Raw genomic sequence first — 57,671 nt, forward strand, 5'->3', positions numbered from 1 at the left:
ATGAAAAAGCAAGAGAATGGTGGAAAGATCATAAATGCTTGCAGTATTGCAGGTCATCAAGCCTATACAATGCTGTCTGCTTATTGTGCTACAAAGTTTGCGGTTCGTTCTTTTACGCAATCGGCAGCACAAGAGTATGCAAAAGATAAGATTACTGTGAATGCTTATTGCCCAGGAATCGTCGGGACCAGTATGTGGGAGAGGATAGATGAAGCGATGAGCCGCTATATGAATGTAGAAAAGGGAGAAGCGTTTAAGAAGTTTGCTGAAGGGATTGCATTAGGCAGAACACAAGAGCCGGAAGATGTAGCAAACTTTGTATCCTATTTAGCTTCTACTGATTCCGATTATATGACCGGCCAATCAATTATGATTGATGGAGGAATTGTTTTTAACTAAGTGAGCTACAGTGTGAATAAGAGCAAATGCCAAAAATACAACCTTTAGTGGTTGTATTTTTTTATGGTGCGTAACGAATAACTACTTAATTAAGGATTGTGTTGCTATTGGTTGCTTAATATGATAGATTAGTAAATCTAGTCACAAAAACAACTGATAAAGTAATTCTTAAAAAAGAGTTGCGTAGAATTGATGACTGTGATATAGTATTATTTGTCGCTGATAACGACATGTCTTAAACGGAAATGCGCTGATAAAAACATTTTAAAAAAGATGTTGCGCAGAACAAAACGATGTGTTAAGATAATAAATGTCGCTGCTGATAAGAGTGACAAACGAGTTCTTTGAAAACTGAACAAAAGCCAAGCGAAAAGAGAAAACATGATTTTCTCGTCAATTTTAAGTGATTTAGTAAAATCACAACGAAGTATCGTTAGCGATACGATTTGAGCACAAATCAAACACTTTTATGGAGAGTTTGATCCTGGCTCAGGACGAACGCTGGCGGCGTGCCTAATACATGCAAGTCGAGCGGACTGAATTAAGAGCTTGCTCTTAATTCAGTTAGCGGCGGACGGGTGAGTAACACGTGGGCAACCTGCCCTGTAGACTGGGATAACATCGAGAAATCGGTGCTAATACCGGATAACATCTGAGACCTCATGGTTTTAGACTAAAAGATGGCTCCGGCTATCACTACAGGATGGGCCCGCGGCGCATTAGCTAGTTGGTAAGGTAATGGCTTACCAAGGCGACGATGCGTAGCCGACCTGAGAGGGTGATCGGCCACACTGGGACTGAGACACGGCCCAGACTCCTACGGGAGGCAGCAGTAGGGAATCTTCCGCAATGGACGAAAGTCTGACGGAGCAACGCCGCGTGAGTGATGAAGGATTTCGGTTCGTAAAGCTCTGTTGTTAGGGAAGAACAAGTATCGTTCGAATAGGGCGGTACCTTGACGGTACCTAACCAGAAAGCCACGGCTAACTACGTGCCAGCAGCCGCGGTAATACGTAGGTGGCAAGCGTTGTCCGGAATTATTGGGCGTAAAGCGCGCGCAGGCGGTCTTTTAAGTCTGATGTGAAAGCCCACGGCTCAACCGTGGAGGGTCATTGGAAACTGGGAGACTTGAGTACAGAAGAGGAGAGTGGAATTCCACGTGTAGCGGTGAAATGCGTAGATATGTGGAGGAACACCAGTGGCGAAGGCGACTCTCTGGTCTGTAACTGACGCTGAGGCGCGAAAGCGTGGGGAGCAAACAGGATTAGATACCCTGGTAGTCCACGCCGTAAACGATGAGTGCTAGGTGTTAGGGGTTTCGATGCCCTTAGTGCCGAAGTTAACACATTAAGCACTCCGCCTGGGGAGTACGACCGCAAGGTTGAAACTCAAAGGAATTGACGGGGGCCCGCACAAGCAGTGGAGCATGTGGTTTAATTCGAAGCAACGCGAAGAACCTTACCAGGTCTTGACATCCTTATGCCCTCCCTAGAGATAGGGATTTCCCTTCGGGGACATAAGTGACAGGTGGTGCATGGTTGTCGTCAGCTCGTGTCGTGAGATGTTGGGTTAAGTCCCGCAACGAGCGCAACCCTTGATCTTAGTTGCCAGCATTAAGTTGGGCACTCTAAGGTGACTGCCGGTGACAAACCGGAGGAAGGTGGGGATGACGTCAAATCATCATGCCCCTTATGACCTGGGCTACACACGTGCTACAATGGATGGTACAAAGAGCAGCGAAACCGCGAGGTCGAGCCAATCTCATAAAGCCATTCTCAGTTCGGATTGTAGGCTGCAACTCGCCTACATGAAGCCGGAATTGCTAGTAATCGCGGATCAGCATGCCGCGGTGAATACGTTCCCGGGCCTTGTACACACCGCCCGTCACACCACGAGAGTTTGTAACACCCGAAGTCGGTGGAGTAACCCTTTTGGGAGCTAGCCGCCTAAGGTGGGACAGATGATTGGGGTGAAGTCGTAACAAGGTAGCCGTATCGGAAGGTGCGGCTGGATCACCTCCTTTCTATGGAGTAATACTCTAGTCGATGTATGGTTTTAGAACCATATAACGCTTTGGTCTTTTGTTCAGTTTTGAAGGAACTCCCTTCAAACAATTTGCTCCTGGTCTACGAGTAACGCTACGAAGTTAGCTTCCTCGGAGCATGGAAGCAAGAAGTGCTTACTGAGAAGAATTGCATGATGTAATTGAAATCAGTAGCCAGGTTCTTTGAAAACTAGATAATGCAAATAGAAACAATGTTAGTTTTATCGGTATCTTATTTATAAGAGAAGATCAAACGAGCATGTCAAGAATTCAAAAACGACTTTTTCAAAATAGATCGTTTTTGGCAAAGAGCTTCGAGTAGTTCGAGGAAGCGAGTGGTCGAAAGAATGGAACGTACACCCGTACGTGACATGACTGAGATCCACGAAGCTGACGAAGAAATGCGAAGAAGATCTGCAGCCAAAATGGTTAAGTTAGAAAGGGCGCACGGTGGATGCCTTGGCACTAGGAGCCTAAGAAGGACGCGACGAACGGCGAAACGCCTCGGGGAGCTGTAAGTAAGCTTTGATCCGAGGATATCCGAATGGGGGAACCCACCATCCGTAATGGGATGGTACCCATACCTGAATACATAGGGTATGAGGAGGCAGACCTGGGGAACTGAAACATCTAAGTACCCAGAGGAAGAGAAAGCAAATGCGATTTCCCAAGTAGCGGCGAGCGAAACGGAAACAGCCCAAACCAAGAGGCTTGCCTCTTGGGGTTGTAGGACGTCTCATACGGAGTTACAAAAGACGAACATAGGTGAAGCGATCTGGAAAGATCCGCAGTATAAGGTAACAGCCCTGTAGCCGAAATGTTCGTCTCTCCGAGACGTATCCTGAGTACGGCGGGACACGTGAAACCCCGTCGGAATCCGGGAGGACCATCTCCCAAGGCTAAATACTCCCTAGTGACCGATAGTGAACCAGTACCGTGAGGGAAAGGTGAAAAGCACCCCGGAAGGGGAGTGAAAGAGATCCTGAAACCGTGTGCCTACAACTAGTTGGAGCCCATTTACGGGTGACAGCGTGCCTTTTGTAGAATGAACCGGCGAGTTACGATCCCGTGCAAGGTTAAGCTGAATAGGCGGAGCCGCAGCGAAAGCGAGTCTGAATAGGGCGCATTAGTACGTGGTCGTAGACCCGAAACCGTGTGATCTACCCATGTCCAGGGTGAAGTTCAGGTAACACTGAATGGAGGCCCGAACCCACGCACGTTGAAAAGTGCGGGGATGAGGTGTGGGTAGGGGTGAAATGCCAATCGAACTCGGAAATAGCTGGTTCTCCCCGAAATAGCTTTAGGGCTAGCCTCGAGGGAAGAGTATTGGAGGTAGAGCACTGATTGGACTAGGGGTCCCCACAGGATTACCGAATTCAGTCAAACTCCGAATGCCAAATACTTATCCTCGGGAGTCAGACTGCGAGTGCTAAGATCCGTAGTCAAGAGGGAAACAGCCCAGACCATCAGCTAAGGTCCCAAAGTATACGTTAAGTGGAAAAGGATGTGGAGTTGCCCAGACAACCAGGATGTTGGCTTAGAAGCAGCCACCATTTAAAGAGTGCGTAATAGCTCACTGGTCGAGTGACTCTGCGCCGAAAATGTACCGGGGCTAAACGTATCACCGAAGCTATGGATTGACACCTTCTGGTGTCAGTGGTAGGGGAGCGTTCTAAGTGCAGCGAAGTCAGACCGAGAGGACTGGTGGAGCGCTTAGAAGTGAGAATGCCGGTATGAGTAGCGAGTGAGGGGTGAGAATCCCCTCCGTCGAAAGCCCAAGGTTTCCTGAGGAAGGCTCGTCCGCTCAGGGTCAGTCGGGACCTAAGCCGAGGCCGAAAGGCGTAGGCGATGGACAACAGGTTGAAATTCCTGTACCACCTCCTCACCGTTTGAGCAATGGGGGACGCAGAAAGGTAGGGTAAGCGCGCTGATGGATATGCGCGTCCAAGCAGTTAGGCTGGAAAGTAGGCAAATCCGCTTTCCATAAAGGCTGAGCTGTGATGGCGAGGGAAATATTAGTACCGAAGTTCCTGATCCTACACTGCCTAGAAAAGCCTCTAGCGAGGTGAGAGGTGCCCGTACCGCAAACCGACACAGGTAGGCGAGAAGAGAATTCTAAGACGCTCGGGAGAACTCTCGTTAAGGAACTCGGCAAAATGACCCCGTAACTTCGGGAGAAGGGGTGCTCTATTAGGGTGCAAGCCCGAGAGAGCCGCAGTGAAAAGATCCAAGCGACTGTTTAGCAAAAACACAGGTCTCTGCGAAGCCGCAAGGCGAAGTATAGGGGCTGACACCTGCCCGGTGCTGGAAGGTTAAGAGGAGGGGTTATCCCTTACGGGAGAAGCTCTGAATTGAAGCCCCAGTAAACGGCGGCCGTAACTATAACGGTCCTAAGGTAGCGAAATTCCTTGTCGGGTAAGTTCCGACCCGCACGAATGGTGTAACGATTTGGATACTGTCTCAACGAGAGACCCGGTGAAATTATAGTACCTGTGAAGATGCAGGTTACCCGCGACAGGACGGAAAGACCCCATGGAGCTTTACTGTAGCTTGATATTGGATGTTGGTACAGTTTGTACAGGATAGGTAGGAGCCTTGGAAGCGTGAGCGCCAGCTTACGTGGAGGCGTCGGTGGGATACTACCCTGACTGTGCTGACATTCTAACCTCGAGCCGTGATCCGGTTCAGGGACAGTGTCAGGTGGGCAGTTTGACTGGGGCGGTCGCCTCCTAAACAGTAACGGAGGCGCCCAAAGGTTCCCTCAGAATGGTTGGAAATCATTCGTAGAGTGCAAAGGCAAAAGGGAGCTTGACTGCGAGACCTACAAGTCGAGCAGGGACGAAAGTCGGGCTTAGTGATCCGGTGGTTCCGCATGGAAGGGCCATCGCTCAACGGATAAAAGCTACCCTGGGGATAACAGGCTTATCTCCCCCAAGAGTCCACATCGACGGGGAGGTTTGGCACCTCGATGTCGGCTCATCGCATCCTGGGGCTGAAGTAGGTCCCAAGGGTTGGGCTGTTCGCCCATTAAAGCGGTACGCGAGCTGGGTTCAGAACGTCGTGAGACAGTTCGGTCCCTATCCGTCGCGGGCGTAGGAAATTTGAGAGGAGCTGTCCTTAGTACGAGAGGACCGGGATGGACACACCGCTGGTGTACCAGTTGTTCCGCCAGGAGCATAGCTGGGTAGCTACGTGTGGACGGGATAAGTGCTGAAAGCATCTAAGCATGAAGCCCCCCTCAAGATGAGATTTCCCATGGAGTTAATCCAGTAAGACCCCTTAGAGATGATGAGGTTGATAGGTCTGGTGTGGAAGCGTGGCGACACGTGGAGCTGACAGATACTAATCGGTCGAGGACTTATCCAATATATTCTTGAGTTTCTATTACGCATTATCTAGTTTTGAGAGAACCATTCTCTTAAATAAGTCTGGTGGCGATAGCGAAGAGGTCACACCCGTTCCCATGCCGAACACGGTCGTTAAGCTCTTCTGCGCCGATGGTAGTTGGGGGCTTCCCCCTGTGAGAGTAGGACGTTGCCAGGCAGATAAAAGACAATCCATTGGATTGTCTTTTTAAATATGCATATACATCATGCTCAAGGCGCAGAAGAGCTCTGTTTCGAAGAAACAGCATCTTCTTTGAATAAGCCGATCGAACATCGTGAGTAACCTTCGTGAATAAGCATCATGTCCCCTGGTGATGGAGCTCGTTTCTCTTCGTAACACAACGTGAAAAGCACCATAGAGAATCATCGTGCGCAAGCATCCCCGTAGAAGAGAAATGGCGAGCCAGGACGTAGCTGGGCGGGCAAAGTACACTTCGCGATGGAGTGTACTTCTTTAATTTACATATTGATCATCAAGAAGAAGAAACAGCACCTTCATCAAATAAGTCAATGGAACATCGTATTCCTCTCATTCTATTATTTTCAGAAAAAAATGATTGCATGAAATATTTTGATATGATATATTATTTCCCGTCGTCTGAAAAATCTATCTCATGAATTTGAGTGAGTGTAGTTAGATGGAATAAGGTTGTTGTTAGATACTTAGGAGGAAAATATGTCATCAAGAGATTCGTTTTCAAATGTTGCGTTAGTAGGCTTTATGTTATTTGCTTTATTTTTTGGAGCTGGGAATTTGATTTTTCCGGTAATGCTTGGACAAATGGCCGGAGAGAATATGTTCATGGCCAATTTAGGTTTTATCGTAACAGGAGTTGGGTTGCCGATCCTAGGTATTTTTGCGTTAGCATTCTCAGGAAAAAGTGATTTGCAGTCGCTTGCAAGTAGAGTACATCCGCTATTTGCTTTGATCTTTACGGTTTCTCTTTATTTATCAATTGGGCCATTGTTCGCGATTCCTAGGACAAACACGGTTTCCTTTGAAATGGGGATAAACCCATTTTTGGGAAATAATGATGGTTTTCTACCGTTATTTATTTATACAGTCATCTTTTTTGCAATTACTCTCTTTTTTTCACTACAATCTAATAAACTAGTCGATCTTGTTGGTAAAATCTTAACGCCGTTGTTATTGGCTTTCATCGGTATTTTGATTATCACAAATTTATTTAACCCTATGGGGCCGATTCAAGAGCCTACTGAAGCTTATATGAGTCATAGCTTTTTTAAAGGATTCCAAGAAGGTTACTTAACGATGGACGCTCTTGCTGCATTCGTGTTTGGAATTATTATTATCAATATTATGAAGGAAAGAGGGGCCACGACAAAAAAAGAGATTATGATCTCTACTTTGAAAGTGGCTTTAGTTGCTGGGGCACTATTAGCTATCATCTATTCATCGCTTAGCTACATGGGAGCGACAAGTGTTAATGAGTTGGGACACTTAGAAAATGGGGGAGCTATATTAGCAGGTATCTCTTATTATTATTTCGGATCGTTTGGTAAAGTAATACTAGCTTTTATCGTCATTGCAGCTTGTTTAACAACTAGTATCGGTTTAATCACTGCGTGTGCTTCTTATTTCAATCGGTTACTACCAAAAGTTTCGTATAAACAATGGGCGATTCTTTTTACTATTTTTAGTGCGATTATTTCTAACGTGGGATTATCAACATTAATCGAGATCTCGATACCAGTTTTATCAATGCTTTATCCAATCTCGATTTGTTTAATGTTTTTAACATTTATGGATCCACTATTTAAAGGTAAGAAGGAAGTTTATCAAGTTAGTATTCTGTTTACATTCATCGTTAGTATCTTTGATGGATTAAATGCAGCGGGTATTAATATAGCCAGTGTAGATAATCTATTTGAATTCATTCTTCCGCTTTATTCAGTTGGATTAGGTTGGTTTGTTCCAGCAATTGTAGGTGGTTTGATAGGCTATTTCTTTGCATTTCGAAACAAAAATTAAATTCTTCATTTTGTGTAAAACCTACCTTGATGTAAAAGGTAGGTTTTTTTAGATGGTGATTGTTCCAAATAAAAAGGATCGTGTCAGAATAAAGAAACGTACAATTAAAATTTGATAGTCGATTTTTTCTGTTAATATGTTTTACTACAGTTAAAAAGGGTAACAGAACAGTAGAACATAAAAAGGAGTTGGTTGTAATGAAAAATCAAAAGAGTGTCGCACTAGGTACGGTCGTAGGTGGCGTAGTTGGAGCTACAGCAGCATTACTTACGGCTCCAAAATCGGGTGAGGAACTTCGTGAAGACATTAGTAATCAGTTAATCGAAGGAAAAAATAAAACAGAACAATTATCAGAAGAATTAAAGGGAAAAATGAGTGAGTTAACCGAGATCATTAATGAAAGCTCCGCTAACGTTTCCCAAACGGTAAAACAGAAAAGTGAAGACGTTATTAACGAAGCTATGCAATTATTAAGTGATGTTCAATCCGATGATGAAATAAACATTGATCATTTGAAAAAAATGGTGCGAGAGCTAATGAAAGAAAAAGATTGCGCAGGGGAAGAGATTAAACAAGTAGTGGAAAATGAAATTATGGAAATGCAAAATACATTCAATACTGATAAGCATTAACAAAAAAGAAAGGGTGATTCACTCATGACTGCAACAGTGGCAGCCGGATTTCAAGTGTTACCGGACGGGAGAGATGTGAATACGGATGGTATGATCTCAGAGATTATTGAGGTTGTAAAAGATTCAGGATTAACATATGCGGTTGGTCCGATGGAAACGGTGGTTGAGGGCAATTTACATGAGGTGTTTGATGTTATTCAAAAGGCGCAGCAAGTAGGAATTAATACAGGTGCGACCGAATGTATTACAAATATTAAGATTCACTATAAGCCAGATGGTGTTTCAATTGGAGATAAATTGCTTAAAAACTAGAGTTTATAAAAGGATCAAAGCCCCCGATGCTTTGATCCTTTTGTGCAGTTTTTATTTAAAAATAAGAATAGTTAATTTTTGCTTCAGATTGGAGAATCATTCTTCCGTTTTTTTCTTCAAAGTCCACTCTAAAAGTGTTTGGGTTTCCTTGAATTCGGATGTTCACAAAAGGAGACTTTTCAGTAGTGTTATCTACGTGAATCTTATATTGAATATAAGTATGTGTTCCTACGTGAAAACGACGGAGTCTTTTTATGTCTTTCTCCTCGCAAAACAATGCCTCATGCAAATTTTGATTCGTCAGTTCCTTGCCGATTAATGTATTTAATCTCTCTAATATATCAGCTTTCTTAATCATCGTAATATCGTTCCTTTCATATAACTAGATTTATTTTAATACATCTATATGAAAAAAAGAAACTTCATAGGTGATTTAGTTGAAGGTAGAAAAGGTGTGATGGAATTCATAGTTTTATTGTTGCTTATTGGGTAAAGTTATGATAAATTATTAAGTCTAGCCGCCAAAATTATACGTAATAAAGTAGTTGCGTAGAATTATTAAGTGTGCTATAGTATTACTTGTCGCTGATAACGACATGTCTTAAACGGAAATGCGCTGATAAAAACATTCAAAAAAGATATTGCGCAGAACAAAACAATGTGTTAAGATAATAAATGTCGCCGCTGATAATAGCGACAAACGAGTTCTTTGAAAACTGAACAAAAGCCAAGCGAAAAAGAGATACATGATATCTCGTCAAAGAAATTTACCCGATAGGGCAAATTTCACCTTAAATTTTTAAATTGAGCTAATCAGCTTGCCATTTTTATGGAGAGTTTGATCCTGGCTCAGGACGAACGCTGGCGGCGTGCCTAATACATGCAAGTCGAGCGGACTGAATTAAGAGCTTGCTCTTAATTTAGTTAGCGGCGGACGGGTGAGTAACACGTGGGCAACCTGCCCTGTAGACTGGGATAACATCGAGAAATCGGTGCTAATACCGGATAACATCTGAGACCTCATGGTCTTAGACTAAAAGATGGCTCCGGCTATCACTACAGGATGGGCCCGCGGCGCATTAGCTAGTTGGTAAGGTAATGGCTTACCAAGGCGACGATGCGTAGCCGACCTGAGAGGGTGATCGGCCACACTGGGACTGAGACACGGCCCAGACTCCTACGGGAGGCAGCAGTAGGGAATCTTCCGCAATGGACGAAAGTCTGACGGAGCAACGCCGCGTGAGTGATGAAGGATTTCGGTTCGTAAAGCTCTGTTGTTAGGGAAGAACAAGTATCGTTCGAATAGGGCGGTACCTTGACGGTACCTAACCAGAAAGCCACGGCTAACTACGTGCCAGCAGCCGCGGTAATACGTAGGTGGCAAGCGTTGTCCGGAATTATTGGGCGTAAAGCGCGCGCAGGCGGTCTTTTAAGTCTGATGTGAAAGCCCACGGCTCAACCGTGGAGGGTCATTGGAAACTGGGAGACTTGAGTACAGAAGAGGAGAGTGGAATTCCACGTGTAGCGGTGAAATGCGTAGATATGTGGAGGAACACCAGTGGCGAAGGCGACTCTCTGGTCTGTAACTGACGCTGAGGCGCGAAAGCGTGGGGAGCAAACAGGATTAGATACCCTGGTAGTCCACGCCGTAAACGATGAGTGCTAGGTGTTAGGGGTTTCGATGCCCTTAGTGCCGAAGTTAACACATTAAGCACTCCGCCTGGGGAGTACGACCGCAAGGTTGAAACTCAAAGGAATTGACGGGGGCCCGCACAAGCAGTGGAGCATGTGGTTTAATTCGAAGCAACGCGAAGAACCTTACCAGGTCTTGACATCCTTATGCCCTCCCTAGAGATAGGGATTTCCCTTCGGGGACATAAGTGACAGGTGGTGCATGGTTGTCGTCAGCTCGTGTCGTGAGATGTTGGGTTAAGTCCCGCAACGAGCGCAACCCTTGATCTTAGTTGCCAGCATTTAGTTGGGCACTCTAAGGTGACTGCCGGTGACAAACCGGAGGAAGGTGGGGATGACGTCAAATCATCATGCCCCTTATGACCTGGGCTACACACGTGCTACAATGGATGGTACAAAGAGCAGCGAAACCGCGAGGTCAAGCCAATCTCATAAAGCCATTCTCAGTTCGGATTGTAGGCTGCAACTCGCCTACATGAAGCCGGAATTGCTAGTAATCGCGGATCAGCATGCCGCGGTGAATACGTTCCCGGGCCTTGTACACACCGCCCGTCACACCACGAGAGTTTGTAACACCCGAAGTCGGTGGAGTAACCCTTTTGGGAGCTAGCCGCCTAAGGTGGGACAGATGATTGGGGTGAAGTCGTAACAAGGTAGCCGTATCGGAAGGTGCGGCTGGATCACCTCCTTTCTATGGAGTAATACTCTAGTCGACGAACAACTTCGGTTGTTTGACGCTTGTGCTTTGGTTCAGTTTTGAGAGAATTCACTCTCAATTTAAATAGAAGAAACTGATTTGATATCAAATAGATCAGTGGCTTTTGGTTCTTTGAAAACTAGATAATGCAAATAGAAACAATGTTAGTTTTATCGGTATCTTATTTATAAGAGAAGATCAAACGAGCATGTCAAGAATTCAAGTGATTTTTGAAAAATCACATCCGAAATACCTTTTTAATTTGGTTAAGTTATGAAGGGCGCACGGTGGATGCCTTGGCACTAGGAGCCTAAGAAGGACGCGACGAACGGCGAAACGCCTCGGGGAGCTGTAAGTAAGCTTTGATCCGAGGATATCCGAATGGGGGAACCCACCATCCGTAATGGGATGGTACCCATACCTGAATACATAGGGTATGAGGAGGCAGACCTGGGGAACTGAAACATCTAAGTACCCAGAGGAAGAGAAAGCAAATGCGATTTCCCAAGTAGCGGCGAGCGAAACGGAAACAGCCCAAACCAAGAGGCTTGCCTCTTGGGGTTGTAGGACGTCTCATACGGAGTTACAAAAGACGAACATAGGTGAAGCGATCTGGAAAGATCCGCAGTATAAGGTAACAGCCCTGTAGCCGAAATGTTCGTCTCTCCGAGACGTATCCTGAGTACGGCGGGACACGTGAAACCCCGTCGGAATCCGGGAGGACCATCTCCCAAGGCTAAATACTCCCTAGTGACCGATAGTGAACCAGTACCGTGAGGGAAAGGTGAAAAGCACCCCGGAAGGGGAGTGAAAGAGATCCTGAAACCGTGTGCCTACAACTAGTTGGAGCCCATTTACGGGTGACAGCGTGCCTTTTGTAGAATGAACCGGCGAGTTACGATCCCGTGCAAGGTTAAGCTGAATAGGCGGAGCCGCAGCGAAAGCGAGTCTGAATAGGGCGCATTAGTACGTGGTCGTAGACCCGAAACCGTGTGATCTACCCATGTCCAGGGTGAAGTTCAGGTAACACTGAATGGAGGCCCGAACCCACGCACGTTGAAAAGTGCGGGGATGAGGTGTGGGTAGGGGTGAAATGCCAATCGAACTCGGAAATAGCTGGTTCTCCCCGAAATAGCTTTAGGGCTAGCCTCGAGGGAAGAGTATTGGAGGTAGAGCACTGATTGGACTAGGGGTCCCCACAGGATTACCGAATTCAGTCAAACTCCGAATGCCAAATACTTATCCTCGGGAGTCAGACTGCGAGTGCTAAGATCCGTAGTCAAGAGGGAAACAGCCCAGACCATCAGCTAAGGTCCCAAAGTATACGTTAAGTGGAAAAGGATGTGGAGTTGCCCAGACAACCAGGATGTTGGCTTAGAAGCAGCCACCATTTAAAGAGTGCGTAATAGCTCACTGGTCGAGTGACTCTGCGCCGAAAATGTACCGGGGCTAAACGTATCACCGAAGCTATGGATTGACACCTTCTGGTGTCAGTGGTAGGGGAGCGTTCTAAGTGCAGCGAAGTCAGACCGAGAGGACTGGTGGAGCGCTTAGAAGTGAGAATGCCGGTATGAGTAGCGAAAAGAGGGGTGAGAATCCCCTCCGTCGAAAGCCCAAGGTTTCCTGAGGAAGGCTCGTCCGCTCAGGGTCAGTCGGGACCTAAGCCGAGGCCGAAAGGCGTAGGCGATGGACAACAGGTTGAAATTCCTGTACCACCTCCTCACCGTTTGAGCAATGGGGGGACGCAGAAAGGTAGGGTAAGCGCGCTGATGGATATGCGCGTCCAAGCAGTTAGGCTGGAAAGTAGGCAAATCCGCTTTCCATAAAGGCTGAGCTGTGATGGCGAGGGAAAAATTAGTACCGAAGTTCCTGATCCTACACTGCCTAGAAAATCCTCTAGCGAGGTGAGAGGTGCCCGTACCGCAAACCGACACAGGTAGGCGAGAAGAGAATTCTAAGACGCTCGGGAGAACTCTCGTTAAGGAACTCGGCAAAATGACCCCGTAACTTCGGGAGAAGGGGTGCTCTATTAGGGTGCAAGCCCGAGAGAGCCGCAGTGAAAAGATCCAAGCGACTGTTTAGCAAAAACACAGGTCTCTGCGAAGCCGCAAGGCGAAGTATAGGGGCTGACACCTGCCCGGTGCTGGAAGGTTAAGAGGAGGGGTTATCCCTTACGGGAGAAGCTCTGAATTGAAGCCCCAGTAAACGGCGGCCGTAACTATAACGGTCCTAAGGTAGCGAAATTCCTTGTCGGGTAAGTTCCGACCCGCACGAATGGTGTAACGATTTGGATACTGTCTCAACGAGAGACCCGGTGAAATTATAGTACCTGTGAAGATGCAGGTTACCCGCGACAGGACGGAAAGACCCCATGGAGCTTTACTGTAGCTTGATATTGGATGTTGGTACAGTTTGTACAGGATAGGTAGGAGCCTTGGAAGCGTGAGCGCCAGCTTACGTGGAGGCGTCGGTGGGATACTACCCTGACTGTGCTGACATTCTAACCTCGAGCCGTGATCCGGTTCAGGGACAGTGTCAGGTGGGCAGTTTGACTGGGGCGGTCGCCTCCTAAACAGTAACGGAGGCGCCCAAAGGTTCCCTCAGAATGGTTGGAAATCATTCGTAGAGTGCAAAGGCAAAAGGGAGCTTGACTGCGAGACCTACAAGTCGAGCAGGGACGAAAGTCGGGCTTAGTGATCCGGTGGTTCCGCATGGAAGGGCCATCGCTCAACGGATAAAAGCTACCCTGGGGATAACAGGCTTATCTCCCCAAGAGTCCACATCGACGGGGAGGTTTGGCACCTCGATGTCGGCTCATCGCATCCTGGGGCTGAAGTAGGTCCCAAGGGTTGGGCTGTTCGCCCATTAAAGCGGTACGCGAGCTGGGTTCAGAACGTCGTGAGACAGTTCGGTCCCTATCCGTCGCGGGCGTAGGAAATTTGAGAGGAGCTGTCCTTAGTACGAGAGGACCGGGATGGACACACCGCTGGTGTACCAGTTGTTCCGCCAGGAGCATAGCTGGGTAGCTACGTGTGGACGGGATAAGTGCTGAAAGCATCTAAGCATGAAGCCCCCCTCAAGATGAGATTTCCCATGGAGTTAATCCAGTAAGACCCCTTAGAGATGATGAGGTTGATAGGTCTGGTGTGGAAGCGTGGTGACACGTGGAGCTGACAGATACTAATCGGTCGAGGACTTATCCAATATATATTCTTGAGTTTCTATGATGCATTATCTAGTTTTGAGAGAACCATTCTCTTAAATAAGTCTGGTGGCGATAGCGAAGAGGCCACACCCGTTCCCATGCCGAACACGGTCGTTAAGCTCTTCTGCGCCAATGGTAGTTGGGGCTTCCCCTGTGAGAGTAGGACGTTGCCAGGCATCCCAAAAAGCATTCCGTAACGGAATGCTTTTTTCTGTACATAAAAAGTAGAGGGGAGCAGAAGAGCTCTGTTTCGAAGAAACAGCATCTTCTCCGAATAAGCCGATGGAACATTTATATTCCTGATAATGGAGCACGTTTCTCTTCGTAAAACAACATGAAAAGCATCAAAGAGAAGCGTCATGCGCAACTAATAGGAGGTTATACTATGCGTTAATCGAGAAAGGGGATAAATTTGGACTTGGATTAAGTCGCGTATAATTCTCTTTTTCACTCTCATACTAAAGGAAAAGGAGTGATATTTATGGCGAAGCGTAATGGAAAAACCGGTCCAGACCAAAAGAATAAACAAGGATTTGATTCAAGTCAAACAGACTCAGAATTCTCTAAAGAATTTGGAAGTGCCGCAGCAAACCGAAAACATAAAGAGAAAGCAAAAAAGGCAAAATCATCTAAAAACCAAGGTGAATGGAATGGGATGCATTAATTTTAGATAAGCTATTCATCTAGATATAAGAAGAAGTTCTATTCTAAAGTAAAAAAACTCTCCTGCAACAAGAGTTCAGGAGAGTTTTTGATGAATTTTAAAATAAAAAGGGAAGTATTAAGTTAGCCTATGCTTTACTTAAGAGTCGTTTTTTTATTATTTAAATCAATCAGAATAAAACATTGGTCATCACTTTTATGGTACATATTTTCTTGGATAGTGAGGGAGTTAATGATTCTTTCTTTTAGCTTTGAAATAGAAATTGATTGGTTTTCTTTTAAAAGGGTATGTAACTGGTTTGAACCAAGTGGGTCGGTAACGCCATCTGTATAAAGCAACAATCTGCCTCCTTCTGAATATGAAAAGGAAGTTGTGTTAAAACTAATTCCCTCAAATGTTCCAAGAGGAGGGGTTTTTGAAGAAAGTTCATGTATTTCCCCGCTAGAATCTTGCCACAAAGCAGGTGGATGACCTGCATTAATGTATTCAATCTTTTTTTCTCTAGTATCAATAACTAGGTTAATGGCTGTACAGTAATGCCATGCTTCACTGTTGTTTTGAAACAAACTGTGGAGGTGGTTATCGAGCTCTTTCATTACGATTTCGGTGTTGACCCCTTTTGAGAAAAGCCTGTGGAATAAGGAATGCAAAGACATTGTGATTAAGGCTGATGAAATTCCATGCCCCATCACATCAAGTAGAATGACTCCATAACGGTTATCATCTAGTTGATAAAAACCGTATATGTCTCCTGATAATTCATTGGACGCTTCATAGAAGGAGTCGATTTGAATGTTATCGTTAACGATTGGCTCTGTTACTGATGTTTCTTGAATTTTTCTCGCTAGTTCAAGTTCCTTTTTTGTATTTATTTTATACGTTTGGTTTTGTTTGTTTAGTTCAAGCAATTCTTGTTGTTTGGTTTCAAGGTCTTTCAGCGCAACTTCTAATTCTGCATGCGCTTTATTTTTAGCATTTAGTGCTGATTCTGCTTCTTTTTTTGCAGCAAGTAGTTCATTTTCATACTGATTTCTTATACGCATCGGAAACACAATACAATCGGTTTCGATTTTTCCGTTTTGTTTCGTAGGTCTTGCATTGATGACCACTGGTATTTCTTCTCCATTTCTCGATCTTAGAGAAATATACATTTCTTCTATCTTTTTTTCTAGTTTCAGGAGTGGTACAAAATAAAGCTGGTAAAACAATTGAGATGGAACCGTTAGAATGGAATTGATGTGCTCCTCTTGAAGGTTATCCTGTGTGTAGCTAAGACAGTTCAGAAGGGTTTGATTAATTGCTAGAATGTCTCCATCCTCTGATAAAGTAAGGAATCCACATGGTGCAAAATTCAATTTTTCATCCATTAAAACCACCTTGAATAGTTTGTAACCTCTTTAAGGGTATTTCTTTTAAGTATTGTTTAATGCTGTTTATAATTTCTTCTGGGTGAGTCATATGAGGGCAATGTCCCGTTGCCTTCAACTTTGTTAACGTGCTAGATGGAAGGTGTTGATGGAGATATTCTCCGACTTCATCAGGTGCAATAATATCATTACAGCATTGCAGGATTAGTGATGGTATCGTGACATTTAATAAGTCTGTGCGATTATCTGAGAAAAAAGTAGCTTCAGCGAATTGACGAGCGATAATAGGGTCCGTAGAGCAGAACCGATCTTCTAACTCCGTATTGACTTCTGGATGGTTTGTACTATTTAACAATGTCCCTGCAAAAAAGGTAGCCCATCCGATATAGTTTTTCTCCATCATTTCTATTAAGCCGATAAGTTGTTCTCTTTCAAATCCTCCAAAGTATTCTGGCGGATCATTGACATAGCATGGAGAAGGTCCAATCATTATAAGGTCAGAGAAGTACTCTGGGTGTTTTATGGATGCTAACATCCCAATCATACTTCCAACAGAATGCCCAACTAAAATTGTTTCTTTAAGATTTAAGGCAGAGCAAATATCAAGTATATCCTGCGCATAGCCATCAAGTGTACGATAGCGTTCTACGTCATAAGATCCTAAATCGGATTGACCGGAGCCAACGTAGTCAAATAGGATAACCTGAAAATCGTCTTCAAAAGCTGCAGACACGGAATTCCACACAGTTTGATCACAGCCGAAACCTGGTGCAAAAAGGATCGGCTGTTCCCCGTTGCCGCTGATCTTTACATTATTTCGAATTACTATATTTTCTTTCATAAATGGCTCCTCCGTGTATTTGGTAATACTTTCTATCATAACACTTAACCGTTTTAATTTGTTGGATTTTATGTCGTTATCTGTAAATACTTGTTATCGATATTAACATTAAAAAACCTGTTCCAACTTTGGAACAGGCTGTTCTTATCACGACATTTTTCCTATATTTACACGACCAGAGAAGAACGTAGCTCCACCACCCATATCAGCTAGTCGATCTGGCGCAAGAGCATTTACCAGTTGCTTCTTGCCGGGCATATCCGCCCAGAGCCCTTGGCTGACTACGACTCCAGAGAGTACATTCGTTCCTACAGAAGCAATCATTTCACACTCACCACGTTCGTTCCAAACTCTTACTAAATCCCCATCTTCAATTCCTAATTCAAGAGCATCTATTTCGTTTAAATGTATTTTTGCCTGTTTTTCTAGATTTTGATGTTTTTCATTATTGGAAAACGTCGAATTTAAGAAATTATGATTTGGTCCAGGAATAAACAGGAAAGGAAGATCTCCGTCTTCTTCTAAAGGTACATGAGTTGGAAGACCTAGATAACCATCTTTCTTCATTTGTTGTGAATAAAGCTCTATCTTGCCACTTGGAGTATTGAGATTTTTCAATGAATAGGGCGTTCGATTTGCTTTCATATAATTGTGTTCTACTAAGGATTCATAATTGATATGGCTAAAATAGGGATTTGTTGAATGATTGAGCGCTTGCTGCATTAACTGTTCATCCGTGTCTTTCAATGCCTGCTCTTCAAACCCCATTGCTTTAGCGAGTAAGCGAAATACTTCTGTATTAGACTTACTTTCGCCATACGGTTGAATCACTGGTTGCTGAATCTGAACATAATGATGCCAGTAAGATGTATAGAAATCAAGGTTTTCGAATGCTGAAGTAGCCGGTAAAACAAGGTCCGCATACTCAGCCGTTTCAGTGAGAAATAAATCATGTACGATTGTAAATAAATCTTCACGAGCTAGACCTTTACGTACTTTATTTGCTTCGGGTGCGACAATGGCTGGATTTGAGCCATAGACGAATAACGAGTACACTGGCGGATCAGTATCAAGTAGTGCTTTACCTAATTGATTCATGTTAAACGTTCTCGTTTGCTTGTTTTCTAATAAATCAGGTCGTTGTAACGCTGTTGTGTTATATGTTAGAAAACTGCTATTAGATTTAATTGCACCGCCTCCTTTTGCAAGCCACGCTCCTGTTAGCGCTGGCAGACAGGCAATTGTACGGACAATCATTCCTCCGTTGTCATGGTGCTGTAAACCATTGCCGATTCGAATGAGCGAAGGGGAGACTTCTCCATACATTCGAGTTAATTTGTAAATATCGTCAACAGGGACACCTGTGATTGAAGATACAGTTTCTGGGTCATATTGTCTTACATGTTCTTCAAGTTCTTTGTAGCCAACCGTATATTCATTTAAAAATTCCCGGTTGACCAACTTTTCAGAAAATAAAATGTGCATCATGCCAAGAGCTAGGGCAGCATCGGTTCCAGGTCGGATAGGGATAAACCAATCAGCCATACGTCCTGTTTGGTTTTTATGGACATCAATCACGACAATTTTTGCACCATTTTGTTTGCGAGCTTTTTGGGCAATCGTCATTTGATGCATGTTCGTGCTAACGGCATTGATTCCCCACATGACAAATAGTTTTGTATTAGTCGTTTCTTCAGGATCTGTTCCCATACTAGAACCCATTGTATATTGATAGCCAATAGAACCAGCTACTGAACAAATCGTGCGGTCTAATTGGCTTGCTCCGAGCCGGTGAAAGAAGCGGCGATCCATTCCCTCTGCCGTTAAATTCCCCATGTTCCCATAGAAACTGTAAGGGAGAATGGCCTCAGGACCATGTTGATCAATTAGTTCCTTCCACTTTGATACAATCGTATCAATTGCTTCGTCCCATGAAATCGGGATAAACGTGCCACTTCCTTTTGGTCCTATTCTCTTGAGTGGGGTTGTTAATCTATTAGAATCATAGAGTCGTTCCGTCATGTTCCGAACTTTATTGCAAATATTCCCCTGTGTGACAGGGTGATTTGGATCTCCTTCCACTTTCACGATTTTTCCTTCTTTTTTATGAATAACGAGACCACATTGGTCAGGGCAGTCTAAGGAACAGACAGAAGGAAAAACACCGTCTTTCTCCGTAACATATGATTGCATAGGCAAGTTCCTCTCAAACAAAATTATGGGTAAGATTATAGCATTTTATTGAGTTGGAGAAAAGTTGTACAGATCATTCAATATATGTAGAGATTGAATTTTTTAGTTATTGAATAGTACATATTTTAAAGGACTTTTCATAATTAAATCGAATTACACTAGTATAAACAAGTTCTTATTATAAGGAGTGTTAGCATGATTTATCCGTATAAAGGAAAGACACCTGTTGTTGATGAGTCTGTCTTTATAGCTCCAGGTGCAGCCGTAATTGGTGATGTTGTAGTAGGGGAACAGTCTAGCATATGGTTCAATGCGGTATTACGAGGTGATGAAGGAAAAATAGAGATTGGGAATAGGTGTAGCGTTCAAGATAATGTATCGATACATCTCTTTGAAGGAATGCCAGTGATTGTTGAAGATGAAGTAACGATAGGCCACAATGCGATTATTCACGGTAGTAAGATTGGTAGAAGGTCAATAGTTGGAATGGGTTCTACTATTCTAGATGGAGTTGAAATAGGGGAGGAGTGTATCATTGGTGCTAATACGTTCATTCCTCAAGGAAAGAAGATTCCTCCACGTTCTTTAGTGATTGGTTCTCCTGGTGAAGTCGTTCGCTCACTAAATGAAAAAGATTTAGATCTAATACAACTTTCCATTGATACATACATTAAGCGAGGGCAGGAATACAAAGAGGAATTATAAATGACATGGCAGAAAGCATTCCAAATGGGGTGCTTTTCTTTTTCGCTCAATGAAAAATATACCTTTATTAAATTGGTCAGTTTAAGCTATAAACGTGATATTATTAGTAGTATATGCAATGATACATGTTCTCTTTCGAAGAAGATAAACTAGCCAGAATACTTTCAAAGGATTGATCACAAATGCTAGACAAATATATATCCGAAGTAACAGAGCGTTGTCGCAAGAATGGGCTCGATCCGAGTGTGATACCTTCTTTTCAAAAAGCTACTGATGAAGAGTTGAAGAGAATTCAAGAAGAATATAGAGATACGTTAACGGTTATTCGATTTTTTATCACGAAATTCTTGTCTAAAAGTGAAGGCATTCCATTAATGGTTACAGTGACTGATGATCAAGGTACCTTTATAGAGTATTTTGGCGATAAAACTTTTGAAGAAACAGTTGCGAAGCAAACGGGTTTGCAAAAGGGGATTAAGTTTACGGAGGATCAAGCAGGAGTTAGTTCGCTCCTTGCTGCTATTGAATTGGAAATACCTGTCCAATTGTTAGGAGAGGATCATTATCATCATTTTCTCCATTCCGCAGCTTGTTATAGTGTACCTTTATATGTACATAGAAAACTTATCGGAACGATTACTGTGATGACATTTTTGAATCATGCTCATTCTATGATTCTTACATCTCTTGAAACAGTCGTCGACTCCATTCAAAGGGAATTGGATTTACGCAAAGAGAATCGTTTTCTTGATCAAACGAATCAAATGATGTTAGAACAGTCTTCGATCGGATATATTGTCGTTGAGAAAAACGGGAAGATTGTCAATGCGAATCCTAAAGCAAAAGGGCTTTTTCCTATTTTGCTAGACGATGCGAAGTATATATATGATATTGACATGTTCCGTGAGTTGAGAGAAAAGATTGAGCATGGTGCGTTTATACGAAACTATGAGATGGTTTTTCAGAATACTAGTCACATCGTTTGTTTAGTTGATTGCTTCCCTTTTTTGGAAGGTCGGTTAATACAGCTTCATGATATAACTGAGTACAAGAAAACAGAATCGTACATTCAAAGTTCTGAGAAGTTAGCGATTGTAGGACAACTAGCGGCCGGTGTAGCACATGAGATTAAAAACCCTCTGACAACAATAAAAGGATTTATCCAATTATTAGAAGAGAAACGCTATAATGAATTGTATACTCCTATATTGCTAAAAGAGATTGAGCGGATCAACCAAATTACTGACGAGTTTTTAAGTTTATCAAGACCAACGTTAAGTTCTAAAGGTTGGTATGATATTGAAAAAATATTATCAGAAATTGAAGTGATATTCTCGAGTCTGGCATTGCCAAAAAATGTTGAGTTCATCCAAAAGATCGATGAAGTATCTTCAATCTTTTGTGATGGAAACCAATTGAAGCAAGTTTTCATTAATTTATTTAAAAATTGTGTAGAGGCTGTTGGGCAGAACGGATTGGTGATCATTACAGTGAAGCAAGAGAATCCTAATACGGTATTGATTCGCTTTGAAGATAACGGCGACGGATTTGCTGAACATATTTTGTCAAACGTTGGCCAACCCTTTGTAACGACAAAAGAAGCTGGGAATGGCCTAGGAATGATGGTATGTAAACGTATTATTGAAAACATTCATATGGGTAAACTACACTTTCAAAACAATGAAAATGGGAGTGCAGTAGTTGAAATCCTTCTACCGTGTAGTTTAAAAGAATTATAATCCATTCAAAAATAGTTATGAAAATCACTGTCGACATTTTATGTTGATGGTGATTTTTTTGTGAGGTTGTTCATGTTTTGCTATTTACGTTAAGAGCCTGAGGAAAATTCGGTCCCGGGCGGAGGCGTTTCGTTATCTAGTCATATATGGTTAAGAGGCACATATAAAATAACGTTAGTGGAAGGGGGAAGCGTATGAATCAGTCAAAAATGGTAAGTGAAGAGAATTTAGCGATTAAGGCAACGGGCCTAGTAAAAGCATTTGGGAACAATAAAGCGGTAAATGGCGTAGACTTAGCTGTTCAAAAAGGAACGGTGTTCGGTTTTCTTGGCCCGAATGGTGCTGGGAAAACAACAACTGTACGAATGCTTGCGACCTTATTACAACCAGACGAGGGCAGTGCTAACATATTGGGACATGATCTTGTAAACGAGGCCGACGCAGTTAGAAGTCGAGTCAGTTTGACTGGCCAGTTTGCTTCAGTGGATGAGGATTTGTCAGGAATGGAGAATTTAATTTTAATCGGTCGCTTACTAGGGTATTCTCGTAATCAGGCGAAAGAAAGAGCGCGTGATCTTCTCAGTGCATTTGGTTTAGAAGAGGCGGCAAAACTACAAGTGAAAAAATATTCGGGTGGGATGAAAAGGCGGATTGATATCGCAGCTAGCATCGTCGTTACACCTGATTTATTATTTCTAGATGAGCCGACAACTGGTCTCGATCCAAGGAGTCGAAATCAAGTTTGGGATGTCGTTCGAGCACTTGTTCGTTCAGGGACAACGGTCTTATTAACAACACAGTATCTTGATGAAGCAGATCAACTGGCAGATCGCATTGCTGTCATTGATCAAGGAATCATTATTGCTGAAGGGACTAGTGGAGAATTAAAAGCATCGGTCGGAGAAGGAGCACTACGTGTCAGAGTGTCAGCTCCTGAAACAAGGGAAAAAGCAAAAACGATCTTATCAAAAGCATTGAATACAGAAGTTCAATTTGATTCCGACCCTTTGGCCTTATCAGCAAGAGTGACTGAAAATGAACTCGTTGCCGTTGCTTTAGCAGAGTTAGTACGATCTGGGATTACCATTACTAATTTCTCAATCGGACAGCCGAGTCTAGACGAGGTATTCTTGACGTTGACCGATCAAGCCAATCGAGATAACAACGTTAACAAGGAGGTGGGCTAATGGGAAATGCGTTGAAAGACGAAATGTCGGATCTAGATGAAAGACTGATGAAAGTACTCGCAACACAAGAACGACCAAAACGAGCAAGTGCCTTTTCATCAACGATGACATTTGGGTGGCGTGCATGGTTAAAATTGAAATATGTACCGGAACAATTAATGGATGTAACCGTCTTTCCAATCATGTTCTTGCTTATGTTTACGTATTTGTTTGGTGGAGCAATAGCAGGATCAACTGCTGATTACTTACAGTTTCTTTTGCCAGGCATTTTAGCGATGACCGTTGTGACCATTACGATGTATACCGGAATGGAGTTAAATAACGATATTTCAAAAGGAATCTTTGATCGATTTCGCTCGTTGCCGATTTGGAGGCCGTCTGTTCTTGTAGGAATGCTTTTGATGGATACAGCCCGATATACCATTGCTTCAACGATTATGATTGGCCTAGGGTTAATGATGGGCTTTCGCCCTGGTGGAGGAATTGTTGGTGTTGTTTTAGCGGTAGCTCTATTAGTAGCTTTTTCCTTTAGTTTGTCCTGGCTTTGGACGACACTAGGCTTAATCCTTCGAACAGAAAAATCTCTCATGGGTGTCAGCATGATGGTGCTATTTCCATTAACGTTTGTAAGTAACGTATTTGTTGATCCTGAAACATTGCCATCGTGGCTTCAAGCCTTTGTGGAGGTAAACCCCATTTCCCTACTTGTCACAGCAGTCCGCGGATTAATGCACGGAACAGCGACACTTGCAGAAGTCGGGTGGGTGATCTTGGCTTTAGTGATCTTGCTAGTTATCTTTGCACCGTTAACGATGTATTTGTATCGGAAGAAGAGTTAGCGTTTAGCGTCTCTGAGTAACAAGCAGCAATAGTTATGAAGAAGTTTACACAATAAGCTTAAGGGTGATGGCCCTTAAGCTTAAGTAATGAGAGTTATTGTAAAGTTTTAATCTGTTTTAAAACGGCTTACTTCCTGTAGCAAGACTTCGGCAGTTTCTACTAGGGTATTTATAGATGCTACAATTTCTTGCATGGTCGCTGATTGACCTTCAGTGGATTCGGCTACGTGTTGAACATTTTCAGAGTTTTGAATAGAGATTGTTTTGATTTCCTCAATAGACGAAGCAATATAAAGGATACTCTGATTGATTTTATCTGAGAGTTGATCAACCTCACTAATGTCATTGGTAATTCCGTAGATTGAAGCAGAAATTTCTTTGAATGAATTGTTTGCGTCATTAACGAGTAACAATCCTTCTTTTACTGATTTACTTCCTTGTTCCGCTACACTCACTGCCGAGCTGGTTTCGGTGTTAATTTGACTAACTAAGGAAGCTATTTGAGTCGTTGCATTTCCTGATTCTTCAGCTAGTTTCCGAACTTCTTGAGCTACAACTGCAAATCCAGCTCCATGACTTCCAGCACGAGCAGCTTCAATTGAAGCATTTAAGGCAAGAAGATTAGTTTGTTCGGCAAAGCCAGTAATCAAGGAAACAATATCTTGAATTTTATTTGTTTTTTCGTTCAAGCTTGAGATGACCTTTACGGTTGAATCGGTGTGTTCATTGATCGCTTTCATTTGATTAATCACTTGTTCAACGATTGCATTTCCGCTGCTAGCTTGAGTCGTCGTCACATTGGATGCTTCGGAAGCTCGCTTGATTTTGTCACCGATCCTAGAGAATTCTTTGGAAATGTTCGTGATTGAATCGTCAATGACAATCGTGCTATTTGCTTGTGTTTTATTTCCTCTTGCAACTTCGTGCAAGTGTGAAGAGATGGTGTCAACGGATTCACTTACTTGCTCAGAGCCTTGCGAAATAATTTTAGCCGACTCAAATACACGGTCAGAATTGATTCCTACGTCCTTAAGGATTGTTTTAAAATTTGAAACCAAACCATTAAAGCTATCAGTTACTTCATCAATTTCATTTTTCGGCTTTTCATGTTTCAATTCTAATGGTCCAACGGTTAGATCCCCATCAGAAATTTGTTGCGCATATTGATTTAAACGAATAAGTGGTTTAATGGTTTTACTAATTAACCAAATGGTTATTGCTCCAACGAGTAAAACAGGGATCATGCTAACTAAGATTCCACCACCGACCATCGCCCATGTTCGCTCACTAATGATTTTTGCATCAAAATCAATGGCACTAATCGCAATGACCTCTTTTGTTGGATCATGATCTTTAAAGATGGGCGCATAGCCAGTAAGACGATTCATTCCACCATACTCATATACATCAGAATAGGCGGGGTGTTTCATATTAACTATATGATGAAGTGTCTCCTCGTCGAGGTAAAAAGAATCTTGATACGTAAAGCCTTGCTGTTGTAAGTTTTCATCAACAGCTAGTAATGTTCCATCCAGTGACAAAATGTATTGTGCGCTAAAAATACTCTTGTGTTGTACAGTCCAGCTAATTAAACTTCCTGTTTCTTGAGCTTTAGAAAAATCCCCATTTGCCAATTTTTCAATAATGTCTGTGTCCAATAAACCAGTTGTAATGTTAGCGCACCCATATAATTCAATCCCGGCCGCATCCTTCACCTTTTCATAACTTATTCTGTAATTCGAAATCGAAATCGTAGCAATTGCCAAAAGCATCATCGAGATGATAATTAAGCCTAATTTCTTTGTGATTTTCGTCATCTCTTTTCATTAACCCCTCTCCTCAAAACTGATATTGTGCCTTTTCTTATAAGTGTAGTGTTTTTATCGGAGTATAAATGTGATCTAGCTCACACCTTGTCATCTAATTAACAGAAAGTGTGAGTTTGTTCATAACGCAGTATGAACAGAGTTATACTATGGTCAAAACGTATTGGTAGGAGGGTTTTAAATGAGTATGAATGAGAATGCAGTATCAATTTTTGCTTTAGGCGGGATGAATGAAATAGGAAAAAATATGTATGCAATTGAGTGTGCCAATGAAATCATATTGATTGATTGTGGCAATAAGTTTCCTGACGAAAGTTTGTTAGGAATTGATTTGATCATTCCAGATATTTCCTATTTGCTTGAAAATAAAAATAAAGTAAAGGCGTTAATTGTTACGCACGGACATGAAGATCATATTGGCGGGATACCGTACTTATTAAAAAAATTAAATGTTCCCATTTATGCAACCCGTTTTACCTTAGGATTAATAGAACTCAAATTAAAAGAACATAAATTGCTTAGTGAGAGCGAATTAGTTGAAATCGATAGTCAATCAAGTCTCCAATTTCAAGATATCAGTGTGAAATTCTTTAAGGTAACACATAGCATTCCTGACTGCTTAGGTATTGTTTTTGAAACTCCAGAAGGGAAAATTGTACATACTGGAGATTTTAAATTTGATTTAACCCCTGCAAGAAACGAGTATTCCGATATTCATACAATGGCTGAAATCGGCAAAGAAGGAGTATTGTTACTATTATCTGAGAGTACAAATGCTGAGAGACGTGGTTTAACACCGTCTGAGCAAGCAGTCGGGGAACATGTCGTAGAAGCATTTATGAAAGCAGATCGAAAGGTCATTGTGTCTACGTTTGCATCAAATGTTAGTCGGGTTCAACAAGTTGTGGATGCTTGCATAAAAACAAATCGTAAATTAGCATTGCTCGGTCGTAGTATGGTGAATGTAATTGAAGTAGCGATGGAGAGAGGGTATTTACAAGTACCAGAAGGAATGATGATTGATCAAAATGAAATCAATGAACTACCTCCAGAAAAAGTGACGATCTTATGTACTGGTAGTCAAGGAGAACCAATGGCTGCTCTTGCCCGACTTTCAACTGGGAATTTCAGAGGAGTTGATGTATTACCGGATGATACCGTTATTTTCGCTGCGGGACCGATACCAGGAAATGAGCGCAATGTCACAAGTATAGTTAATAACTTTTTCACGATAGGAGCTAATGTTATTTATGGGTCGGGCACAACATCAGGTATGCATGTTTCTGGGCATGGGTATCAAGAAGACTTAAAGTTGATGTTAACATTAATGAAACCTAAATACTTTATCCCGATTCATGGCGAGTATCGCATGCTGCATCATCACCGATTATTAGCTGAATCGGTTGGAGTGGAAAGTGGTCACACATTTATCATGAATAATGGTGATGTTGTCGATATTAACGATTCTATTGCTCGTCAAACGAGAAAAATACCTGCTGGTAACACATTTGTCGATGGGTTAGGGGTTGGAGATGTTGGAGATATGGTCCTACGTGATCGAAAACAACTCTCTGAAGACGGTATGCTGGTCATTGTCGTAACTTTAAGTAAAACAGAGAAAAAATTACTTTCGTCACCTGATGTGATTTCACGCGGATTTGTTTATGTGAAAGACTCGGAACAACTCCAAAAGGACCTTAATCGACTTATTGCGAAAACGGTAAATGAGTTATTAGAAGAAAACAAATATCAATGGAACGTGATGAAGCAAACGCTTAAAAAGTCAGTTGGACAATTTTTATTCACACAAATTAAAAGAAAGCCTATGATTTTGCCGATTATTATCGAAGCTTAACAGGATTGATTCAAAAGGTCGTGCATTTGATCTTTTGGATCAATCTGTTTTTTTTAAATATCATATTGTCACAAGTGTTTGGAACGATTACACTTGAATTAACAGAAATTGTAAAAGGTGAAAGGGGATAGACATGGACGACTCTACCATGATGTTTGACTTACATACTCACAATGAAATGTGTGGACATGCAATTGGCACGATAGAAGATTATGTGACCGCAGGAATTGATAAAGGGTTAAAAGTGATAGGGATTTCAGACCATACACCGTATTTTCACCGTGAAGAAGACCACCCTTTTCCTCGCATTACGATGGCTAAATCACATTTCACCAAATATATTGAAGAGGTTTTGCGATTAAAACAGCAATATGCTAATCAAATCGAGGTTCTTATTGGAATTGAGAGTGATTTCTTTCCTGACCACGGACTTGCCTACCAAAAGTATTTAGATCAATATCCCTTTGATTATATTATAGGGTCGGTTCATTATGTTGATGAAATTAGTATATTTAAAAAGGGACGCTGGGAAGGCCTATCTATGGCTCAAAAAATAAAGACGAAGGAAAGGTACTACGGATTAATCGAACAGTCTGCTCGCAGCCGAATGTTTCAAATCCTTGGACATATTGATGCGATGAAGGGTTTTTATCCGGAATTTTCATCAATAGAAGTAGAGGCGATTGAACACACTTTACGGGTCATTGGTGAGGAAGAATTAGTGATTGAGATCAATACCTCTGGAAAAACGAAAGATTCAGGCGGTTGGTATCCTGCTGATGATATTTTAGAAAGAGCGTTGCATTATAACGTAGGAGTTACATTTGGTTCAGATGCTCATACGCCAGACCGTGTAGGAGACGAATTTAATGAAGTAAAGAGTCGGTTAAAAGAGATTGGTTTTAAAGAACTAACCTATTTCGTTAAAAAAGAGAAGCGCTCTGTACTGATATAGATGGTAAAAAGAGGTAGCCGAACTTCATTGTAAAAACTTGCGCGGAATATATATGTGTGTTATTCTAATTACAGTTCAGTACATACCGTGCTAGATGGGGAGCTGGCGGTGCCCTGTAACCCGCAATCCGCCTTAGCGGGGTTGAATTCCACTCTAGCGGTACGTATTATGTAAGGCTTGCCTTGTGTAAGTAGTGTTGACGTTTGGAGTCTGCGCAACAGAAAGCTATGAAACTGGTCAGATCCGGAAGGAAGCAGCCATAAGTAGTTGATTCTGTGTGCCGCAGGTTGCTCTAAACTGAGCTGGCTGCACAAGTAACACTTGGATAAGCGTATCAAAGAGTGGTGCACGGTTTATTCTTTTGCGGTTGTGGCGGAATGGCAGACGCGCTAGGTTGAGGGCCTAGTGGGGGCAACCCCGTGGAGGTTCGAGTCCTCTCAACCGCATTAATAATTATTATTAAAGCAATTTTTTAATGAACACAACTAGACAAAGTTGTGTTCTTTTTGTTTTTTTGGAAAGTTTTAATAATTAGGCTTGGCCAATTGCAACTTATTCATTTTTGATCCCGTTTCATATATGAATACAACAAAGATGAGGTGAATACAGTTGAAAAATGGAAAGAAGTATGGAGTGAAATTTATAGCTTTATCACTGGGACTATCAGCTATGTTAGGATTTGCCCCTTTAGCTGATGCAGGAACATATGAAGTGAAAAAGGGAGATACGTTATATAGAATTGCGCTGAACTATAAGATGTCAGTGGATGAACTGAAGATGCTTAATGGTCTGTCTAGTAATACCATCTTCCCAGGTCAACAGCTCAAAGTAACAGATGCAATTATGACCTATCATGTTCAAAAAGGAGATACCCTTTATCGAATTTCACAGAACTATCAAATGACAGTAGCTGATTTAAAAGCACTCAATCATTTAACGAGTGATATTATTTTCCCAGGTCAGGAATTAAAAGTAGTTGTCAATAAGACAATTTATGAGGTTCAAAAAGGAGATACTCTTTATCGAATTTCTAATCAGCATGACATGACTGTGGAACAGTTAAAACAAATCAATCATTTAAAAACGAATCTGATTTTTCCAGGTCAAAAGCTGCTTGTAAAAGGACCAACTTTAGTAGATCCTGCTGGAATAAATATTAGGGTACAATCTGGCTTCCAATTTGTAAAAGAAGAACCTAGGACTTATCAACTTTTCTCTACTAGAGATAATGGATTTTTTGCTAGGGTGGAAATGATTAATCAACAAGCAACTGTGGCTGACTTAAAGGCACATGCGAAACAGTATTTACAAACAATAGGGACTGTTCACGAAATGAAGGATATTCCTTATGTGCATCCTTTTTATAAACAAAATGTATTCTATATGGAAAGTTTGAATCATGAAGTGAAAGTAGGGATATTGATTAAGGAAATTGATGGTAAGCTTGTGAGAATCATTCTTCACTTACCTGATAAAGAAGAATCAGAGTTTTATACACCTGCTTTACTGGACCAACTTCAAACTTTGACGTTTAAGAAATAGCCAGATTTTAAGAGCCTTTCTCTAATAAGAGAGATTGGCTCTTTTTTTGTTAATCGCAGATAAGAACTAAATCCAACTTTTCCATCATTCGCTAAATCAAAACATAATTTAGAAAAAAATGCAAAAGCTAAAAATAACGAATTATGTAGGTGATAACGATGACCAATTTAATCGATTTGATTGTTGAGTTTTTGCCACAAGGTGCAGTTCTGTATGGTGGATTAAGCATTTTTATCATGATTCTATTAGCCGAGTATGTAGTTAAAGAATTAAATAAAAAGTTGATGCTCCCATGGATGAAGCAAGAGAATTTAGAAAAAAGAAAACAACTGCAACAAAAAAACAAATAAATCACAGGGGTGAGACTTATGCTCAATAAGGATAACTATCAAATTCCACCTGTTGAAATGGCGGTTACAGTAGTGTCAATGTTGCTTGCTATTGGAATATTGACGTTGCCGCGAACGTTGGCAGACACACTTGAAACCGGAGATGGATGGCTTTCGGTCTTGCTTAGTGGTGCTACTGTAATGGGAATTGTATTCTTAATTGTTCGCTTACAGAAATTTTTTCCTGGTCAATCCCTTTTACAATTTATTGGTGAGAGTGGAGTAGGAAAGTGGATTGCGAAAATACTTGCTCTTTTATTTTTTTTGTATTTCATTATTTTATTAGCGTTTGAGGCTCGAGTTCTCACTATTATCGTAAGGATGTATTTACTCGACCGCACTCCTCCTGAAATTACACTAGGAATCATTCTTTTAACGAGTGCTTATGCTGTTTCAAAAGGTGTACAAGGGATCGTTCATTTAAATATTATGTTTGCTCCTTTCATTATTATTGTCTATTTCACGCTTATTGTGTTTAACGTAGGCAATATGGACGTCACAGAACTATTGCCTGTTTTACCATTAGGCATTATGCCAGTACTCGCTTCCGTACCTGAAACGATTCATTCTTATTTAGGCATAGAGTTATTGTTTTTTTGGTTAGCGTATATGAAAGCGACGGATTTGAAGGTGCTCCCTTTAAATATCGGAATCATGTTCGTTACACTCGTGTACTTTCTAATCTTGATTGTCACCTATTCTGTCCTATCAGTTGACGGTGTAAAGAGTATTGTCTTTCCAGTAGTCGGACTTGCGAAAGAAGTAGAAATCGTTGAAGGATTAATTGAACGATTTGAACCTCTGATGATCGTTATATGGATTATTGCGATTTTTACAACGATGGCGATTGTCCACCTGCTTGCAGTTCAAACGATCAAGAAGGAATTTGTAAAGAAGAAAGGGATTATAATACCGGCAACGATAACTTTAATTGCTTATTATATTGCTTTTGCTCCGAATTCCATTGAGGAAGTTTATATGTTGGGGGGATATGTAAGCAATGCCGGGCTGACCGTTATTTGCCTCTCGCTATTGGTCGGCTATTTATCGGTCTGGTTGAAAAAGAAGAAGCAAAGTTCCCCACAACAGTCAAAGGGGCTAGCGAAATGAAGTGGAAGGGCTTTTTATCTCTTGTGATTTGTTTATTTACTTTAACTGGATGTTGGGATTTGGTTGAGATTGAACAGATCAGTTTCGTATTGGCGTCAGCTCTTGACCCGTTTGAAGATGAAAATGTACGTAGGACATATCAATCTGAAACAGGAAGACGGATGCCAAAAGGAATGTTTCAAATGACGAACCAGGTTGTCATTCCTGGACAGATCGAAGGCGGAGGAGAAGAAGAGGGAAGTGGAAGTGGGGAAGGACCTTTTTTTAACATTAGTTCTACTGGGATGACGAGCTTTAAGCAAAATCGCTCCTTTGCAACTAGAAGAAGCCGTCCCATGAGCTATGAGCACCTCAAAGTGATTCTCATTAATGAACAGTTAGCAAGACAAGGCATCATTAAGCATGTACTAGATTTCTTTTTTCGTGATCATGAAATGAGAAGGGACATTCTTGTTTTAGTCTCAGAAGGAAATGGATCCGAAATTCTGGAAGAGAAGCTGCCGCTTGAAATGATGCCGGCCTTATCCATAGAAATGATTAGTATGAATCATGCTAGGGGACATAATATTCCTCCGCCGAAAACGATTGGTGAATTAACGAAAAATCTGATTGGACACCAGAGTTATATTATCCCAAGAATCCTAAAGGGAGAAAAGGATGGTCTGAAAATAGGCGGTGCGGCTGTGTTTCGAGGAAAAGAAAATAAAATGGTTGGTTGGTTAGGTGAATATGATGTCCAAGGTTATAGCTGGGTAACAGGAATAATAGAAAATGAGGTTATAGAAGCTACTTATGAACAGGATGAAAACAAGGTATTTGTTTATGAGAATGATTACACGGATGTCGAGGTGAATTATTCAAACGAAAACGGGCAATTTCAATTTGATGTTCTCATTAAGGCAGAAGGTTTTTTTGTGGAAAATTGGATTGAGCCTATAACTCTGGAATCTTTAGAAACGATTGGAAAATTAGAAAAAGCTGTTGAAGAAGAAATCGTAAGACAATCAACAAAGATTGTAGAGAAAATGCAAAAAGAATTCTATGCAGATATTTTTAAGTTTTATGAAGAAGTGAAAATAAAGGATTACCGCTATTGGCAAGAGATAAGAGATCATTGGGATGGTAAGGGAGGGGCTTTTTCAAATGCAACCATAAATATAAATGCTGATGTTAAGATTCGCCATTATATGCCCCATGAGGAATTGGAGAATTGAGGTGAGGGAGTGTACAGAAAGCTTCTCAAACGATTAAATGCTAATCAAGTGCGTCAAACGAAAGAATTTAAGATTGAACGCTCAAAAGATCTTAAAACAATGATTCAAACCATTAATAATATTGTCGGGGAAAGTGATGATGTTGTTCAAAGGGACTTTAAAATTGGCAGGCATACCGAAGCTAGCCTGTTTTTTGTCGATGGTTTGGCCTTTGATTCAAGTATTGAAGATCGGATCATTAAGCCTTTAATATATTTTGCTGAAAACAATATCGAGTTTACACAAAATCAATTGGTTGATTATCTATTACAAGAAGTGGTGACTTATATTGAGGTCACAGAAAAAGAAACGATTGATGAAGCAATACTCTCTCTCATGTCAGGAGAAACATTACTAGTCATTGATGGCATTGATAAGTTAATTGTGTTTGATACGAGACAGTTTCAGCAAAGAGGAATTGAAGAACCTCAAAGTGAAGTGATTGTCCGAGGCCCAAGAGACGGTTTTAATGAAGTGCTTCATACGAATGTCATGCTTATTAGGCGCAGATTAAGAGATCCTAATTTAACCGTTCAGTTTGGCCAATTAGGACGACGTTCGAAGGCGGATTTCGCTATTGTTTATATTAAGGGAATTACGGATGAAGATCTTGTTGAGGAAGTTAGATACCGGTTAAGTTGCCTTGATATGGATATTATTATGGAGACTGGAGTGATTGAACAGTATATTGAAGACAATGTATTATCTCCGTTTCCTCAAGTGCTTCGAACAGAGAGACCAGATAAAACCATTGGTGCGTTGTCATTAGGGAAAGTCATTGTTGTTTTAGACGGATCACCATTTGTTTTGATGACACCTATTACTTTTAGTGATCTAATGAAATCGACAGAGGATAACTATGATCGTTGGCAGATAAGTAGCTTTATTCGATTGCTTCGTTACTTTGCTGCGTTTATGGCTGTTTTTTTACCTGGTTTGTATATCGCAATGGTGTCGTATCATCAAGGAATGATCCCGACTATTTTTGCACTCTCAATCGCAGGGACGCGAGAAGGGGTTCCTTTTCCAGCTTTTATTGAAGCGTTTTTGATGGAATTAACATTTGAATTACTACGGGAAGCGGGGATTCGCTTGCCTCGTGCTGTCGGTCAAACCATTGGGATAGTAGGTGGACTTGTTATTGGCGATGCAGCCGTACGAGCAGGGATTGTTAGTCCCGTAATGGTCATTGTCGTGGCCATCACAGCCATCGCTTCGTTTTCGATTCCAGCCTATAATGTTAGTATTACATTTCGCCTATTACGGTTCTTAGTGATGATTTCGGCTGCGTTTCTCGGTTTATTTGGGATCGTAATATCGTATATTTTAATAAATATCCATCTTGTTAGTTTAAGAAGCTTTGGGAGTTATTACACTTCTCCATTTGCCCCTTATAAGGTAAAGGAATGGTTAGATTTGATGATTCGTGCCCCTTTGGTTCTTTTGAAGGATCGTCCTGCTGAACCAAAGGTGATGGATAAAAAGAAAAAAGAGATGTAAATCATTAGAGGTGCGTCAAAGGGTAAAAGCAGACCTTTTGACGCACCTTTTTGTTGATGGTGAGTTAATGCTTGAATTTGGCTAATAGAAGAGGATAATAAAAAAGAGGAAGATGATTTTTAGAAAGAAGGTTTGTGCCTTGAAGCCATTTATCAATAAGTTATTTGTATACAGTCTCCTTACTTTTATTCTCGTTTATTTCTTATCTGTTATATGGAAATTATCATTGGTGGATATTTTATTATCATCGAGTGGATTGGTCATGCTCGTATCTGCTTTGATCTTGTTACCTAAGCAAAATCTTAAGCTTCCGTTCACTTTAATTGTCTTCTCATTGCTCATTTTGTACGTCACTTCAGCAAGTCCGATTGTTTTATGGAATGGCCTAAGAGAAATGAGTGCTGTCGTTCCACTCATTGTTCTTGTGAGCTTAGTGAGTTGGATGATTGGTCATCGCCCTTATGTGATAGCGCTGATGACTAAAATGAACCGGTACATAACTAGCTCAACTCGCTTTTTTACATTGGTGGCTGGTACGAGTCATATAATCTCTTCTTTTATGGCGGTTGGAGGGGTACCATTTGTTTATCAAATGTTTCGTAATACGAAGAGAGATTCAGTATCGCAAAATGCTTGGGACTTTACGATTAGTACGGCAATTATGCGTGGATTTACCCTAACGGTTCTTTGGGCAACCGTCCATCCTGCATTTGTCTATGCTGTTGCGGGAACAGATGCCCCGCTAATGGCTACAGTATTAAAAGGAATCGGTCTGACGGGCTTAGGGTTTATGACAGGAATACTCTTATTTCGTTTGCAAATGAAGAAAAACGATATTCCAGATACGGTTATGCCAAACTTACATTTCAAAGAGCAAGAACCTGAAAAAGGGCTAGTGGGAAAGTTTTTCTTTTGGATATTCGTTCTAATGGGAGGGATTTTCTTATCGATTCAGTGGTTAAAACTTGATATTCTGCTTGCCGTCCCTGTTGTGATTATGATGGTTACGACTCTTTATTTTTTTGTGAACAAAGAAATGTCCACGTATAAGCAACGATTTAGAAAATTAATCACAATCGACTTTGAGAATAAGAAAAAAGAAATGGTTTTGATCTTATCGGCGGGCTTATTAGTAGGTACGTTAAAAGAAACCGGTTATGGTCACGTTTTATTTGCCTATTTCTTATCGGCGATTGATTTTGTGAATATTAATATTCTAATCGGACTTACGCTTGTTGTAATCGTCTTAGGATTTTGTGGTTTTCCTCCCATTCCGGCTATGATTCTACTTTCGGGCATTTTAGTAGATATTCCAGGAGGGTATTCTACTGATGTCATTGCATTGTCCTTGTTGCTCGGTGTTTCTGTTACTTTAGTTACCGCGCCCGTTACGGTCCCACTTCTATTAATTAGTAGTCAAAATGGACGGAGCTTAGCTGAAAATGGGATTGGCTGGAATTTAGGGTTTGGAGTTCTCTTTCTACTCATTGGATTGGCTTACATTCAATTGCTAACAATCTTTTAAAAGAGAGAGCGCTTTGATGTTTTTTCTATGATGGAAAGGAGAAAAAACAAGAATAATTCGTTGTGAGGATTTAGTCACTCGTAAAGTCTTTGACGCGATTCTGTAATTGGCAAACAAAGTGGTGGGTCTGGGAGAAGTCGTGTCATTATGATCGACCGGCCTAATTGAAGGTCTTTCTTTCGTATCTGTACATAAAGGTCATCCAGAAGAGCTCGCTCGTCCGCGGAGGTTCGAAATGGCTGCAGCGTTAAATCGATTATGGACCCTTGATTGTCGGTAGGGGTGAAGAATTTAAAATGTTTAGATCAAGCACCCGTTAAATGGGTGCTTTTTTATTTTTATCTCTGTTGTTTATATTTTCTGCTAGTTCTATCGGTCATTAGCCCAAGAACAAGCAAACATAATTGAATACAATATCGTAATAGAAAGTTTAACATACTAAAAAAAGACAATGGCAACGATAAAAATTTATTCATTTAGGACATGTTTTCTAAAGGTTGGTGAGAGGGATGGAAATTAATAATAAGAAGACATTAAGAGTTGGAGATTGGATCAAAGGAAAATCTAGAACTGGTGAATTAATTCATGGCTACATTGATGGGATCGAGCTCTATAATACTCTTATTAGAGTATTAATCTTGAAAAGTGACAATAAGAATCTAGTTGGAAGGTATATGAAGTTAGACGAAAGAGAAGTGGAGGTACAATCCCCGATAACGAACTTCAATGAAGGGGAATTATTGAACTTAATTGACATGGCTCTTTCTACGAAGGACGAACGATGGTTTTATGAATTAGCTTCAAAACTCAATAAAATTAAAAGACTTTCTTCTATATGAATAGAAGAGTGATTGAAGGGTCGGGAAAGGCTTGAGTTGTATAGTTGAACAGAAAGGGGATGATGTTTCCGTCAAGATAAACAATCTCAATCATCCCCTAATCCAGCAAGTAAGGATTTGATTTCTTGCTTCAATGAAGTGTCTGAAAAATTAGTTTTCAAATGGGGAATATGTTGGTACGATTATCTATACAGCAACCAAAATAAATGCAATAGGAGGGTTAGTATTGAGAACAGTTGCCTTTTATAAAGAGGACAAGCCGGTACTAGGTGTGAAAACAAGTGAAGGAATATTAGACGTTGAAATGGCAGCATGTAAGTACTCTGAGATTAAAGGAGTACCATTGTCTGTAACGGAATTGATTGCTTTTGGTGAGAAGGGCATAAAGGCGCTTGAAACATTAGTACAAAAAGCGTTAGCAAGTAAAGATGAATTAATAAAAGAAAAGGATTTATCTTTTGCGCCATGTGTTCCTGATCCTGAGAAGATTATTTGTGTTGGATTAAATTATAAGAAACACGCCGATGAATGCAAGATGGACTATCCGCCTACTCCCATTTTGTTCAGTAAGTTTTCAAATGCTCTAAGTGGACACAATGCTTTTGTAACACTCCCGAGTAACGGAAGTGAATTTGATTATGAAGCGGAGTTAGTGCTTGTGATCGGAAAGGAAGCAAAGGATGTAACAAAACAAGACGCACTTTCCTACTTATATGGGTATTGTAATGGTAATGATTTGTCCGTTCGTGATTTGCAATTTACAAGTTCCCAATGGTTGTTAGGCAAAACGACGGATGAGTTTTGTCCAATCGGACCGTATCTTGTAAGTAAGGATGAAGTAAGTGATCCAGATCAATTATCAATTAAACTTACTTTAAATGGCGAGCTTCGTCAGAATTCTAATACATCCGATATGATATTTAATTGCTCGGAAATTATTAGTTACATATCGCAACATATGACACTTAAACCTGGTGATATCATCTTAACAGGTACTCCAGAAGGGGTTATCATGGGTGAACCGATTGATAGACGCGTTTGGTTGAAATCGGGTGATGAAGTAAAAGTTGAGATTGAAGGTTTAGGAGAACTGACGACAACTTTCAAATAAATATTGTACGAGATGTTAAGCTAAGCTTAATGTCTCTTTTATATGTAGATTTTATAGTGGAATGATTACAATCAGCTATATTTAGTAAAAAAGTTATGAGAAGATATTGATATGAAAAGCAGATTATGATAGATTATTAATTCCGACGGGATAATTTCAGCTTAGATTTTTTTTGAAAAAAAACAAGAAAAAAATGTTGCGCAGAATTAAATCGTGTGATATAGTATTAATTGTTGGTGAGGCGATACGGGGCCTTAGCTCAGCTGGGAGAGCGCCTGCCTTGCACGCAGGAGGTCAGCGGTTCGATCCCGCTAGGCTCCACCAAAATTTGGACCTTTAGCTCAGTTGGTTAGAGCAGTCGGCTCATAACCGATCGGTCGTAGGTTCGAGTCCTACAGGGTCCACCAACGAAACGAAACGCGGAGGAATACCCAAGTCCGGCTGAAGGGATCGGTCTTGAAAACCGACAGGCGGGTTAAACCGCGCGGGGGTTCGAATCCCTCTTCCTCCGCCATTATTATTCTTAGGTTTATTTAAATCGTGAATAAGCAGCGAGTAACATCAACTCATGCGTTTGAAAGAAACACGAGAAGAGGAAGATGTCCACTTCAGTGAAAAACATCATCCATTACTATATAACGACGCGGGGTGGAGCAGTCTGGTAGCTCGTCGGGCTCATAACCCGAAGGTCGGTGGTTCAAATCCGCCCCCCGCAATACCAAAATGGTCCGGTAGTTCAGTTGGTTAGAATGCCTGCCTGTCACGCAGGAGGTCGCGGGTTCGAGTCCCGTCCGGACCGCCATTATAACATGTATTAAATATGTGGAGGGGTAGCGAAGTGGCTAAACGCGGCGGACTGTAAATCCGCTCCCTCCGGGTTCGGCGGTTCGAATCCGTCCCCCTCCACCATTTATATAGGGGCATAGTTTAACGGTAGAACAGAGGTCTCCAAAACCTCCGGTGTGGGTTCGATTCCTACTGCCCCTGCCAATAATTTCATAAAAGTATACTATGGCGGTTGTGGCGAAGTGGTTAACGCACCGGATTGTGGTTCCGGCATTCGTGGGTTCGATTCCCATCAGCCGCCCCATTAAGTATTGGGCTATCGCCAAGCGGTAAGGCAACGGATTTTGATTCCGTCATGCGGAGGTTCGAATCCTCCTAGCCCAGCCAATGCGGAAGTAGTTCAGTGGTAGAACACCACCTTGCCAAGGTGGGGGTCGCGAGTTCGAATCTCGTCTTCCGCTCTTAAATAATGGCGGTATAGCCAAGTGGTAAGGCACGGGTCTGCAAAACCTTTATCCCCGGTTCAAATCCGGGTACCGCCTCCATATTATTCGTTTCTACCATGCCGGGGTGGTGGAATTGGCAGACACACAGGACTTAAAATCCTGCGGTAGGTGACTACCGTGCCGGTTCAAGTCCGGCCCTCGGCACCATATTTATAAGCGCCCTTAGCTCAGCTGGATAGAGTGTTTGACTACGAATCAAAAGGTCGGGAGTTCGAATCTCTCAGGGCGCGCCTTTACGGGAAGTGGCTCAGCTTGGTAGAGCACCTGGTTTGGGACCAGGGGGTCGCAGGTTCAAATCCTGTCTTCCCGACCATGACATTTTAATATGCGGGTGTAGTTTAGTGGTAAAACCTCAGCCTTCCAAGCTGATGTCGTGAGTTCGATTCTCATCACCCGCTCCAATATTGAATATGGGCCTATAGCTCAGCTGGTTAGAGCGCACGCCTGATAAGCGTGAGGTCGGTGGTTCGAGTCCACTTAGGCCCACCATATTCACATTAGAATTGTGATTACTAGGAGAAGTACTCAAGTGGCTGAAGAGGCGCCCCTGCTAAGGGTGTAGGTCGTTTACGCGGCGCGAGGGTTCAAATCCCTCCTTCTCCGCCATAGACAAGACAAGCTACTATGGCCCGTTGGTCAAGCGGTTAAGACACCGCCCTTTCACGGCGGTAACACGGGTTCGAATCCCGTACGGGTCACCATAAAATGTTGGAGGATTAGCTCAGCTGGGAGAGCACCTGCCTTACAAGCAGGGGGTCGGCGGTTCGATCCCGTCATCCTCCACCATTATGCCGGCCTAGCTCAATTGGTAGAGCAACTGACTTGTAATCAGTAGGTTGGGGGTTCAAGTCCTCTGGCCGGCACCACTTATTTAAGACCTTTGAGTTGTTCCGACACAGCAGTCTACGAAGCTTAGACTAGAAGAGGAAGGAACAGGGGAGACGACAGAGCGCAACATCGTCCGTAAGCTACATGAAATACTTCATTGTATATTCTACGAGCCATTAGCTCAGTTGGTAGAGCATCTGACTTTTAATCAGAGGGTCGAAGGTTCGAGTCCTTCATGGCTCACCATTTTAATATTATATTTGCGGGTGTGGCGGAATTGGCAGACGCGCTAGACTTAGGATCTAGTGTCTTATGACGTGGGGGTTCGACTCCCTTCACCCGCACCATTAATATTTAATGAGTGATAATAAATTTGATAGGTCTGGTGGCAATAGCAAAGAGGTCACACCCGTTCCCATGCCGAACACGGTCGTTAAGCTCTTTTGCGCCGATGGTAGTTGGGGGCTTCCCCCTGTGAGAGTAGGACGTTGCCAGGCAGAAAAAAGACAATCCAATGGATTGTCTTTTTTAATATGTAGAATCTTTTAAATTCGTCTGATCTATCGGAAAATATTCCATGAATCTTCTTGATGCCTGGGAGAGATAACGGTCTTTTAACCAGATAAGTGCGGAGGGCCTAGCCATAATCGTTGGATTTATAATTTCCTTAAAAAAAAGTTCGGTGTTTGGAATTAGATTGATTGCTGATTTTGGGACAATTGTAATTCCAATATCATGATTTGCCCAAATTAATAATGTCATTATATCACTGCTTTCGCAGATGATTTTAGGTTCAAATCCGTTTTTTAAGCAAGCATCTTTAAGAATATCAACTGTATAAATATCTTGGTTATACATAGAAGTTCCTTTTTGCCTACGTAATAGCATTAACGGTTTTTCTTTTAGTTCCGATAATTCAATTGTATTTGGATTATTTCCGATAATTCTATTAGGATTCATTGCTACAACTAACGGTTCATCGGGTAAATGAATCATATTAAAAATACTCGAATCAATAGGGAACCGAACGATTCCTAATTCAATAATTCGATTTTCTAACAGCTCCATGATCCTAATAGGATCTCCTTCCCAAACTTGAAATTGAACTTCTGCATATTGTTGTTGAAAGTTACGAATTCTCTCTGGTAGTAATTTGGCTCCAAGTGAAGCAATAGTGCCAATTGAGAGTGTACCTTTCGTCCCTTCTGACAATTCTTTCATTTCCTCTAAAGTACCAGACATTAACTCTAATATTTGCTTGGCACGATTATAAAGTAGTTTTCCTTCGTCTGTAATAATTAATTTTCTTGTATGTCTTTCAAACAACGTTACACCTAATTCACTCTCTAATAATTTTAATTGTTGACTGAGTGGAGGTTGAGCCATATGCAATCGCTTAGCTGCTCGTGAAATTTTTCCTTCCTCTACTATCGTAGTGAAATATCGTAGGTGTCGAATATTCATATAGAACATCCTTTCCTATGTCGGTTTAAGAGATTTCATGTTGAAGTCCGACGATTCTTATTCTTTACACAATACCTAACTATTAATTCATATCATAAATATATAAATATGGAATGTAAAGTGTATTTTTCAGAAAATTATAAATGTGGTATCTTAGTAACATATTCATAGTGGTAATCTTTTGAAAGGAGTGTAGTGAATCGTTTTTGATAGTTTAGATGAGACTTTTGTAAACGTTTTCTAAGATCTATTGTTAGATATTTTGTCCAATTCATGAGGAGTGCAATGATTTTTATGTATCTTAACCTAAGTAGAAAAGGTGGAATGAAGATGAAACAAATATCATTAAGTGTGAAGCTAACCCTCTTATTATTTTTATTCGTATTAGTAGGGTGTAATCAAAGTACTCAAGAGACGACTGGTGCAGAAGCAAAAGCCGAGACAACAAGTGAGCAATCTGATTTCCCGAAAAAACCGATAAATTGGGTCGTTCCTTTTGGACCAGGTTCAGTGACCGATCTAAGTACGCGATTAATAGCTGAAGAAATGTCGAAAAAATTAGGTGTACCGATCGTAGTAGACAATTTACCAGGTGGAGCAACTGTGCTTGGTCATGTGAAAGTTGCTCAGTCAAAAGCAGATGGGTATACAGTTGGTACAGGAGCATTGGCAGTAGAAATCACATTAGCTCAAACGGAAGCAGCTATTTCAGGGTTGGAAGATCTAGATGTACTAGCACAAATGGGAGAATATATTAATGCAATTAGTGTAAGTGCTGATAGTGAATGGAAAACATTAGAGGAATTAGGTAATTGGGCGGCTGAAAATCAAGGTGAGCTTGTTGTTACACCATCTGGAACAGGGGGAATTACTCATCTTTGGTGGGATTTAGTAGCTGAACATTTTGGAGCAGAAGACTATGGTTTATTAAGTGCTACAGGTGGAAATGATGCAATGTTACGCCTGTTATCTGGTGATTCAGATGTCGTTGTTACACCATTAAATGATGCAAAGGAACATGTTGAGGCTGGAAATGTACGTATCCTCGCTCTCACAACATCAGATAGAGTGGAACAGGTTGAAGACATACCGACAATCAGTGAATTTGGTGTAGAGAATTCATTAATCCATAACTATTTATTCATTGCACCAAATGGTCTACCAGAAGATGTAAGGGAAATCTTGTTATCAACTCTTGAAGGAGTTCTAGCAGATACAGAAGTGAAAAGCAAGCTTGAACAGTTAATGATGAACAATGTCTTTTTGAAAGAAGAAGAGTTAAAGAAGCAAAATGAAAAAGGGAAAGAAACTATTGAAACGATTATGGAAGATAGAACAGAGTAAGGATACTAAGTTGAGCCATTTTCTAGCAGTGTTTAGGCAAGCGATAAATAATGAAACGTTAAATATGTGAGTAGAAGTTGACTGGATTTTCTTGTTGATTAGAGATTCAGTCTTCTGATTTTCTAGAGAGGAGTAGCTCCTATGTTTGATTTAATGGTCAATTCATTATTGGCTCTGTTCGATTGGGCTCATTTACTGGCCTTGGTGGCAGGAGTAACCATCGGCATGTTCCTAGGATCAATTCCCGGACTTTCAGGAACTCTGGGTCTAGCCTTAATGGTTCCATTTACTTATAATATGCCACTCACGGTTGCAGTAGTATTGCTAACAGCTACTTATAAAGCTAGTTCGTTTTCTGGGAGTCTATCCTCGATTATGCTAGGAACTCCTGGTACTCCAGCAGCAGCTGCGACCATGTTTGATGGATATAAATTGTTTAAAAAGGGAAAAGGCTGGAAGGCTATTCAAATGTCAATTTACTCAAGTGCAACAGCTGATTTATTGACAGATATATTGCTTCTACTAGCTGTTGCTCCAATGGCGTTATTGGCGCTTATGTTTGGACCTCCTGAATTTTTAATTCTTGTTGCACTAGCATTGCTCTCAGTAGCTAGTATTTCTGAGACGAAAAAAGGCAGTTTGATAAAAAATATAATAAGTGGGTTAATTGGGCTATTTATTGCCATGATTGGGATGGAGGCGTTGGCAGGTTCACCTCGTTATACATTTGGTAGCACAAGTCTATTAAATGGGATTGATATTATGATTGCCGTTTTAGGTCTATTATGTCTACCGGAAGTTTTCATGCAAATTAGTCAAAAAGTAAAGAAGGGTAAGCTAGTTAAAGTGAAGGACGTAGGGAAAGAGGAAGAAGGTTTGACCTTCCTTGAATACATGAAAGCTTTGCCCTCTATTTTGAGAGGAACTATTGTGGGAGCTATTATTGGTATACTCCCAGGTGCTGGACCTTCAATGGGCGCTTTTATGAATTACCAAATGGAACATTCTCGTTCGAAAAGTAGAAAGGATAAAGTTCGGGTTGGGGAAGGTTCATTACGTGGTGTGGCAGCTGCAGAATCTGGGAATTCAGCTGTAGGAGGAGCCAACTTAATTCCAATGTTTTCTTTTGGAATACCTGGAGATGCTGCAGCAGCGATCTTAATAGGGGCTTTTGTTATTCATGGTGTTACCCCTGGCCCAATGATCATGGAAAGGTCACCAGATATTGTCTACACAGCTATACTTGGATTAATTATAGCGAATTTAATATTAATACCGATCGCCTTACTTTATAGCAAGATGTTTAAGCGGATTATTAATAAGATTGACGCATCGATCATTTATCCTATTGTATTAGTTATTTGTTTAGCGGCTGCTTATACAGTACGTCAATCAATGCTAGATCTCGCTATCATTGTGATTTTAGGATTACTAGGGATTCTTATTATTAAAGCAGGCTTTTCGCGAGTAGCAATCATCATTGGTTTAATATTAGGAGGTCTTACTGAACAATCATTTGGTCAAACTCTAATGATAGGAAAAGGGTCATTATTCGTTGTCTTTGATCGACCAATATCATTAGTTTTATTAACACTAGTTATCATTTTTCTACTGTGGTCATTACTTTCTAAAGCGGTTAAAGCGCGAAGTGAAAGTGCTAAGAAGGCGGGTGGAATTGAACAGTGAAGGATATAGTAGCTTTTTTCATTATGGGTTTAATAGCTATCGTAATGATCGTCATTACCCCGCATCAAACATTAGAGATGCAAGCACAGTTCGGCATAACGCCACGTACATTCCCTTACCTAATCTTATGGTCGATATTTGGATTATCAGTTATAGGAATCGTAACAGCAATTTACAAAATAGTAATCATTAGAAATAGAAATGAAAATGATATAGAACAAGGAGACGAGGAAAAAGGACAGGAAAATCAGATCAATATCGGAAAGCTGTTAACATTATTTATAATCTCACTAGTAACGCTTTATTTAATCACTTTGGTTGGTTTTTATTTGTCTGTCGGACTGTTGTTAGTGGTCGTATTTTATCTGTCAGGGAGGTCACACTGGGGGAAAAACATACTATATTCGATTGTTACGATGGCAATAATTTGGGTGTTTTTTGAAAAGGTAATGAACATTTTTCTTCCAACAGGGACGTTATTTTAATAGGCTCTTTTTGAGTTGTCTTCGTCTAGATAAGAAATAGTGATATTATTGATAGAGCAGGAAACATAGGAGGACGTCTAAAGGGTATGAACAGGCCTTTTTAGACGTTCTTTTTGTGTTTCTAGTAAGGAGCCTCTTATTTACTATTTATATTAATAACATATAAATAATGAATGAAACAGATATTTTTATAATAGTTTGAAATTTGCTACTATTTATATATAAGATCTTTACAAAAAAGGAGCGATTCTATTATGGATCAGAAATTAAAAGGGACTCTACCTGGAAAACCAAATTTTACTACTCCACCATTAATTAACAAACAAAAGCCTCGCTGTCCTCCTATGATTGATATTAAAAGTGCAGATGAGTTAGTTCCTTATTTAGATGCAGTGGCAAAGCGACCTTATAATCATGGCTTACATGCTGGATGGGATTTGAAACCAGGAGAGCGTGTGTTACTTCGGGTTGATAACTGGCATGATCCTATGGTTATCGAAGCTTGTAAGCGCATTCTCGAGAAGTATGGTACAAAATATGAAGTAAAGCACGTTGATAAAGGCCCTATTGTAAAGTGGAAGGGTCATAACGAAGTTGAGTATTATTTAGCGCGTACGAAAGAACTCGCAGAATGGATGGATGAATGGGAGGAAATCGAAAAGGAAAATAAATATGATAAACTCCTTTGGGGTTATGGAGGGCCGGTCTTAAGGGCTAATCGTGTTAAGATTCAAAGAATGCCTTTTATTACACCAGAATTAACAGCATCCCCTGCCCATACAATTCCTTATGAAATTATCGAGGCGATTGATCAGTGGACGTGGGATAAAATTAGAAAAGCAAAAAGAATTCGTATTACAGATCCAGAAGGTACAGATATTAGTTATACGAATCACGATGAGTATTATGATGAGAATCGCGAATTCTTCCATCCCGATTTAGTTAGTAAATTTTGGGGAGGAAATGAAGAGTTTGGAAAAACGTATTTGCCTGGACATGTATTAGGCAGACCATGGATGTACCTTCCTAAGGAGGATGCGACTGGTGTTATTGCCGGGACTAGTAACCATATCGGACCTGTACCTTGGATTCAGATGAAGGTTGATGGTGGTATAATTACTGAAATTAATGAAGGTGGGGAATATGGGGATAAGCTTCGCAAATTAAAAGCTGAAACGGATCATTTACAATATCCTGGTTCTCCAAATAAAGGGTTATTTCGTTGGTGGGAAGCATCAATTGGGACAAATCCTCATATTCATCGCCCAAGAAGAGGTTTTTTGCAAGGTTGGTTAAATTGCCTATATGAACGTATGCGCAGTGGTGTTATCCATTTAGGGTTTGGAACCATTATTTCTAGTGCAGTCGAGCGAGAGGCAGCAAAAATGGGTCTCCCTGTAGGACATTGGCATGTACATCTTTACTTTCCAACGATGACTTGTGAAATGGTTGGAGGAGGAACAGAAACGGTTATTCAAGATGGACATTTGTTGGCTTTGGATGATCCTGAAATCCGTAAACTCGCTTCGAAATTTGGCGACCCGGATCTATTGTTATCAGAATCTTGGATTCCAGCTGTTCCTGGATTAAATATGGGGGAGATTACTGGGAGCATTATGCAAAAGACCCTGAAGACTGGGTACTTACCGAACTAAATATTTGTGAGAACTACCATCCATTATTCATGAGTATGGTCGGGGCAGATCCGAAATATTGTAATAATCCGCTTTGGAAAAAAACAAACGTTCACGATGCATGCTCTTGTGGTGGGCATCATGGATAGGCATCATAGAAGCAAGTAAATTTTTATCGGGTAGCTTTTATCAAGCTACCCGATTTATAAATATAAGCCTTCTGCAAATGAATAAAGGAGAGTTTGTCTTTATTCTCCTAAAGCGAACAAGACGAGGTGAAAGAGATGAATGTGTTCATACAGATTTCTGTAATTGCTATTATCAGCTTATTTATATTACAGACATTTCGGCTTATATACCCAATCCGTAAAAAGGTTACATGTGCGACTGGTATGATGGCTACGATGATTATATCATCAATGGCTGGGTTGATAGTCGGGACAATTCTACCTCTCAGTCAAAATTATACGATGAGTTCCATTCTTGCGATGATTATTGGAATTGGGGCAGGAGTCATTATAGGAATCCTTTTTAATACGATGACCATTCTTGAAGGAATCATGGGTGGTATTATGGGTGGATTAATGGGTGCCATGATGGGGGAAATGCTCCCTGTTCAATCTATTTATATTGTAACGATTGTTTTACTTGTCGTTTTATTGATAACTCTATTATTATTAAAGAAAACAATAAAAGAAGAAGCAGGGATCGTCCATATAACAGAACCAACTGGTGTACAAATTAAGAGTTTATCAATTATTATCTCTTGTGTAACAGTCGCTATGTTCATGATGATCATGTTTGGTTTTTCTTTTAACACAGACAAATCACTGAAAACAGATCATATGCACCATCACAAAGCAGAGTAATTCGTTAACGACTTTTATATAAAATTGTAAGAGCGAGGTAAACCACCGGCTTCTAGAAAGTAGTGGTTTATTTTTTTTTTTTTTTTTTGATGTGTTTGTCTGTACTAGATATGATCTCTTTGTGAGCAAAATCACTTCTTCAAAGTTTGAAAACATTATAATTAAGGAATAGTAAAAGAATGGAATGAAAGACTATTTTATTGACTAATTGTTGGAGGACAAAAAGTGGAAGTGATTGCTTCTTATTTAGAAGAGCCTTTGTTATTATTATTTGTTATTCTGTTTCTTGGATCGATACTTGGACAAACGAAAATAAAGGGACTTAGTTTAGGGACTTCGGGAGTCCTGCTTGTAGCGATGGTATTCGGTCACTTTGGTTATCAGATCTCTGCTACCGTACAAAACTTAGGATTGAGTTTGTTCATCGTTGCTGTTGGTTTGCAAGCAGGCCCCCGCTTTTTTCGGATGATGCGTTCAAGTGGCGTGGTATTTGGCATCATAGGCTTGTTAATAGTCCTTGTTGCTGCCGTAACTACCGTTATTGTGTCTAAGCTATTTCATCTATCGCCAGCTTTAAGTATTGGATTAATGACTGGTGCTTTAACAAGTACACCTGGTTTAGCAGCAGCTTTGCAGGCAACGAACGACCCACTAGCTTCAGTGGGCTATGGAATTGCGTATCCTTTTGGTGTCATTGCTGTAGTGTTATTTGTTCAACTCTTGCCTAAAGTACGAAAGATTGATCTTATGAAAGACTTACACGAAAAAGTCGATCCAGTTCGAAATGAAGGTTCACCTGAAGTGATAACGATTGAAGTAACAAATACTGCGATCAACAAGCGAACATTAAAAGAGTTAGGTTTTCATCGATATAAATCGGTCGTTATTAGTCGAGTAATCAGAGGCAATCGTAATATAATTGCTTTAAACGACACTGTTATTTTAACTGGAGACCGGTTGGTTGCCGTTGGTTTACGAGTTGATTTGGATGAACTATGTAGCGACATTGGTGAAGAAGTGGAAGTCAATTTACGTAACTCTGATCATGTCCAATTACGAAAAGTTACGGTTGATTCAGAAGAACTAATCGGAAAAAGCTTGCGTGAACTTGATTTAAGAAGAATGTATGGGGTAACGGTCACAAGAATGGAACGCGGAGGATTTGAGTTTAACCAAAATTCAAAATGGAGGATGGAAAGAGGAGATGTTTTGACATTAGTAAGTAGTGAAGACCGCCTTAATGAAGTAGAGAAAATCTTTTCTAAAAGAACACTCACTGTAACGAATGTACATATTTTCTCCTTAAGTTTAATTTTGTTAATAGGGATCATTGTTGGTATGGTACCAATTCAACTTGCCAATTTTGGAACAATTACGCTAGGGGTAGCAGGGGGACCATTATTTGTGGCTTTAATCATTGGTCATTTCGGGAAAATAGGTCCAATTCGTGCCCGCTATTTTCAACCGTCCAACCAGGTTATTCGCGATATTGGGCTAGTCTTATTCTTAGCAGGGGCAGGTACAACTGCTGGACAAGGATTGGTAGAAGTGGTAAAAGCAGAAGGACTTACACTCGTCTTAGGTGGTGCTTTCATTACGATTATTCCGATTGTCGCAGGATTTCTTATTGCTAGGGTGTTTTTCCAATTAAGTGTTATTCACTCGTTAGGTGCATTATGTGGGGGATTGACAAGCACACCTGGTTTAGGTGCGGTACAACAACTTATTGATGTAGAAGATCCAGCAGTTGCCTATGCGGCAGCTTATCCGTTTGCTTTAATATTTGTAGCGATTGCTTCACAATTATTAGTGTTGTTTCTATAGGTTAATGTTTAGTAAGTCAACAAGTGTCTGAGATTTCAAAGAACAAAATAGCTATTAAATGGAGGTTAAACAATGTTTGAAATAGAGAACATTCATCATGTCAGTCTTTCTGTAACTGACTTGGAAAAAGCAAAACATTTCTATGGTACACAACTAGGATTCAATGAAATAGAGCGTCCAAATTTTGATTTTCCTGGTGCTTGGTATCAAATTGGTAACCAGCAACTACACTTAATCGTACATCAACAATCCAATACGATTCGTGGGGACCTACCAATTGAATCAAAAGACGGTCATTTTGCCATACGTGTAAAAGATTATGATGAAACTTTAGTTTATTTAAAGAAAAAAGGAATTCTAGTTGTTGAAAAACCACATAGCAAAAGTGGTTTTGCTCAAATTTTCTGTGCTGATCCAGATGGAAACTTGATTGAATTTAATGTGGATCAAGAATGAAAGGGCAATCAGGCTATATACTAGCCTGATTTTCTTTAATGTGTAAGTAATGAGAATTTAAAAGCGTTAATTTTATTCATTAAATGATGTTAGTATTCTTTGGAAAAATATAAAATTGTTTCGATAAAAAATGGCCAAGGTAATCTACCTTGGCCATATACTTAATTATTTTGAGATTGGTTATGAGTATGATTTACGGAGCGTTGAATACCGGAACTAGAATATGATTGAACCATTTTATGTAGATCTTTATGTGCTTCTCGTAAGCGAATGGTTTCATCAAGAATTCTTTGAAAACCTTCTAGTTCTTTATCAGATGCATTTAAAACCGATTTAGTTAGTCCTTCAGCGATTTGTTGCAATGTGAAATCTCGATTCATCTTATATAATCCTTTCTTTTTTAGAAATCCTTATTATTTTTTGAAAACGATATTACGTACCTTATATAGTAGTAATGGTAAGGCTTTTAAGCAAAGAAGTATAGTTATCTAGCCTTATTTAGAGAATACTGAGACAATCTTACATATGAAAATAAAGTTATTTAAGTTTTTTCATTATTTGTTAGGAACTTGTAAACTTTGTTACAAAAATAAAAGAAGGAAATAAAAATTATAGCAAAATACGATATTTTTCGACAAAAGACATTTAAAACGTTATCGATATGAGTTATAATCTCCTTTGTGTCTTAATTTTCTATAAAGAGGTTGGTAAGATGTCTGTACATGAACAGTGGAAATCGAAATTAGGGTTTATTTTAGCGGCGGCCGGTTCAGCAATTGGCCTTGGAGCAATATGGAAGCTACCTTATGTAGCAGGTACATCTGGTGGAGGGGCATTTTTCTTAATGTTTATTCTCTTTACCATTTTGCTTGGTTTTCCGTTATTATTAGGGGAGTTTATTATAGGGCGGAGAGCACAAAGTGATGCAATTTCGACTTATAAAAAACTTGCTCCAAAAACAAAATGGCATTGGACTGGGAGGTTAGGTGTTTTTACGAGCTTCCTCGTTCTAACTTTCTATAGTGTTGTTGGTGGATGGATCATTCTTTATTTATTTCAAGCATTAACGGGTGGCTTGAATGGTTTGTCACAAGAGGAGTATGGACAGTTATTTGGAAATATTATTTCAAATCCAATTGAAGCATTAATTGGCCAAATTGCCTTTTTACTTATTACTGTTCTTGTTGTTTCAAAAGGGATACAACAAGGAATCGAGAAAGCTACTTCGTTTATGATGCCGGCATTATTTGTATTATTTTTACTTTTAGTAGCTCGTTCTCTTACACTAGAAGGGGCGATGGATGGAATTCGCTTTTTGTTAGTACCGGACTTCAGCCAATTGAATTCTGAGGTTGTTTTATTTGCGTTAGGTCAAGCATTCTTTGCTCTTTCTTTAGGGGTTTCGGTAATGGTGACATATAGTTCCTATTTGCCTAAAGATCAAAACTTGCCTAAATCAGCTTTATCCATTGTTGGGATGAATTTATTTATTGCATTACTAGCTGGCCTTGCAATTTTCCCTGGTGTATTTACATTTGGGTTAGAAGTAAGCGAAGGGCCAACTCTAGTGTTTGCTGTGTTACCAGCTGTATTTAATGAAATGCCATTCGGTATTTTATTTTTTATCGCATTTCTTATTCTTTTCTTGTTTGCAGCATTAACGTCTGCTTTCTCAATGGTTGAATCACTTGTAGCTTGTATAGCTAAAGATGATCAAACTAAAAGAAAGAAGTACACGTGGATTTCAGGTGCTATCATTTTCATCGTTGGAATTCCTTCGTGTTTATCATATGGTTTAATGGCAGACTTCGAACTATTTGGAAGAACTTTCTTTGATTTTGTTGATATGACAGTAAGTAATATTATGATGCCATTGGGTGCTCTAGCCGTATCTCTTTTTGTTACATTTAAAGTCTCAAGGGCGGATTTGATAGACGAACTTCAACATGGGTCAAAAGTGGGCAAAATATTCTTCAACGTATGGTTTTATTTGTTGAGGTATGTAACGCCACTAGCAATTATTATTGTGTTTTTAGATGTTTTAGGGGTAGGGGTATTTGACTGGTTTTAAGACTTTAAATAAATTTGTTTTTCATTAATTTCTTTTTAAGCCTAATGGATAAGTCCATTAGGCTTTTTTCCTGTTATTACATAACTTTAGCATCAACTGTTAAATCGTAAGGATGTTTTGAAGGAAGTGATCCATACTAAGAACAGAATGAGCCATTCAATAGAAACCGACCATTAGTTTCTAATTAGGAAAGAGAGGTTATGTACAATGAACTTTATTTGGGGGATATTCGGGATCTTAACGGTTTTTGCGATTGCTTTCTTATTTTCAAGCAATAAAAAAGCGATTAATTTAAAGACCATTCTTGGAGGTTTAGCCATTCAAGTTGGATTTGCAATTATTGTTTTGAAATGGGAAGCTGGGTTTGCTTTTTTACAATGGTTAACATTGGGGATTTCTGCTATTATTGACTACGCCAATGAGGGAATTGAATTTTTGTTTGGTGGGTTATTTCAAGCTGAAGGAATCGGGTTTGTTTTTGCCTTTCAAGTGTTAACCGTCGTTATCTTCTTTTCTTCATTAATTTCCATATTATATTACATAGGGCTTATGCAAAAAGTAATTCAGTTTTTAGGAGGGTTTCTGTCCAAAATATTAGGAACAAGTCGGACAGAATCAATGTCTGCAGCGGCTAATATTTTTGTTGGTCAAACGGAAGCACCATTAGTTGTCCGTCCTTTTATTGAGAAGATGACAAAATCAGAATTATTTGCTGTTATGACTGGGGGGCTTGCTTCAGTAGCAGGTTCAGTTCTTATCGGTTATTCATTACTAGGAGTTCCATTAGAATATCTGCTTGCAGCAAGCTTTATGGCGGCACCGGCAGGTTTAATTATGGCAAAAATGATTATGCCAGAAACAGAAACCTCACAGACATCTGACAAGGTCATGATTGATCGTGATATGGAATCAGCGAACGTTATTGATGCTGCGGCAAAAGGAGCAAGTGTAGGTTTGAATTTAGCTTTAAATATTGGGGCAATGTTATTAGCTTTTATTGCTTTAATTGCCTTAATTAATGGCCTTCTTGGAGTAATTGGAGGATGGTTTAACTTTGAAGGTCTAACATTAGAGCTTATACTTGGCTATCTATTTTCACCGCTTGCTTTTGCTATTGGTGTACCGTGGTCAGAAGCGATTATGGCAGGAGGTTTTATTGGTCAAAAGCTCGTGTTAAATGAATTTGTTGCTTATGCATCTTTCGCTCCACAAATGGATTCGCTTTCTGGTAAAACAGTTGCAGTGATCAGTTTTGCTTTATGTGGATTTGCTAATATATCCTCAGTGGGAATTTTGCTCGGCGGCCTTGGTAACTTAGCTCCAAACAGAAGGGCAGACATAGCAAGATTAGGGATGAAATCTGTACTTGCGGGAATGCTTGCTTCGTTATTAAGTGCAGCGATTGCGGGGATGTTGTACTAAATAGCAAAAGGGATGTGAAAAGAACAGGCCTAAATAATTAAGTGGCCTGTTTTTTTACTGTTGCTTCAATCATAGAGTAATTTGTTTGCTGCTCGTCATATTCAATCGTTACAATATCTGTATTTTCATTACCATTTGTTGAGACAACACCATGTAATGCATTTAGAGCTTCTAAAACATCTGGAATACAGTGGCCACAACTCATTTTCTCAATTTGTACTGAAATAGTCTTCATTATCTAGTCTCCTTTTTCCGTTAGCATTTGAAAAACAACTTGATGCTATACGGGAAGGTGCATATTCAGGAAAAGCAAAAAATATGAATAGAAATCAAGGTGTAAATTTGACAAAATGTCGAACGAATTATGTAAGATTTTCTAACTATTATATTGTCATAATTAAGATCACGAATTATAATTCGAATTAGGTAGAATTTTCTTAAAAATAAAAAGAGTAGCATAAGGGGGAATTTTTTTGGAGCAGATGATTAACTGGTTAAATGGTGTCCTGTGGAGTACACCAATGATTATTTTTTGTCTAGGTGTAGGTTTGCTCTTTTCTATTTTAACTAAGTTCCTACAGGTTAGGCACCTAAAAGACATGGTTTCATTAACGTTCAAAGGCAAGAGCTCAAGTGCTGGTATTTCTTCCTTTCAAGCTTTATCAATTGCCTTATCCGGTCGGGTTGGAACCGGTAATATTGCGGGTACAGCAACTGCGATCGCATTTGGTGGACCAGGTGCTGTATTCTGGATGTGGACAATTGCCTTTATTGGAGCTGCAAGTGCCTTTATTGAGTCTACGCTTGCGCAGATGTATAAGGTAAAACAAGATGGCCAGTATCGAGGTGGACCAGCATACTATATTGAAAAAGGGATTGGGTGGAAGTGGTATGCAGTTCTGTTTGCGGTTGCTACTTTGTTAGCAATGAGCTTGCTCATGCCAGGAATTCAATCTAATTCAATTGCTGTTGCTGTTGAGAATGCATTTTCGGTGAATACGTATGTAACTGCGACAATTCTTATTGCTATTATTGGTGTTATTATTTTTGGTGGGGTTAGACGTATCGCGAATGTAGCTCAATATGTTGTTCCATTTATGGCTGTTGCTTATATTCTTTTATCTCTCATTATTGTGTTTGTGAATATTACTGAACTACCCGCTGTCATAAGCCTGATCATTAGCAGCGCATTTGGTGCCGATGCAGCATTTGGAGGAATCATTGGTTTAGCCATTTCTTGGGGGTTAAGCGAGGAATTTATTCAAATGAAGCAGGGCAAGGTACAGGTCCACATGCGGCGGCAGCTGCTGAAGTATCGCATCCAGCTAAACAAGGTTTGGTGCAGTCATTCTCTGTTTATATTGATACCCTACTTGTTTGTTCGGCAACTGCTTTTATGATTTTGTTTACAGGTATGTATAATACGGAAAGTCCTGAAGGTGGATTTATTGTCAATAATTTAGGTACTGAAATACCTGCTGGGGCCGGTTACACACAAGCTGCAATTGAATCTGTCCTTCCTGGTTTCGGAGCTGCTTTTGTAGCGGTAGCACTATTCTTCTTTGCTTTTACTACAATTATGGCTTATTACTATATGGCCGAAACGAATATTGCTTATTTAATACGTGGGAAGTTTAACAAAGTAGGAATGTTTGTATTAAAAGTCGTTCTCCTATTAGCGGTCTTTTTTGGAGCGGTACGTGAGGCTGAACTTGCGTGGGCGTTTGGAGACGTAGGACTTGGATTAATGGTATGGTTAAATCTAATTGCCATTTTAATTTTAGCTAAGCCAGCGTTACGCACGCTAAAAGACTATGAAGAGCAAAAAAAGCAAGGGAAAGACCCTGTGTTTGATCCAAAGAAGTTAGGCATTAAAAATGCTGATTATTGGGAAGAAGAGTACAAGAAAGATCAAGAAAAAGATAAACTATCTAGTTAAAATGAGGGAGAGTCTTCTCTAATGAGGAGGCTCTTTTTGTATTAGTTAAGCAATGTTTTATCTGTAGAAAGGAAAGAAAGCAGGGGACATCGAAAAGGCGTATGGTCACTTTTACAATGTCTCCTGCTTTTTAATTAAAGTCGTTACTTGTCAATCAGGCCTTTTCTTTTGGCAAGCTCTAACTTTGCTTCGTTATACGTTAAACCAGATTGCTGATTAAGACGTTTCACTTCAGCAATATTTGTATTCGCAATTGTTTTCTCTTTGTTCTTCATTTAGGTCACACCACTTTTCATTGTACTTTATTCTATTATTTCTCTTCTTCCAATTTAATTAACCATCAAATTGCCTTAAGAGAGTATCCATTATTTGTATTGTGTTTATTGGAAGAGCGGAAAAATGTAATTGACTAGGAACCAGAGAAACCCAAAGAACATGATCAAATAGGATGCGTATTTGATAAAGGTGGCAAAGACCTTGCTTTTATCATTTTTTGTTTCAACATGTTTACGTTCAACATCTACATTTCGATTCATCATTCATTCCTCCTCTTTTTTGACGCTCTATGTTTCTATACCCAGTCCATTTAGTATGAAACCTTCCTCTATAGAGAAAGGTTTTGTTGTTACGCTATTCCTTTGGCGAGATCATGTCTTCAGGTTTTACAATTCGTTCAAATTCTTCATTAGACAAGAGTCCTGATTTTATTGCAGCTTCTTTAAGTGTTAAACCTTCCTTGTGAGCCAGTTTTGCTATTGTTGCGGCATTTTCGTAACCAATATGAGGATTAAGGGCTGTTACAAGCATTAATGATTGCTCTAGATTTTTTTGGATAACCTCATGATTTGGCTCAATCCCAACGGCACAATGATCATTAAAAGAAATCATTGAGTCACTGAGAAGTTGAACACTTTGTAATAAGTTAAAAATGATTACGGGTTTAAAAACATTTAATTCGAAATTACCTTGACTAGCGGCAAAGCCGATTGTGGCATCGTTGCCCATTACTTGACAGGCAACCATTGTTAAAGCCTCACTCTGTGTAGGATTTACTTTTCCAGGCATAATGGAGCTACCAGGCTCATTCGCTGGTATGGTAATTTCACCGATTCCTGACCTAGGACCACTTGCAAGCCATCTGACATCATTGGCGATCTTCATTAAGTCAGCTGCTAAAGCTTTGCAAGCACCATGTATGTAGACAATTTCATCGTGACTTGTAAGAGCATGAAACTTATTCTCCGCTGATGTGAACGTTTGATTCGTTGCCTTGCTAATATTTTCGGCTACTAGCTCACCAAACTTGGGGTGAGCATTAATACCAGTTCCGACAGCGGTACCGCCTATGGCTAATTCTCTTAATGGTTCTACGCTTTGGCGAATCATCAATTCTGTTTTCTCAAGCATCCGATGCCAACCGCTCATTTCTTGTCCGAGGGTGAGAGGGGTTGCATCTTGCAAGTGAGTACGACCTATTTTAATTAAATTATTGTATTGATAGGACTTTTGCTTTAATGTCTCTTTTAGTTTTCTTAATGCTGGTACTAGCTCATCTTCAATTTTCATAATAGCGGCAACATGCATCGCAGTTGGAAAGGTGTCGTTGGAACTTTGTGACTGATTAACGTCATCATTTGGGTGAACTTTTTCACTGCTATTTTGAGATGTTAGTATTTGATTAGCTCGATATGCGATTACTTCATTCACGTTCATATTTGATTGAGTACCGCTACCGGTTTGCCAAACTTTTAATGGAAAATGATCATTTAAATTTCCAGCAATGATTTCATCAGCAGCAGCAGTAATGGCATTCATCTTACTCTCGCTTAATTTCCCTAATTCATGATTGACGATCGCAGCGCTTTTTTTTAATTGAGCAAAGGCATAAATAACCTCTAAAGGCATCGTTTCTTTTCCAATATTGAAATTTTGACTACTACGTTGGGTCTGAGCACCCCACATTTTATCCGCTGGTACGTTGATTTCTCCAATTGTGTCTCGTTCAATCCGTTCGTTCATTGGTATCATCTCCACTTTAACATTTGAATTAGTGTAAATTTCGACGGTCTAACAACAGTTTATACATAGTCTGTAGAAGTTACACTATTTAAAAAGGAAGAATTTTACGAATTCATGCTGAAAAATCTCTCATTCAAATAAAAAGGTTAGGATGAAGCAATTAGCTTTTTAGCTTCTTTGTTCATCCTTGTCTATGCAAGTCATTCACACAATGTTTTGACCCCTTTTAAATACGTATAAATGCTATGATTTCCATCCAAACTCTCAGTTTGCAACCCAAATGAACGTTCTTGTTGAACATGTTTGTAACGCCAAGTGTGATCTGTAATAGGGCAATAAATTTCCTCGGGTGGCAAGAGAGGAACAATATCAAATATATTCACATATCTCTCGCTTTGTTTGAGTCGTATGTTGCATAAAGTTGAAAATAAATCGTTACCTACACGTGGGCTGGCAAAAGTAAACAGTGACGTATTGAATCGACTACACGCTAAATCTAGCGCACATATGGTAGCGAGTGCTGCTCCTAGGCTGTGAC

The 57,671-nt window shown here is 40.4% G+C and carries 40 protein-coding genes, 23 tRNA genes, 7 rRNA genes, 1 other RNA gene and 2 pseudogenes (2 of these 73 only partly in view); 61 read left to right on the forward strand and 12 right to left on the reverse strand.

Annotation, left to right across the window (positions count from 1 at the left end; translation table 11 throughout):
* The 7 genes from BkAM31D_RS09205 to BkAM31D_RS09235 all read left to right on the forward strand — a co-directional run.
* A protein-coding gene (locus BkAM31D_RS09205) for an acetoin reductase (RefSeq protein ID WP_066160939.1) crosses the window boundary here: on the forward strand, window positions 1-399 show its 3' portion. The gene continues 378 nt to the left of window position 1, outside the view; only the last 399 of its 777 coding nucleotides appear in the window; the start codon falls outside the window, past its left edge; its stop codon occupies window positions 397-399.
* A 466-nt stretch (window positions 400-865) separates the two neighbouring features.
* A 16S ribosomal RNA gene (locus BkAM31D_RS09210) occupies window positions 866-2,422 on the forward strand.
* 448 nt (window positions 2,423-2,870) lie between these two features.
* Window positions 2,871-5,809, forward strand: a 23S ribosomal RNA gene (locus BkAM31D_RS09215).
* Between the two features lie 61 nt (window positions 5,810-5,870).
* Window positions 5,871-5,986: ribosomal RNA gene (gene rrf, locus BkAM31D_RS09220) — 5S ribosomal RNA — on the forward strand.
* Together the 16S, 23S and 5S rRNA genes form the textbook arrangement of a ribosomal RNA operon.
* A 519-nt stretch (window positions 5,987-6,505) precedes the next feature.
* Window positions 6,506-7,822, forward strand: a complete 1,317-nt coding sequence (gene brnQ / locus BkAM31D_RS09225; protein WP_066161122.1) for a branched-chain amino acid transport system II carrier protein — start codon at window positions 6,506-6,508, stop codon at window positions 7,820-7,822.
* Window positions 7,823-8,019: 197 nt separating this feature from the next.
* On the forward strand, window positions 8,020-8,454 hold the full coding sequence (locus tag BkAM31D_RS09230; RefSeq protein ID WP_066161120.1) for a YtxH domain-containing protein: 435 nt from the start codon (window positions 8,020-8,022) through the stop codon (window positions 8,452-8,454).
* A gap of 24 nt (window positions 8,455-8,478) precedes the next feature.
* The gene (locus BkAM31D_RS09235; protein WP_066161118.1) at window positions 8,479-8,766 is read left to right on the forward strand and encodes a thiamine-binding protein; all 288 of its coding nucleotides are present in this window, start codon (window positions 8,479-8,481) and stop codon (window positions 8,764-8,766) included.
* A 55-nt stretch (window positions 8,767-8,821) separates the two neighbouring features.
* Here BkAM31D_RS09235 and BkAM31D_RS09240 read toward each other — a convergent pair whose 3' ends face one another.
* Window positions 8,822-9,124 (reverse strand): hypothetical protein, encoded by a 303-nt coding sequence (locus tag BkAM31D_RS09240; RefSeq protein ID WP_066161114.1) that lies wholly within the window; start codon window positions 9,122-9,124, stop codon window positions 8,822-8,824.
* Between the two features lie 468 nt (window positions 9,125-9,592).
* Here BkAM31D_RS09240 and BkAM31D_RS09245 point away from each other — a divergent pair.
* From BkAM31D_RS09245 to BkAM31D_RS09260, 4 genes are all read left to right on the forward strand, one after another.
* A 16S ribosomal RNA gene (locus BkAM31D_RS09245) occupies window positions 9,593-11,149 on the forward strand.
* A gap of 270 nt (window positions 11,150-11,419) precedes the next feature.
* A 23S ribosomal RNA gene (locus BkAM31D_RS09250) occupies window positions 11,420-14,359 on the forward strand.
* Window positions 14,360-14,422: 63 nt separating this feature from the next.
* A 5S ribosomal RNA gene (gene rrf, locus BkAM31D_RS09255) occupies window positions 14,423-14,536 on the forward strand.
* Window positions 14,537-14,841: 305 nt separating this feature from the next.
* Window positions 14,842-15,024 (forward strand): hypothetical protein, encoded by a 183-nt coding sequence (locus tag BkAM31D_RS09260; protein ID WP_066151773.1) that lies wholly within the window; start codon window positions 14,842-14,844, stop codon window positions 15,022-15,024.
* A 134-nt stretch (window positions 15,025-15,158) separates the two neighbouring features.
* Here BkAM31D_RS09260 and BkAM31D_RS09265 read toward each other — a convergent pair whose 3' ends face one another.
* The 3 genes from BkAM31D_RS09265 to BkAM31D_RS09275 all read right to left on the reverse strand — a co-directional run bounded on the left by BkAM31D_RS09265 (window position 15,159) and on the right by BkAM31D_RS09275 (window position 19,425).
* Window positions 15,159-16,391: a SpoIIE family protein phosphatase gene (locus BkAM31D_RS09265; protein WP_066151771.1), complete on the reverse strand. Its 1,233-nt coding sequence runs from the start codon at window positions 16,389-16,391 to the stop codon at window positions 15,159-15,161.
* Window positions 16,384-17,232 (reverse strand): alpha/beta fold hydrolase, encoded by an 849-nt coding sequence (locus tag BkAM31D_RS09270; protein ID WP_066151770.1) that lies wholly within the window; start codon window positions 17,230-17,232, stop codon window positions 16,384-16,386. The genes BkAM31D_RS09265 and BkAM31D_RS09270 overlap by 8 nt, the downstream gene beginning before the upstream one ends.
* Window positions 17,233-17,379: 147 nt before the next feature.
* Window positions 17,380-19,425, reverse strand: a complete 2,046-nt coding sequence (locus BkAM31D_RS09275; protein ID WP_066151769.1) for a molybdopterin oxidoreductase family protein — start codon at window positions 19,423-19,425, stop codon at window positions 17,380-17,382.
* A gap of 195 nt (window positions 19,426-19,620) precedes the next feature.
* Here BkAM31D_RS09275 and BkAM31D_RS09280 point away from each other — a divergent pair, with 195 nt between their 5' ends.
* The 4 genes from BkAM31D_RS09280 (at window position 19,621) to BkAM31D_RS09295 (ending at window position 23,895) form a co-directional block, all read left to right on the forward strand.
* Entirely contained in the window at window positions 19,621-20,130 is a 510-nt protein-coding gene (locus BkAM31D_RS09280) for a gamma carbonic anhydrase family protein (RefSeq protein WP_066151767.1), read from the forward strand.
* A gap of 182 nt (window positions 20,131-20,312) precedes the next feature.
* On the forward strand, window positions 20,313-21,869 hold the full coding sequence (locus BkAM31D_RS09285) for an ATP-binding protein (RefSeq protein ID WP_066151764.1): 1,557 nt from the start codon (window positions 20,313-20,315) through the stop codon (window positions 21,867-21,869).
* A 194-nt stretch (window positions 21,870-22,063) separates the two neighbouring features.
* The gene (locus BkAM31D_RS09290; RefSeq protein ID WP_066151762.1) at window positions 22,064-23,056 is read left to right on the forward strand and encodes an ATP-binding cassette domain-containing protein; all 993 of its coding nucleotides are present in this window, start codon (window positions 22,064-22,066) and stop codon (window positions 23,054-23,056) included.
* Window positions 23,057-23,079: 23 nt separating this feature from the next.
* Window positions 23,080-23,895 (forward strand): ABC transporter permease, encoded by an 816-nt coding sequence (locus BkAM31D_RS09295; protein ID WP_218017025.1) that lies wholly within the window; start codon window positions 23,080-23,082, stop codon window positions 23,893-23,895.
* A gap of 107 nt (window positions 23,896-24,002) precedes the next feature.
* Here BkAM31D_RS09295 and BkAM31D_RS09300 read toward each other — a convergent pair whose 3' ends face one another.
* A complete protein-coding gene (locus BkAM31D_RS09300; protein WP_066151756.1) occupies window positions 24,003-25,712 on the reverse strand; it encodes a methyl-accepting chemotaxis protein in 1,710 nt (569 codons plus the stop codon).
* A gap of 190 nt (window positions 25,713-25,902) precedes the next feature.
* Here BkAM31D_RS09300 and BkAM31D_RS09305 point away from each other — a divergent pair, with 190 nt between their 5' ends.
* The 36 genes and pseudogenes from BkAM31D_RS09305 to rrf (BkAM31D_RS09475) all read left to right on the forward strand — a co-directional run bounded on the left by BkAM31D_RS09305 (window position 25,903) and on the right by rrf (BkAM31D_RS09475) (window position 40,417).
* Entirely contained in the window at window positions 25,903-27,576 is a 1,674-nt protein-coding gene (locus BkAM31D_RS09305; RefSeq protein ID WP_066151754.1) for a ribonuclease J, read from the forward strand.
* Window positions 27,577-27,724: 148 nt separating this feature from the next.
* On the forward strand, window positions 27,725-28,531 hold the full coding sequence (locus BkAM31D_RS09310; protein ID WP_066151823.1) for a histidinol-phosphatase: 807 nt from the start codon (window positions 27,725-27,727) through the stop codon (window positions 28,529-28,531).
* Window positions 28,532-28,616: 85 nt separating this feature from the next.
* Window positions 28,617-28,883: signal recognition particle sRNA large type (gene ffs / locus BkAM31D_RS09315), an RNA gene on the forward strand.
* Window positions 28,884-28,894: 11 nt separating this feature from the next.
* A tRNA-Leu gene (locus tag BkAM31D_RS09320) sits at window positions 28,895-28,977 on the forward strand.
* 163 nt (window positions 28,978-29,140) lie between these two features.
* Complete coding sequence (locus BkAM31D_RS09325; RefSeq protein WP_066151753.1) at window positions 29,141-30,073, forward strand: LysM peptidoglycan-binding domain-containing protein; 933 nt, start codon at window positions 29,141-29,143, stop codon at window positions 30,071-30,073.
* Between the two features lie 158 nt (window positions 30,074-30,231).
* Window positions 30,232-30,423: a hypothetical protein gene (locus BkAM31D_RS09330; protein ID WP_066151751.1), complete on the forward strand. Its 192-nt coding sequence runs from the start codon at window positions 30,232-30,234 to the stop codon at window positions 30,421-30,423.
* 18 nt (window positions 30,424-30,441) lie between these two features.
* The gene (locus tag BkAM31D_RS09335; RefSeq protein WP_066151750.1) at window positions 30,442-31,572 is read left to right on the forward strand and encodes a GerAB/ArcD/ProY family transporter; all 1,131 of its coding nucleotides are present in this window, start codon (window positions 30,442-30,444) and stop codon (window positions 31,570-31,572) included.
* The gene (locus BkAM31D_RS09340; RefSeq protein WP_066151748.1) at window positions 31,569-32,786 is read left to right on the forward strand and encodes a Ger(x)C family spore germination protein; all 1,218 of its coding nucleotides are present in this window, start codon (window positions 31,569-31,571) and stop codon (window positions 32,784-32,786) included. The genes BkAM31D_RS09335 and BkAM31D_RS09340 overlap by 4 nt, the downstream gene beginning before the upstream one ends.
* Window positions 32,787-32,795: 9 nt before the next feature.
* Entirely contained in the window at window positions 32,796-34,325 is a 1,530-nt protein-coding gene (locus tag BkAM31D_RS09345; RefSeq protein WP_066151746.1) for a spore germination protein, read from the forward strand.
* Window positions 34,326-34,464: 139 nt separating this feature from the next.
* Window positions 34,465-35,850 carry a hypothetical protein gene (locus BkAM31D_RS09350; protein ID WP_157076767.1) on the forward strand — a complete coding sequence of 462 codons (1,386 nt, stop codon included), beginning with the start codon at window positions 34,465-34,467 and terminating at the stop codon, window positions 35,848-35,850.
* Window positions 35,851-36,016: 166 nt separating this feature from the next.
* A pseudogene (locus BkAM31D_RS24840) lies at window positions 36,017-36,130 on the forward strand (hypothetical protein); the annotation flags it as partial.
* A 229-nt stretch (window positions 36,131-36,359) separates the two neighbouring features.
* The gene (locus tag BkAM31D_RS09355) at window positions 36,360-36,689 is read left to right on the forward strand and encodes an IDEAL domain-containing protein (protein WP_066151742.1); all 330 of its coding nucleotides are present in this window, start codon (window positions 36,360-36,362) and stop codon (window positions 36,687-36,689) included.
* Between the two features lie 226 nt (window positions 36,690-36,915).
* Window positions 36,916-37,800 carry a fumarylacetoacetate hydrolase family protein gene (locus BkAM31D_RS09360; RefSeq protein WP_066151739.1) on the forward strand — a complete coding sequence of 295 codons (885 nt, stop codon included), beginning with the start codon at window positions 36,916-36,918 and terminating at the stop codon, window positions 37,798-37,800.
* Window positions 37,801-38,048: 248 nt separating this feature from the next.
* Window positions 38,049-38,124: transfer RNA gene (locus tag BkAM31D_RS09365), tRNA-Ala, on the forward strand.
* A gap of 6 nt (window positions 38,125-38,130) precedes the next feature.
* A tRNA-Ile gene (locus tag BkAM31D_RS09370) sits at window positions 38,131-38,207 on the forward strand.
* 14 nt (window positions 38,208-38,221) lie between these two features.
* Window positions 38,222-38,314, forward strand: a tRNA-Ser gene (locus BkAM31D_RS09375).
* Window positions 38,315-38,442: 128 nt separating this feature from the next.
* Window positions 38,443-38,516: transfer RNA gene (locus BkAM31D_RS09380), tRNA-Met, on the forward strand.
* Window positions 38,517-38,525: 9 nt separating this feature from the next.
* Window positions 38,526-38,602 (forward strand) — tRNA-Asp (locus tag BkAM31D_RS09385).
* 22 nt (window positions 38,603-38,624) lie between these two features.
* Window positions 38,625-38,709, forward strand: a tRNA-Tyr gene (locus BkAM31D_RS09390).
* Between the two features lie 7 nt (window positions 38,710-38,716).
* Window positions 38,717-38,790 (forward strand) — tRNA-Trp (locus BkAM31D_RS09395).
* Window positions 38,791-38,814: 24 nt separating this feature from the next.
* Window positions 38,815-38,890 (forward strand) — tRNA-His (locus tag BkAM31D_RS09400).
* Window positions 38,891-38,898: 8 nt separating this feature from the next.
* Window positions 38,899-38,973, forward strand: a tRNA-Gln gene (locus tag BkAM31D_RS09405).
* 2 nt (window positions 38,974-38,975) lie between these two features.
* Window positions 38,976-39,047 (forward strand) — tRNA-Gly (locus tag BkAM31D_RS09410).
* Window positions 39,048-39,057: 10 nt separating this feature from the next.
* A tRNA-Cys gene (locus tag BkAM31D_RS09415) sits at window positions 39,058-39,131 on the forward strand.
* A gap of 19 nt (window positions 39,132-39,150) precedes the next feature.
* Window positions 39,151-39,239: transfer RNA gene (locus tag BkAM31D_RS09420), tRNA-Leu, on the forward strand.
* A gap of 9 nt (window positions 39,240-39,248) precedes the next feature.
* Window positions 39,249-39,322: transfer RNA gene (locus BkAM31D_RS09425), tRNA-Arg, on the forward strand.
* A gap of 6 nt (window positions 39,323-39,328) precedes the next feature.
* Window positions 39,329-39,405: transfer RNA gene (locus BkAM31D_RS09430), tRNA-Pro, on the forward strand.
* 14 nt (window positions 39,406-39,419) lie between these two features.
* Window positions 39,420-39,493 (forward strand) — tRNA-Gly (locus tag BkAM31D_RS09435).
* Window positions 39,494-39,504: 11 nt separating this feature from the next.
* Window positions 39,505-39,581, forward strand: a tRNA-Ile gene (locus BkAM31D_RS09440).
* A 26-nt stretch (window positions 39,582-39,607) separates the two neighbouring features.
* Window positions 39,608-39,698: transfer RNA gene (locus BkAM31D_RS09445), tRNA-Ser, on the forward strand.
* A 20-nt stretch (window positions 39,699-39,718) separates the two neighbouring features.
* A tRNA-Glu gene (locus BkAM31D_RS09450) sits at window positions 39,719-39,793 on the forward strand.
* Between the two features lie 9 nt (window positions 39,794-39,802).
* Window positions 39,803-39,878 (forward strand) — tRNA-Val (locus BkAM31D_RS09455).
* Window positions 39,879-39,882: 4 nt separating this feature from the next.
* A tRNA-Thr gene (locus tag BkAM31D_RS09460) sits at window positions 39,883-39,958 on the forward strand.
* A gap of 132 nt (window positions 39,959-40,090) precedes the next feature.
* Window positions 40,091-40,166: transfer RNA gene (locus tag BkAM31D_RS09465), tRNA-Lys, on the forward strand.
* A 16-nt stretch (window positions 40,167-40,182) separates the two neighbouring features.
* Window positions 40,183-40,267 (forward strand) — tRNA-Leu (locus BkAM31D_RS09470).
* A gap of 34 nt (window positions 40,268-40,301) precedes the next feature.
* Window positions 40,302-40,417 (forward strand): 5S ribosomal RNA (gene rrf / locus BkAM31D_RS09475).
* Between the two features lie 31 nt (window positions 40,418-40,448).
* On the opposite strand, the gene BkAM31D_RS09480 is transcribed toward rrf (BkAM31D_RS09475), so the two are convergent.
* A complete protein-coding gene (locus BkAM31D_RS09480; protein WP_066151737.1) occupies window positions 40,449-41,384 on the reverse strand; it encodes a LysR family transcriptional regulator in 936 nt (311 codons plus the stop codon).
* A gap of 330 nt (window positions 41,385-41,714) precedes the next feature.
* Here BkAM31D_RS09480 and BkAM31D_RS09485 point away from each other — a divergent pair, with 330 nt between their 5' ends.
* From BkAM31D_RS09485 to BkAM31D_RS09515, 7 genes are all read left to right on the forward strand, one after another.
* Window positions 41,715-42,728 carry a tripartite tricarboxylate transporter substrate binding protein gene (locus tag BkAM31D_RS09485; protein ID WP_066151735.1) on the forward strand — a complete coding sequence of 338 codons (1,014 nt, stop codon included), beginning with the start codon at window positions 41,715-41,717 and terminating at the stop codon, window positions 42,726-42,728.
* A gap of 141 nt (window positions 42,729-42,869) precedes the next feature.
* Window positions 42,870-44,414: a tripartite tricarboxylate transporter permease gene (locus tag BkAM31D_RS09490; RefSeq protein WP_066151733.1), complete on the forward strand. Its 1,545-nt coding sequence runs from the start codon at window positions 42,870-42,872 to the stop codon at window positions 44,412-44,414.
* Window positions 44,411-44,899 (forward strand): tripartite tricarboxylate transporter TctB family protein, encoded by a 489-nt coding sequence (locus BkAM31D_RS09495; RefSeq protein ID WP_066151731.1) that lies wholly within the window; start codon window positions 44,411-44,413, stop codon window positions 44,897-44,899. The genes BkAM31D_RS09490 and BkAM31D_RS09495 overlap by 4 nt, the downstream gene beginning before the upstream one ends.
* Window positions 44,900-45,153: 254 nt before the next feature.
* Window positions 45,154-46,554, forward strand: coding sequence for a hypothetical protein (locus BkAM31D_RS09500; RefSeq protein WP_218970373.1), 1,401 nt, complete (start codon window positions 45,154-45,156; stop codon window positions 46,552-46,554).
* Window positions 46,555-46,817: 263 nt separating this feature from the next.
* Entirely contained in the window at window positions 46,818-47,402 is a 585-nt protein-coding gene (locus tag BkAM31D_RS09505; protein WP_066151728.1) for a hypothetical protein, read from the forward strand.
* Between the two features lie 225 nt (window positions 47,403-47,627).
* Entirely contained in the window at window positions 47,628-49,226 is a 1,599-nt protein-coding gene (locus tag BkAM31D_RS09510; protein ID WP_066151726.1) for an aspartate:alanine exchanger family transporter, read from the forward strand.
* Between the two features lie 72 nt (window positions 49,227-49,298).
* A complete protein-coding gene (locus BkAM31D_RS09515) occupies window positions 49,299-49,682 on the forward strand; it encodes a VOC family protein (RefSeq protein WP_066151724.1) in 384 nt (127 codons plus the stop codon).
* Between the two features lie 161 nt (window positions 49,683-49,843).
* Here BkAM31D_RS09515 and BkAM31D_RS09520 read toward each other — a convergent pair whose 3' ends face one another.
* Window positions 49,844-50,062: a hypothetical protein gene (locus BkAM31D_RS09520; RefSeq protein WP_066151722.1), complete on the reverse strand. Its 219-nt coding sequence runs from the start codon at window positions 50,060-50,062 to the stop codon at window positions 49,844-49,846.
* Between the two features lie 332 nt (window positions 50,063-50,394).
* On the opposite strand from BkAM31D_RS09520, the gene BkAM31D_RS09525 reads away from it, so the two are divergent.
* Both BkAM31D_RS09525 and BkAM31D_RS09530 read left to right on the forward strand, forming a co-directional pair.
* Window positions 50,395-51,753 (forward strand): sodium-dependent transporter, encoded by a 1,359-nt coding sequence (locus BkAM31D_RS09525; RefSeq protein ID WP_066151720.1) that lies wholly within the window; start codon window positions 50,395-50,397, stop codon window positions 51,751-51,753.
* 207 nt (window positions 51,754-51,960) lie between these two features.
* Entirely contained in the window at window positions 51,961-53,175 is a 1,215-nt protein-coding gene (locus BkAM31D_RS09530) for a NupC/NupG family nucleoside CNT transporter (protein ID WP_066151718.1), read from the forward strand.
* 37 nt (window positions 53,176-53,212) lie between these two features.
* Here the strand turns inward: BkAM31D_RS09530 and BkAM31D_RS09535 are convergent, their stop codons facing one another.
* Entirely contained in the window at window positions 53,213-53,410 is a 198-nt protein-coding gene (locus BkAM31D_RS09535; RefSeq protein ID WP_066151716.1) for a heavy-metal-associated domain-containing protein, read from the reverse strand.
* Between the two features lie 247 nt (window positions 53,411-53,657).
* Here BkAM31D_RS09535 and BkAM31D_RS09540 point away from each other — a divergent pair.
* Window positions 53,658-55,114: pseudogene (locus tag BkAM31D_RS09540) on the forward strand (alanine/glycine:cation symporter family protein).
* Between the two features lie 143 nt (window positions 55,115-55,257).
* Here the strand turns inward: BkAM31D_RS09540 and BkAM31D_RS24260 are convergent.
* From BkAM31D_RS24260 to BkAM31D_RS09550, 4 genes are all read right to left on the reverse strand, one after another.
* A complete protein-coding gene (locus tag BkAM31D_RS24260) occupies window positions 55,258-55,389 on the reverse strand; it encodes a hypothetical protein (RefSeq protein ID WP_257391651.1) in 132 nt (43 codons plus the stop codon).
* Between the two features lie 105 nt (window positions 55,390-55,494).
* The gene (locus BkAM31D_RS23930; RefSeq protein ID WP_180319897.1) at window positions 55,495-55,653 is read right to left on the reverse strand and encodes a hypothetical protein; all 159 of its coding nucleotides are present in this window, start codon (window positions 55,651-55,653) and stop codon (window positions 55,495-55,497) included.
* A gap of 91 nt (window positions 55,654-55,744) precedes the next feature.
* Entirely contained in the window at window positions 55,745-57,133 is a 1,389-nt protein-coding gene (gene fumC, locus BkAM31D_RS09545; RefSeq protein WP_066151712.1) for a class II fumarate hydratase, read from the reverse strand.
* A 200-nt stretch (window positions 57,134-57,333) separates the two neighbouring features.
* Window positions 57,334-57,671 carry the 3' portion of a lipase family protein gene (locus BkAM31D_RS09550; protein WP_066151710.1) on the reverse strand. 388 nt of this gene lie beyond the right edge of the window, so the window shows 338 of its 726 coding nt (coding positions 389-726); its start codon lies off the right edge, out of view — the gene reads right to left on this strand; its stop codon occupies window positions 57,334-57,336.

The sequence above is a fragment of the Halalkalibacter krulwichiae genome, assembly GCF_002109385.1.
GTDB classification, from domain to species: domain Bacteria; phylum Bacillota; class Bacilli; order Bacillales; family Bacillaceae_D; genus Halalkalibacter; species Halalkalibacter krulwichiae.

What these genes read in the sequence shown, in the direction of transcription:
- brnQ (WP_066161122.1), top strand. Translation starts at nt 6,506, where the DNA reads ATGTCATCAAGAGATTCGTTTTCAAATGTTGCGTTAGTAGGCTTTATG.
- BkAM31D_RS09230 (WP_066161120.1), top strand. Translation starts at nt 8,020, where the DNA reads ATGAAAAATCAAAAGAGTGTCGCACTAGGTACGGTCGTAGGTGGCGTA.
- BkAM31D_RS09235 (WP_066161118.1), top strand. Translation starts at nt 8,479, where the DNA reads ATGACTGCAACAGTGGCAGCCGGATTTCAAGTGTTACCGGACGGGAGA.
- BkAM31D_RS09240 (WP_066161114.1), bottom strand. Translation starts at nt 9,124, where the DNA reads ATGATTAAGAAAGCTGATATATTAGAGAGATTAAATACATTAATCGGC.
- BkAM31D_RS09260 (WP_066151773.1), top strand. Translation starts at nt 14,842, where the DNA reads ATGGCGAAGCGTAATGGAAAAACCGGTCCAGACCAAAAGAATAAACAA.
- BkAM31D_RS09265 (WP_066151771.1), bottom strand. Translation starts at nt 16,391, where the DNA reads ATGGATGAAAAATTGAATTTTGCACCATGTGGATTCCTTACTTTATCA.
- BkAM31D_RS09270 (WP_066151770.1), bottom strand. Translation starts at nt 17,232, where the DNA reads ATGAAAGAAAATATAGTAATTCGAAATAATGTAAAGATCAGCGGCAAC.
- BkAM31D_RS09275 (WP_066151769.1), bottom strand. Translation starts at nt 19,425, where the DNA reads ATGCAATCATATGTTACGGAGAAAGACGGTGTTTTTCCTTCTGTCTGT.
- BkAM31D_RS09280 (WP_066151767.1), top strand. Translation starts at nt 19,621, where the DNA reads ATGATTTATCCGTATAAAGGAAAGACACCTGTTGTTGATGAGTCTGTC.
- BkAM31D_RS09285 (WP_066151764.1), top strand. Translation starts at nt 20,313, where the DNA reads ATGCTAGACAAATATATATCCGAAGTAACAGAGCGTTGTCGCAAGAAT.
- BkAM31D_RS09290 (WP_066151762.1), top strand. Translation starts at nt 22,064, where the DNA reads ATGAATCAGTCAAAAATGGTAAGTGAAGAGAATTTAGCGATTAAGGCA.
- BkAM31D_RS09295 (WP_218017025.1), top strand. Translation starts at nt 23,080, where the DNA reads ATGTCGGATCTAGATGAAAGACTGATGAAAGTACTCGCAACACAAGAA.
- BkAM31D_RS09300 (WP_066151756.1), bottom strand. Translation starts at nt 25,712, where the DNA reads ATGACGAAAATCACAAAGAAATTAGGCTTAATTATCATCTCGATGATG.
- BkAM31D_RS09305 (WP_066151754.1), top strand. Translation starts at nt 25,903, where the DNA reads ATGAGTATGAATGAGAATGCAGTATCAATTTTTGCTTTAGGCGGGATG.
- BkAM31D_RS09310 (WP_066151823.1), top strand. Translation starts at nt 27,725, where the DNA reads ATGATGTTTGACTTACATACTCACAATGAAATGTGTGGACATGCAATT.
- BkAM31D_RS09330 (WP_066151751.1), top strand. Translation starts at nt 30,232, where the DNA reads ATGACCAATTTAATCGATTTGATTGTTGAGTTTTTGCCACAAGGTGCA.
- BkAM31D_RS09335 (WP_066151750.1), top strand. Translation starts at nt 30,442, where the DNA reads ATGCTCAATAAGGATAACTATCAAATTCCACCTGTTGAAATGGCGGTT.
- BkAM31D_RS09340 (WP_066151748.1), top strand. Translation starts at nt 31,569, where the DNA reads ATGAAGTGGAAGGGCTTTTTATCTCTTGTGATTTGTTTATTTACTTTA.
- BkAM31D_RS09355 (WP_066151742.1), top strand. Translation starts at nt 36,360, where the DNA reads ATGGAAATTAATAATAAGAAGACATTAAGAGTTGGAGATTGGATCAAA.
- BkAM31D_RS09480 (WP_066151737.1), bottom strand. Translation starts at nt 41,384, where the DNA reads ATGAATATTCGACACCTACGATATTTCACTACGATAGTAGAGGAAGGA.
- BkAM31D_RS09485 (WP_066151735.1), top strand. Translation starts at nt 41,715, where the DNA reads ATGAAACAAATATCATTAAGTGTGAAGCTAACCCTCTTATTATTTTTA.
- BkAM31D_RS09490 (WP_066151733.1), top strand. Translation starts at nt 42,870, where the DNA reads ATGTTTGATTTAATGGTCAATTCATTATTGGCTCTGTTCGATTGGGCT.
- BkAM31D_RS09500 (WP_218970373.1), top strand. Translation starts at nt 45,154, where the DNA reads ATGGATCAGAAATTAAAAGGGACTCTACCTGGAAAACCAAATTTTACT.
- BkAM31D_RS09505 (WP_066151728.1), top strand. Translation starts at nt 46,818, where the DNA reads ATGAATGTGTTCATACAGATTTCTGTAATTGCTATTATCAGCTTATTT.
- BkAM31D_RS09515 (WP_066151724.1), top strand. Translation starts at nt 49,299, where the DNA reads ATGTTTGAAATAGAGAACATTCATCATGTCAGTCTTTCTGTAACTGAC.
- BkAM31D_RS09520 (WP_066151722.1), bottom strand. Translation starts at nt 50,062, where the DNA reads ATGAATCGAGATTTCACATTGCAACAAATCGCTGAAGGACTAACTAAA.
- BkAM31D_RS09525 (WP_066151720.1), top strand. Translation starts at nt 50,395, where the DNA reads ATGTCTGTACATGAACAGTGGAAATCGAAATTAGGGTTTATTTTAGCG.
- BkAM31D_RS09530 (WP_066151718.1), top strand. Translation starts at nt 51,961, where the DNA reads ATGAACTTTATTTGGGGGATATTCGGGATCTTAACGGTTTTTGCGATT.
- BkAM31D_RS09535 (WP_066151716.1), bottom strand. Translation starts at nt 53,410, where the DNA reads ATGAAGACTATTTCAGTACAAATTGAGAAAATGAGTTGTGGCCACTGT.
- BkAM31D_RS24260 (WP_257391651.1), bottom strand. Translation starts at nt 55,389, where the DNA reads ATGAAGAACAAAGAGAAAACAATTGCGAATACAAATATTGCTGAAGTG.
- BkAM31D_RS23930 (WP_180319897.1), bottom strand. Translation starts at nt 55,653, where the DNA reads ATGATGAATCGAAATGTAGATGTTGAACGTAAACATGTTGAAACAAAA.
- fumC (WP_066151712.1), bottom strand. Translation starts at nt 57,133, where the DNA reads ATGAACGAACGGATTGAACGAGACACAATTGGAGAAATCAACGTACCA.